The sequence below is a fragment of the Sorangium sp. So ce131 genome (genome assembly GCF_051519095.1).
In the GTDB taxonomy this organism is placed as follows: Bacteria; Myxococcota_A; Polyangia; order Polyangiales; family Polyangiaceae; genus Sorangium.
Window position 1 is genome coordinate 13,164,977 of the sequence record NZ_CP150455.1, and the last position, 57,671, is coordinate 13,222,647.

At 74.1% G+C, this 57,671-nt stretch carries 40 protein-coding genes and 1 tRNA gene (1 of these 41 cut by a window edge); 25 read left to right on the forward strand and 16 right to left on the reverse strand.

The annotated features are described in order from the left end of the window. Positions 1-327: 327 nt before the first annotated feature. The 4 genes from WMF43_RS47885 to polA all read left to right on the forward strand — a co-directional run bounded on the left by WMF43_RS47885 (position 328) and on the right by polA (position 6,491). A complete protein-coding gene (locus WMF43_RS47885; RefSeq protein WP_437675579.1) occupies positions 328-2,091 on the forward strand; it encodes a S8 family peptidase in 1,764 nt (587 codons plus the stop codon). A 95-nt stretch (positions 2,092-2,186) separates the two neighbouring features. Next, on the forward strand, positions 2,187-2,393 hold the full coding sequence (locus WMF43_RS47890) for a hypothetical protein (RefSeq protein ID WP_437675580.1): 207 nt from the start codon (positions 2,187-2,189) through the stop codon (positions 2,391-2,393). Positions 2,394-2,413: 20 nt separating this feature from the next. Beyond that, on the forward strand, positions 2,414-3,748 hold the full coding sequence (locus WMF43_RS47895; RefSeq protein ID WP_437675581.1) for a carboxypeptidase regulatory-like domain-containing protein: 1,335 nt from the start codon (positions 2,414-2,416) through the stop codon (positions 3,746-3,748). Positions 3,749-3,782: 34 nt separating this feature from the next. Beyond that, positions 3,783-6,491, forward strand: a complete 2,709-nt coding sequence (gene polA / locus WMF43_RS47900; protein WP_437675582.1) for a DNA polymerase I — start codon at positions 3,783-3,785, stop codon at positions 6,489-6,491. 203 nt (positions 6,492-6,694) lie between these two features. Here polA and rpsT read toward each other — a convergent pair whose 3' ends face one another. From rpsT to WMF43_RS47920, 4 genes are all read right to left on the reverse strand, one after another. Next, on the reverse strand, positions 6,695-6,979 hold the full coding sequence (gene rpsT, locus WMF43_RS47905) for a 30S ribosomal protein S20 (protein WP_104986437.1): 285 nt from the start codon (positions 6,977-6,979) through the stop codon (positions 6,695-6,697). 13 nt (positions 6,980-6,992) lie between these two features. Next, positions 6,993-7,181: a hypothetical protein gene (locus WMF43_RS47910; protein WP_437675583.1), complete on the reverse strand. Its 189-nt coding sequence runs from the start codon at positions 7,179-7,181 to the stop codon at positions 6,993-6,995. Positions 7,182-7,274: 93 nt separating this feature from the next. Further along, positions 7,275-8,876: a hypothetical protein gene (locus tag WMF43_RS47915; protein WP_437675584.1), complete on the reverse strand. Its 1,602-nt coding sequence runs from the start codon at positions 8,874-8,876 to the stop codon at positions 7,275-7,277. Beyond that, the gene (locus WMF43_RS47920; protein ID WP_437675585.1) at positions 8,873-9,460 is read right to left on the reverse strand and encodes an RNA polymerase sigma factor; all 588 of its coding nucleotides are present in this window, start codon (positions 9,458-9,460) and stop codon (positions 8,873-8,875) included. The genes WMF43_RS47915 and WMF43_RS47920 overlap by 4 nt, the downstream gene beginning before the upstream one ends. Before the next feature lie 506 nt (positions 9,461-9,966). Between WMF43_RS47920 and WMF43_RS47925 the strand changes: the two genes are divergently transcribed. Beyond that, positions 9,967-11,298: a S41 family peptidase gene (locus WMF43_RS47925; protein ID WP_437675586.1), complete on the forward strand. Its 1,332-nt coding sequence runs from the start codon at positions 9,967-9,969 to the stop codon at positions 11,296-11,298. Between the two features lie 20 nt (positions 11,299-11,318). Here WMF43_RS47925 and WMF43_RS47930 read toward each other — a convergent pair whose 3' ends face one another. The 4 genes from WMF43_RS47930 to WMF43_RS47945 form a co-directional block, all read right to left on the reverse strand. Then, positions 11,319-12,566 carry an FAD-binding protein gene (locus WMF43_RS47930; RefSeq protein WP_437675587.1) on the reverse strand — a complete coding sequence of 416 codons (1,248 nt, stop codon included), beginning with the start codon at positions 12,564-12,566 and terminating at the stop codon, positions 11,319-11,321. Continuing rightward, positions 12,545-14,338, reverse strand: a complete 1,794-nt coding sequence (locus tag WMF43_RS47935; protein WP_437675588.1) for a glycerol-3-phosphate dehydrogenase/oxidase — start codon at positions 14,336-14,338, stop codon at positions 12,545-12,547. Before WMF43_RS47935 ends, WMF43_RS47930 begins: the two co-directional genes overlap by 22 nt. An 87-nt stretch (positions 14,339-14,425) precedes the next feature. After that, the gene (locus WMF43_RS47940; RefSeq protein ID WP_437675589.1) at positions 14,426-15,169 is read right to left on the reverse strand and encodes a glycosyltransferase family 2 protein; all 744 of its coding nucleotides are present in this window, start codon (positions 15,167-15,169) and stop codon (positions 14,426-14,428) included. Continuing rightward, positions 15,166-16,515, reverse strand: coding sequence for a protoporphyrinogen/coproporphyrinogen oxidase (locus WMF43_RS47945; RefSeq protein WP_437675590.1), 1,350 nt, complete (start codon positions 16,513-16,515; stop codon positions 15,166-15,168). Before WMF43_RS47945 ends, WMF43_RS47940 begins: the two co-directional genes overlap by 4 nt. A 230-nt stretch (positions 16,516-16,745) precedes the next feature. Between WMF43_RS47945 and WMF43_RS47950 the strand changes: the two genes are divergently transcribed. The 5 genes from WMF43_RS47950 (at position 16,746) to WMF43_RS47970 (ending at position 21,917) form a co-directional block, all read left to right on the forward strand. Further along, positions 16,746-18,737: an aconitase family protein gene (locus tag WMF43_RS47950; RefSeq protein ID WP_437675591.1), complete on the forward strand. Its 1,992-nt coding sequence runs from the start codon at positions 16,746-16,748 to the stop codon at positions 18,735-18,737. Positions 18,738-18,870: 133 nt separating this feature from the next. Then, positions 18,871-19,101 carry a TIGR04563 family protein gene (locus tag WMF43_RS47955; protein ID WP_012241296.1) on the forward strand — a complete coding sequence of 77 codons (231 nt, stop codon included), beginning with the start codon at positions 18,871-18,873 and terminating at the stop codon, positions 19,099-19,101. A gap of 41 nt (positions 19,102-19,142) precedes the next feature. Further along, positions 19,143-20,159 carry an alpha/beta fold hydrolase gene (locus WMF43_RS47960; protein WP_437675592.1) on the forward strand — a complete coding sequence of 339 codons (1,017 nt, stop codon included), beginning with the start codon at positions 19,143-19,145 and terminating at the stop codon, positions 20,157-20,159. Next, positions 20,156-21,403 (forward strand): hypothetical protein, encoded by a 1,248-nt coding sequence (locus WMF43_RS47965; RefSeq protein ID WP_437675593.1) that lies wholly within the window; start codon positions 20,156-20,158, stop codon positions 21,401-21,403. Before WMF43_RS47960 ends, WMF43_RS47965 begins: the two co-directional genes overlap by 4 nt. A 64-nt stretch (positions 21,404-21,467) precedes the next feature. Then, on the forward strand, positions 21,468-21,917 hold the full coding sequence (locus WMF43_RS47970) for a YbjN domain-containing protein (protein ID WP_437675594.1): 450 nt from the start codon (positions 21,468-21,470) through the stop codon (positions 21,915-21,917). 34 nt (positions 21,918-21,951) lie between these two features. Here WMF43_RS47970 and WMF43_RS47975 read toward each other — a convergent pair whose 3' ends face one another. Next, positions 21,952-23,226 carry a formylglycine-generating enzyme family protein gene (locus tag WMF43_RS47975; RefSeq protein WP_437675595.1) on the reverse strand — a complete coding sequence of 425 codons (1,275 nt, stop codon included), beginning with the start codon at positions 23,224-23,226 and terminating at the stop codon, positions 21,952-21,954. Between the two features lie 112 nt (positions 23,227-23,338). Between WMF43_RS47975 and WMF43_RS47980 the strand changes: the two genes are divergently transcribed. The 4 genes from WMF43_RS47980 (at position 23,339) to WMF43_RS47995 (ending at position 25,758) form a co-directional block, all read left to right on the forward strand. Then, entirely contained in the window at positions 23,339-23,602 is a 264-nt protein-coding gene (locus WMF43_RS47980) for a hypothetical protein (RefSeq protein ID WP_437675596.1), read from the forward strand. A 10-nt stretch (positions 23,603-23,612) separates the two neighbouring features. Continuing rightward, positions 23,613-24,575, forward strand: coding sequence for a prepilin peptidase (locus WMF43_RS47985; protein WP_437675597.1), 963 nt, complete (start codon positions 23,613-23,615; stop codon positions 24,573-24,575). Then, positions 24,572-24,934, forward strand: a complete 363-nt coding sequence (locus WMF43_RS47990) for a YXWGXW repeat-containing protein (RefSeq protein WP_437675598.1) — start codon at positions 24,572-24,574, stop codon at positions 24,932-24,934. The genes WMF43_RS47985 and WMF43_RS47990 overlap by 4 nt, the downstream gene beginning before the upstream one ends. 128 nt (positions 24,935-25,062) lie before the next feature. Next, positions 25,063-25,758, forward strand: a complete 696-nt coding sequence (locus tag WMF43_RS47995) for a hypothetical protein (RefSeq protein ID WP_437675599.1) — start codon at positions 25,063-25,065, stop codon at positions 25,756-25,758. A gap of 18 nt (positions 25,759-25,776) precedes the next feature. Here WMF43_RS47995 and WMF43_RS48000 read toward each other — a convergent pair whose 3' ends face one another. Then, a complete protein-coding gene (locus tag WMF43_RS48000; RefSeq protein WP_437675600.1) occupies positions 25,777-27,795 on the reverse strand; it encodes a serine/threonine protein kinase in 2,019 nt (672 codons plus the stop codon). 380 nt (positions 27,796-28,175) lie between these two features. On the opposite strand from WMF43_RS48000, the gene WMF43_RS48005 reads away from it, so the two are divergent. From WMF43_RS48005 to WMF43_RS48015, 3 genes are all read left to right on the forward strand, one after another. Further along, the gene (locus WMF43_RS48005) at positions 28,176-29,966 is read left to right on the forward strand and encodes an AMP-dependent synthetase/ligase (protein WP_437675601.1); all 1,791 of its coding nucleotides are present in this window, start codon (positions 28,176-28,178) and stop codon (positions 29,964-29,966) included. Positions 29,967-29,968: 2 nt separating this feature from the next. Next, entirely contained in the window at positions 29,969-30,682 is a 714-nt protein-coding gene (locus tag WMF43_RS48010) for an HAD family hydrolase (RefSeq protein ID WP_437684228.1), read from the forward strand. Between the two features lie 389 nt (positions 30,683-31,071). Then, entirely contained in the window at positions 31,072-31,401 is a 330-nt protein-coding gene (locus tag WMF43_RS48015) for a hypothetical protein (RefSeq protein ID WP_437675602.1), read from the forward strand. A gap of 125 nt (positions 31,402-31,526) precedes the next feature. Here WMF43_RS48015 and WMF43_RS48020 read toward each other — a convergent pair whose 3' ends face one another. The 3 genes from WMF43_RS48020 to WMF43_RS48030 all read right to left on the reverse strand — a co-directional run bounded on the left by WMF43_RS48020 (position 31,527) and on the right by WMF43_RS48030 (position 33,846). Continuing rightward, positions 31,527-31,940, reverse strand: coding sequence for a hypothetical protein (locus WMF43_RS48020; protein WP_234023175.1), 414 nt, complete (start codon positions 31,938-31,940; stop codon positions 31,527-31,529). A 291-nt stretch (positions 31,941-32,231) separates the two neighbouring features. Then, on the reverse strand, positions 32,232-32,555 hold the full coding sequence (locus WMF43_RS48025) for a YtxH domain-containing protein (protein WP_437675603.1): 324 nt from the start codon (positions 32,553-32,555) through the stop codon (positions 32,232-32,234). 187 nt (positions 32,556-32,742) lie between these two features. Next, a complete protein-coding gene (locus WMF43_RS48030) occupies positions 32,743-33,846 on the reverse strand; it encodes a hypothetical protein (protein WP_437675604.1) in 1,104 nt (367 codons plus the stop codon). A gap of 392 nt (positions 33,847-34,238) precedes the next feature. Here WMF43_RS48030 and WMF43_RS48035 point away from each other — a divergent pair, with 392 nt between their 5' ends. The 6 genes from WMF43_RS48035 to WMF43_RS48060 all read left to right on the forward strand — a co-directional run bounded on the left by WMF43_RS48035 (position 34,239) and on the right by WMF43_RS48060 (position 50,132). Then, positions 34,239-36,383 carry a zinc-ribbon domain-containing protein gene (locus tag WMF43_RS48035; protein ID WP_437675605.1) on the forward strand — a complete coding sequence of 715 codons (2,145 nt, stop codon included), beginning with the start codon at positions 34,239-34,241 and terminating at the stop codon, positions 36,381-36,383. Then, positions 36,376-38,235 (forward strand): S49 family peptidase, encoded by a 1,860-nt coding sequence (locus WMF43_RS48040; RefSeq protein ID WP_437675606.1) that lies wholly within the window; start codon positions 36,376-36,378, stop codon positions 38,233-38,235. The genes WMF43_RS48035 and WMF43_RS48040 overlap by 8 nt, the downstream gene beginning before the upstream one ends. Before the next feature lie 161 nt (positions 38,236-38,396). Next, positions 38,397-46,265 carry a hypothetical protein gene (locus tag WMF43_RS48045; RefSeq protein ID WP_437675607.1) on the forward strand — a complete coding sequence of 2,623 codons (7,869 nt, stop codon included), beginning with the start codon at positions 38,397-38,399 and terminating at the stop codon, positions 46,263-46,265. A gap of 495 nt (positions 46,266-46,760) precedes the next feature. Further along, a complete protein-coding gene (locus WMF43_RS48050) occupies positions 46,761-48,512 on the forward strand; it encodes a carboxypeptidase-like regulatory domain-containing protein (RefSeq protein ID WP_437675608.1) in 1,752 nt (583 codons plus the stop codon). A 57-nt stretch (positions 48,513-48,569) separates the two neighbouring features. After that, positions 48,570-49,805, forward strand: coding sequence for a hybrid sensor histidine kinase/response regulator (locus tag WMF43_RS48055; protein ID WP_437675609.1), 1,236 nt, complete (start codon positions 48,570-48,572; stop codon positions 49,803-49,805). Positions 49,806-50,050: 245 nt separating this feature from the next. Continuing rightward, a tRNA-Leu gene (locus WMF43_RS48060) sits at positions 50,051-50,132 on the forward strand. 1,016 nt (positions 50,133-51,148) lie between these two features. On the opposite strand, the gene WMF43_RS48065 is transcribed toward WMF43_RS48060, so the two are convergent. The 3 genes from WMF43_RS48065 to WMF43_RS48075 form a co-directional block, all read right to left on the reverse strand. Next, entirely contained in the window at positions 51,149-52,786 is a 1,638-nt protein-coding gene (locus WMF43_RS48065) for an ATP-binding protein (RefSeq protein WP_437675610.1), read from the reverse strand. Continuing rightward, a complete protein-coding gene (locus tag WMF43_RS48070; RefSeq protein WP_437675611.1) occupies positions 52,783-53,199 on the reverse strand; it encodes a response regulator in 417 nt (138 codons plus the stop codon). Before WMF43_RS48070 ends, WMF43_RS48065 begins: the two co-directional genes overlap by 4 nt. Before the next feature lie 317 nt (positions 53,200-53,516). Beyond that, positions 53,517-56,363 carry a PAS domain-containing protein gene (locus WMF43_RS48075; protein WP_437675612.1) on the reverse strand — a complete coding sequence of 949 codons (2,847 nt, stop codon included), beginning with the start codon at positions 56,361-56,363 and terminating at the stop codon, positions 53,517-53,519. A gap of 548 nt (positions 56,364-56,911) precedes the next feature. Here WMF43_RS48075 and WMF43_RS48080 point away from each other — a divergent pair. Together WMF43_RS48080 and WMF43_RS48085 are read left to right on the forward strand one after the other, a co-directional pair. Further along, entirely contained in the window at positions 56,912-57,076 is a 165-nt protein-coding gene (locus WMF43_RS48080; protein WP_104986468.1) for a DUF1328 family protein, read from the forward strand. A gap of 481 nt (positions 57,077-57,557) precedes the next feature. Beyond that, positions 57,558-57,671, forward strand: partial view of a hypothetical protein gene (locus WMF43_RS48085; RefSeq protein ID WP_437675613.1) — the 5' end (the start) only. Its footprint extends 441 nt past the window's final position; 114 of the gene's 555 nt are visible here — the first part of the coding sequence; it begins with the start codon at positions 57,558-57,560; its stop codon lies off the right edge, out of view.

The following is a 57,671-nucleotide window of genomic DNA, read 5'->3' on the forward strand; positions in this document are numbered from 1 at the left end:
CCTCGCCCGACGCGGCGGCGCGTCAAACGCGTCAGGCTGGGCGCGCCTGACCGGCGGGCGGAGCCGGCTTGACGCGCCGGCGCCGGGGCGATGGCTGCTCGCGGGCGGCGGCGCTACCCTGCGGACGAGGAGACCTCTATGCATCAGTCTCGCCTTCAGCGTGGGCCAGGGACCGCCACTCATCCAACAGGGCGGGCAACAGGGCGCGCGGCGCTCGCGACCTCGCTGCTCGCCGCGGCGGCGCTGCTCGCGCTGTCCGGCGCGGCCAGGGCGGACGGAGCAGACACAAAGCGCGCTGAAGCCGCGCTCGCGACACACTCGCCGGGGATGCTCGAGCCCCGCCTCCCGAGCTACGCCGATCCCGCCCGGCACGGCGACCCCGGCTCCGCCCTGGGCGGCTTCGATCTGCCGCACGAGCCGGTCGCGACCGCGGGCGAGCCGCTGCTCGGCATGAGCTCGGAGCTCGAGGAGACGAGCTACGACATCCCCGGCCAGATCGTCGTCGACGCGCGCGACGACCTCGACGACGGCGCGCTCGCGGCGCTCGCGAGCGACTTCTCGCTCCGCCTCCTCCCGACCGCGCTCGCGTCCGAGACCAGGATCCAGATCGCCACGATCAACGGCCCGGTCAGCGCCACGCTGGCCCGGCTCGCGCGTGATCCCCGCGTCGAGGCGGCCGAGCCGCTCGCCTGGGTGCGGGCGTCGTTCATCGCCAACGATCCGCTGCTCAAGGAGCAATGGCACATGGCGCGCGTCGGCGCCGAGCGCGCGTGGGACTTCTCGACCGGCCGCGGCGTCACCGTCGCCGTGGTCGACACCGGCATCGCGTGCGAGACGCACGGGCCCTTCGTCAAGGCGCCCGACCTCGCCTCGACCGAGTGCGTGGAGGGCTGGAACTTCGTCACCAAGACGAACCACGCCAACGACGACCAGGGCCACGGGACGCACGTCGCGGGGACCATCGCGCAGTCGACGAACAACGGCATCGGCGCGGTCGGGCTCGCGTTTCACGCGCGCCTCATGCCGGTGAAGGTGCTGAACGAGAGCGGCTGGGGCACCACCGCCGACGTCGCCGACGGCATCCGGTGGGCGGCCGAGAACGGCGCGCACGTCATCAACCTGAGCCTCGGCGGCCCGCGCAACTCCAAGGTCCTCCAGAACGCGATCGACTACGCGGTCGGGCGCGGCGCGGTCGTCGTCGCCGCGGCCGGCAACACCGGCGGGCGCGTGCAATACCCCGGCGCCTCGGACGGCGTCATCGGCGTCAGCGCCAGCGATCCGAACGACAAGATCGCGCGGTTCTCCTCGCGCGGCCAGGGCGTCGACGTCGCGGCGCCCGGCGTGAACGTCACCCAGCAGACCATCTGCAACCGCGGGCGCGGCGACTGCGAGGCGCCCTACCCGGCGTACAACGGCACCTCGATGGCCGCGCCCCACGTCGCCGGCGCGGCGGCGCTGCTCGTCGGCCTCGGCGTGTCCGACCCGCGCGCGGTCGAGGACGCGATCCGCGCGGGCGCGCGCGTGGTCGACGACTCCGAGAGCGGCAAGCTCCTCTACGGCGCCGGCATCCTCGACGCCGCGAGCTCGGTCGCGCGCGTGACGCAGAGCCACATCGTCGTGCGGATGCTCGCGCTGCTGCTGCTCGCCGGGTGGGTCGCCCGCCGCGCCCGCAAGAAGGACGCGAACGCCACGAGCCCGTGGCAAGTGAGCTTCCTGATCCCCGCGCTCGCGGCGGGGCCGGGGCTCTTCTTCTTCGCGCCGTGGATCCTGCCGCGGGTGGACCTCGCGGTCGACGTGCTGGCCCGGCCGATCGCCGACCTCGATCTGCTGATCGGCGCGTCGGTCCACCGCTGGCTGCCGCTCGCCAACGCGCTGATCCCGCTCGGCCTCACCACGCTCTTCTTCGGCGTGAAGAAGCTCAGGCCGGCCATCGCGGGCATCGCGGTCGGCACGGCGGCGTACCTCACGTCGGTCGTCGTGCTCGGCGAGGTCACAGGTCCCCTCGGCCGCGTGGCCCTCGTCGTCTGGTGCGCGGTCAACGCCGCGGCCTGCCTCTGGATCGCCCGGACGAACCTGTCCGCGTCGCGCTGACCCGGCGTTCCCGCGCCTCCCGCGCCGCGGCCCTCGCCGGGCGAGCCGCCCGGTCTCTTGGGACCTTCCTCCGAAACGAGCTAGGATGCCGCGTCATGAGGCCCGGCACCTTGCTCCTGCCTTTCACGCTGCTCCTCGCGGCCTGCGGCGGCTCCTCCAGCGAGACGCCGTGGCCCGCGGAGCCGCAGACACCCCCGCCCGGCCCTGCGGACGAGGCCTCCACGACCGAGCCGGACGGCGCCGGCTCGGCCCCGGAAGACGCGGCCGAGGGCGCGGCCGACCGGACCGACGCCGGCCGCTGAACCGACGGGGCGAGGGCGGCATGACGGGGGGCCAGACGGCGGGCGCGCAGCGGAGGGCGTGGCTCTCCGCGGCCCTGCTCTCGCTGGCGCTGCTGGTCGTGCCGCTCCTCGTCTGGCTGCTCCTGCCGCGCCCCGCCCCGGTGACGCCGGCGCGGCGCGAGGCCGCGCAGGCAGAGCTCGCGCCGCCCGCGCCCGAGCCGCCCCCGCCGAGCGAGCCCGCCGCCGTGGCGCCGCCCCCGGCGCCCCCGCCGCCGCCGCGCGAGACCACGGCCGCGAGCGCGGCGCCGATCCGCGGCGTGGTCCTGGATCCGGACGGCCGCCCGATCCCCGGCGCGGCGGTCAGCTGCCGCGAGGAGCCGAGCGTGACCGCGAGCGCCGACGCCGAGGGCCGCTTCGAGCTGCCGCCCGAGGCCGACGGCTGTGACGCCATCGCATCGCACCCGCCGTTCGGCGACGCCGAGCCCACGCGGGTCGCCGCGGGCCGCGACAACGTCCTCCGCCTGAGCGCCGCGGGCGCGATCGAGGGCGAGGTGGTGGACGAGTCCGGCAGGCCCGTTGAGGAGTACCTCCTCGCGATCGAGTCGTTCAGCCCGAGCGCGCCCGGCGCGCGCTCGAGCGTGAGCGGCCGCGCGCGCAAGGTGTCCGACCCGGCCGGCGCGTTCGTGTGGGACGAGCTCCCGCCGGGCCGCTACGTGCTCACCGCGAGCGCGGCGGGCCGCCCGCCTGCGCGCAGCGCGCCGGTCGACGTCGGAGGCGGGCGCGCCGCCCGCCGCGCTCGGATCGTGCTGCGGCAGGGCGCGACGCTGCGGGGCACGGTCATCGACGCCGACTCGCGCGCGCCGGTCGTCGAGGCCCAGATCGAGCTCGACGCCGCGACCTCGTCCGGCGCGAACGCGATCTCGCTCGCGCTCACCGACGCGGGCGGCAACTACGAGCTCGTGGGCGTGCCCGCGAGCGGCCCGTTCTCGGTGCGCGTGCGCCACGAGCAGTACATGACCAAGATCGTGCCCGGCCTCGACGCGCGCGGCGCGGGGTCGCTGCGCGCCGACATCGAGGTCCGGAAGCTCGGCGACGGCGGCTCGCGCGAGGAGCTCACCGGCATCGGCGCGGTGCTCTCGCCCTCGCCGAGCGGCGTCCTGATCGCCAGCGTCATCGACGGAGGACCGGCGGCGCTCGCCGGCCTCATGCAGGGCGATCTCCTCGTCCGGATCGACGGCGAGGCGACGACGGATCTCCCGCTCTCGGATTGCATCCAGCGCCTCCGCGGCGCCCCGGGGACGCGCGTCACCGTCGGGGTGGAGCGGGACGGGCGCGTCGTCGAGGTGACAATGCGGCGCGACGTCGTGGTTCACTGAACCGGACCCGCGCCGAGGTGCTAAGGGTCGGTCCATGTCCTCGCGCCCCACCGCGCTTCCCCCGGCCGGAGCTCCGGATGTCCTCTACCTGATCGACCTCTCGGGCTACGTCTTCCGCGCCTACCACGCGATCAGCCCGCTCTCGAGCCCGAGCGGCGAGCCGACGCACGCGACGTACGGCACCGTCGCGATGCTCACGAAGCTCGTGGACGAGCGGAAGCCCGCGTACCTCGGCGTGGCGATGGACTCCGCCGGCAAGACGTTCCGCGACGAGCTCGACGCCCGCTACAAGGCGCACCGGCCCCCGCCGCCGCCCGACCTCGGCGTGCAGATGAACCGGTGCCGGGAGATCGTCGACGCGTACCGCATCCCGATCTTCATCCAGGAGGGGCTCGAGGCGGACGATCTCATCGCCGTCGCCGTCGCGCGGGCCAAGGAGCAGGGGCTGCGCGTCGTCATCGCGTCGAGCGACAAGGACCTCATGCAGCTCGTCGACGACGACCGGGTGATGCTCTGGGACGCGATGCGCGACAAGGTCTACGGCCAGCCCGAGGTGATCGCGAAGTTCGGGGTGCCGCCGGAGCAGGTGCGCGACCTGCTCGCGCTCGTCGGCGACACCTCGGACAACGTGCCCGGCGTCCCCGGCGTCGGCCTGAAGACGGCCGCCGAGCTGCTCGGCCAGTTCGGCTCGCTCGCGGCGATCTACGCCCGCCTCGACGAGGTGAAGAAGCCGCGGATCCGGGAGTCGCTCAAGCAGCACGAGGCCGACGCGCTCCTCTCGCAGAAGCTCGTGACGCTCGACGGCTCCGCGCCCGTCTCGCTCGATCTGGAGACGCTGCGCTACGGCGGCGCCGACACCGGCAGGCTGCGGGAGCTCTTCACCGAGCTCGGGTTCTCGAGGTTCCTGAAGGCGGTCCGCGCGCCGGAGCCCGCCGCGCGCGCGGCGACGTCGACCTACCAGATCGTCACGACGCGCGCGGCGCTCGAGGACTTCGCGAAGGCCGCGCGCGCGGCGGGGCGCCTCGCCCTCGACGTGCACGCGACGAGCCGCGAGCCCATGAGCGCCCACGTCTGCGGCGTCTCGCTCGCGTGCGAGCCGGGGCGCGCCGTGTACGTCCCGCTGGGCCACCGCTACCTCGGCGCGCCCGCCCAGCTCACGATGGCGGACATCGACGCGGTCCTCGGCCCGCTGCTCGCCGATCCCGAGCTCCCGAAGGTGGGCTACGACGTCAAGTTCTGCGAGGTGGCGCTGCTGCGGCACCGCATCGGGCTCGTCGGGGTCGCCTTCGACGCGATGCTGGCGAGCTACCTGCTCGATCCCGAGGCGAAGAACCAGCTCCACGAGCTCGCCGAGCGCGAGCTCGGCGCCAAGGTGCAGACCCTCGACGAGGTGGCCCCGAAGCGCCGCGGCCAGGCCCAGCGCGGCCTCGACGAGGTCGAGATCGGCGAGGCCTCGACCTACGCGGCCGCGCACGCCGACGTCGCCCTCTCGCTCACCGACCGGCTCCGCCCGCGGCTCCGCGCCGAGCGGCTCGAGGACCTGCTCGTCCAGATCGAGCTGCCCCTCGCCGCGGTGCTGGCGGAGATGGAGCTCACGGGCGTCCTCGTCGACCCGCAGGCGCTCGCGGCGCTCGGCGCGCAGATGACGACCGAGCTCGCGTCGCTCGAGGAGAAGGCGCGCGAGCTCCTGGGGCACGACGTCAACCTGGCGTCCCCGAAGCAGCTCGAGGCGGTGCTGTTCGACGAGCTCAAGCTGCGCTCCCAGCGCAAGACGAAGACCGGCCGCTCGACCGACGCCGACGTGCTCGAGGCGCTCTCCGAGGACCACCCGTTCCCCGGCGTGGTGCTCGAGCACCGCGCGATCGCCAAGCTCAAGGGCACGTACGTCGACGCGCTGCCGCGCCTCCTGCACCCGGGCACGGGCCGCATCCACACGCGCTGGAGCCAGGCCGTGGCGGCCACCGGGCGGATCTCGTCCCAGGATCCGAACCTGCAGAACATCCCGATCCGCACCGAGCTCGGCAGGATGATCCGCCGGGCGTTCGTCGCGCCGCCCGGGAGCGTGATCGTGAGCGCCGACTACTCGCAGATCGAGCTGCGCGTGCTCGCGCACCTCTCGAAGGATCCCGTGCTCGTCGACGCCTTCCGCACGGGGCAGGACGTGCACGTGCGCACGGCCATGGAGATCTTCGGCGTGGACGCCGCCGGGGTCACGGACGAGATGCGCCGCCGGAGCAAGACGATCAACTTCGGCGTGATCTACGGCATGGGCGAGGCGGCGCTCGCGAAGCGCCTCGACATCTCGCGCGCGGAGGCGGCGCGCTTCATCGACGCGTACTTCTCGCGCTACCGCGGCGTGCACGAGTTCATGGAGCGGACGATGGCCGACGCGAGGCGCTCCGAGTCGGTGCGCACGCTGCTCGGCCGGCGCCGCCTGCTCCCGGACCTGCGCAGCAGCGACCGCATGCGCCGCGCCCAGGCCGAGCGCATCGCGCAGAACACCCCCATCCAGGGGACGGCGGCGGACCTCCTGAAGCTCGCGATGGTGCGCGTCCCGCGCCCGGTCGTCCCCGGCGCGCGCATGGTGCTGACCGTCCACGACGAGCTCGCGTTCGAGGTGCCGGCCGGGGCCGTCGAGGAGGCGAAGGCCAAGGTGCGCGATGCGATGGAATCGGTCTTCCCGCTCGACGTGCCGCTCGTGGTCGACATCGGCCACGGCCCGACCTGGGCAGAGGCCCACTGACGCCTGCGTCGGCCGGCCCGATCCGGGCAGCGGCGTACCGACGGCGACACCGGCAGGTTCGCGACCCCGCAGAGGCTCCCGACGTCCACGACGAGCGGCGGGGGTCGGCCGCGCGCGGCGGCACGGCGAGCAGACAAAACGACGACGCCCGCTTCACCTTGCGGTGAGCGGGGCGTTCGTGCGGAACGTGCCGAACGGCTGTCTCAGCCCGCGGCGGTCTTGGCGGCGACGCTCGCCTTGTGCAGGGCGAGGGCCAGGCGGCTCTTCACACGCGACGCGCGCTTGGCGGGGATCGTCCCCTTCGACGCGGCGCGGTCGAGCGCGCTCACCGCGGCGGTGACCTGCGCGGCGGACTCCTGCGGAGCGCCCTTCAGCGCCGTGCGCGCCTTCTTGACGGTCGTGCGGAGCTCCGACTTGATCGCGCGGTTGCGCGTCGTCCTCGTGATGCGCTGGCGGTTGCGCTTGTCGGCAGATGCGTGATTGGCCATGAGAAAAGCTCTCCTACTTCTTCGCCTGCGCCTCGGCGGGCGGGGCAGCGCGCAGGGCGTCCGGCGCGGTCTGATCGTAACCCGCCGGATGGATCGGGAACTTGGGGGTGCCGTGCGCGCGCTCGTGGCGCTTGCGGCGGCTGCCCGCAGTGCGCGCCTTGCGCCGACGGATGCGCTGAGATTGCTGGGTCGCGGAAACCATGGGGGCGCGCATTCTACCTGCGGGCGCCTCCATGTCAACCAGGACGTCGCCGCCGCTGCGCCAGCCGCTTTTCGCGCATTCCGCGCCGCCGCGTCACGGCCGGACGGTCGCGCTGACCGAGAACGACGGCTTCGAGAAGGGACCGACGTTCGCGCCCTTGAACGCGGCCTGCACGCAGCTCGACTGGCCGTTCGCCGCCGCCCAGCCGCTCACGCTGACCTTGGTCACCTGGCCTGACGACGAGAACGTGAGCTGCGCGCGGGTCACATCGTCGGCGCCCGCCACGCACGCCCTCGCGCTGGCCATGACCGAGCCGAGCGCGGCCTGGACCGACCCCTGCGACGGCTGCTCGGGGATGTTCTGCTGCCGGAGCGGACCCGACGCAGGCTCGGGGGCCTCCGACTCCACCGACGTCTTCTGCGCCCCGTCGGAGCCCACCGCCGCCTGCATGGCGGAGGAGAGGTCCCCCGGGTTGCCGGGCGCGGCCGGCGCGGCCGCGACCTTGCCCTGCTGCGTCTGCGGCGCACCGGCGGGCGCGGCCGGCGCCCCGGGGGCCGCCGGCGCAGGCGCGGCCGCGGCGCCCTGCGGCGCGGCCTTCGGCGCTGCGGCGAGCTTCTCCGCCGCGGCCGCGGGCTCCTCCTGCTCGGGCGGCGGGCTCACCGCCGGGGCGGCGGGCTCCTGGGGCGCCGGCGCGGGCTTCGCCGGCGCGGGCTCGGCCGGCGCCGCGGGCGCGAGCGCGATCGGCGTGGACGCCGTCTCCTCCCGCGGCGTGTCCTTCGTCCGCAGCATCATGGTGACCGCGGCGGCCAGGCCGAGGGCCGCGATGGCCGCGCCGGCGATCCTCCCTCCGGACCCCTTCTTCGGCTGCGCCGCGGCCGGCTGGACGGCCTCGGCGCGTGCCGCCCTCGCGGACACCACCGCGACCTCGGCCGGCTTGTCGTCGTCGCTCGCCTCGGCGGCGCGGGGCTGGGCCTGCTGGGCGGCCTCCGCCTGATCCGCGTTCGCCGACGCGCTGAGCCGGTTGAGATCGATGACCCCGGAGTCCTCCCCGGTCGCCTCGCCCGGCCGCAGCGAGGGCGACGACGCGCGGTAGCCCGAGGCCGTCCCGCTGCGGGCCGGCGCCGTGGACACGCGCCCCGGCGGCATCGACCCACGCCCGGAGGGCGGCAGCGGCGTCGAGATGCCCGAGCTGCGCCCGGACGGCACGGGCGTCGCCGAGCTGCGCCCGGACGGCAGCGGCGTCGCCGTCGCCGAGCTGCGCCCGGACGGCAGCGGCGTCGAGACGCCCGAGCTGCTCAGCGCCGGCACGCCGCTCACGCGGCCCGAGGACTGGCTGGCTCGCTCGGCGATCTCCTTCAGCGATGGACGCTTTCTCTCCGCCGGCTTCGAGGTGCCGCTCGGGAGGCTCGCTTCGGGCTTGTCGGCCCCGCCGCCATCTGATCCGTACGCCATGATGCTGTGTTCTCCTACTGCAGGTGATTCGCGCGAAAGGTCTCCCGCGTGCGCCTCGCCCGGCTCGGGGGCGAGGTCCGGGGTCGCGAGGAGGTCGATCGGCGGAGCCGCGCCCTCCGCGCGCAGGGACAGGGCTTTCTCGACGATCCGCCCTGCCCGCGCCTCCCACACCGCCTCCTCGTGGGCGGGGGCAGGCCAGTCGTTGAGCATCCCGTCGAGGTCGAGCTTGTCGGTGACGTTCATTCGGCGTCCCCTCCGAAACCGCGCTCCGCGAGGTACACGCGGAGCTTGCGGCGCGCCTCGTGGACGCGCCAGGCAACTGTTCCTTCCGGACAACCCAGGATCTTGGATGCGTCGTCGTGGGGCACGCCGTCGATGCACACGAGGATGAGCGTCGTCCGCAGCGTGTCCGAGAGCGTGTCGATGCCGTCGCAGAGCGCGGCCGCGAGCTCGCGCCGCTGCGTCGCCGCGGCCGGATCGACGCCGTGGCTCGGCCGCGTCTCGAGCAGCAGCGCCTCGATCCGCGGATCGTCCGTCGGCGTCGAGTTCTTGCTCGGCTTGCGGGCCCGGATCATGTTGAGCGAGAGGTTCACGGCGATCCGGTAGAGCCAGGTGAACGGCTCGCTCCGGCCGTCGAACCGGTCGAGCGCCTGGTAGGCCCGGACGAACGTCTCCTGAGTCACGTCCTCTGCCTCCGCGCCCGAGCGGACGAGGTGGAACGCCAGCCGGAAGATGCGCTTCTGATACCGACGAACCAGCACCCCGAAAGCCTGGGCGTCTCCGCTCCGGGCTTGATCGACGAGCTCACGATCGCTGGGTTTGGCCATCCTAGCCGCCTCGAGGTGCGAATTGTCTCCAGCGCATGGACGACAGCGCAGCCGCGGACAGCCCCTCGCGACAGCCGTCGACCGTCTCGGCGAGAGGAGCCCCTCGCGGCGAGCCCCGCGTCGCGGACGCGCAGCGGGGCGATGAGGCAAGTTCCACGTTCAGGCGCGCGAAGATAGCCGAACACTCCTCCTAGGACAAACCATGCGCCTGGACCTTGGGCGCCGTGTGCGCGTTCGTCCAGCCGGGCAGTACGCCCGCCGCGGCCGCGCCGCGCTGCAGCCCCCGCCGGCATCATGGCCGACATCGTCCCGACATCGTGCCCGACGTTCGTGGGGGACGCCGTCCGGCGGCGCTCGTGTGCGCTCGTTGCGCTCGTTGCGCTCGTTGCGCTCGGAGGCGCGGCCGAGCGCGGCCGGCGCGCCCGCGCGAGCGCCGCGGCCGGACGTCGCGGCCGGACGTCGCGGCCGGGCGCCGCGGCCCGGCGCGCCGCTGCTATGGTCGGCGGATGCGACGTCTCTCGAGCTGGATGCGCACCCTCGGGCTCATCGCGGCGGCCTTCGCCGGTGGGGCCGTGACTTCCCACCTCGCCGGCGCGAGCACCCAGGCGCAGAGCCCCTACGCGCCGTTCGAGCAGCTCGCGCGCGTGCTCGTGCTCGTCGAGAACCAGTACGTCGAGCCGGCGCAGCGCGCCAAGATCATCGAGGGCGCCATCAAGGGGATGGTCGCCGAGCTCGATCCACACTCCGCCTACATGAACGCCGCCGAATTCGCCCAGTTCCAGGAGGAGACAGGGGGGACGTTCGGCGGCGTCGGCATCGAGGTCGACTACAAGGACGACGCCATCACGGTGATCGCGCCGATCGAGGGCTCGCCGGCGGCGCGGGCGGGCATCCGCGCCGGCGATCAGATCATCGCGATCGACGGGCGCCCCGTGCGCGGCGAGCGCCTCGACAAGCTCGTGAAGATCATGCGCGGGCCCGCCGGATCGCGGGTGAAGCTCACCCTCCGCCGGCAGGGCGTCGCCGAGCCGATCACGCTCGATCTCGCGCGGGAGCAGATCCACGTCACGAGCGTCGCGTCGAAGCGCGTCGCCCGCGACATCGCCTACGTCCGCGTGAAGCAGTTCCAGGACGGCACCCACGAGGAGCTGCTCCGCGCCGCGGCGACGCTGCGCGCCGGCGGAAAGGCGCCGCTCGCCGGCGTGATCCTCGACCTGCGCAACAACCCCGGCGGGCTCGTCAACGAGGCGGAGGCCGTGGCGGACGAGTTCCTCTCGTCGGGGACGATCTACTCCACGCGCCACCGCAGCAAGGTCATCGACGAGGCGCAGGCGCACGAGGGCGGCGCGTTCGCCGCGCTGCCCGTCGTCGCCATCGTGAACGAGTACTCCGCGAGCGCCGCCGAGCTCGTCGCGGGCGCCCTCCAGGACAGCGGCCGCGCCACCGTCGTCGGCGCGACCACCTTCGGCAAGGGCTCGGTGCAGACCATCTTCGAGCTGCCCGGCGGCGGCGGGGTGAGGCTCACGACCATGCGCTACTACACGCCGAACGGCCGCTCGATCCAGGCGCAGGGCATCCGGCCGGACATCGTCATCGAGAGCCCGCCGCAGGAGGTCGCGTCGACCATCCTCCGCGAGCAGGACCTCGAGGGGCACCTCCCCGCCGAGGGCGGGGGCGCGCTCGGCGCGCCGCGGGCCGTGCTCGTGGAGAAGCGCCCGGACGGGGCCGCGCCGCGCGGGCTCGAGGGCGACGTGCCCGACGATCCCTCGCGCAGCACCGACTTCGCGCTCTCCGTCGCGTACCAGCAGCTCCTCCGCGCGATCCCGGCGCGCCGCTGAGGCGCGCCCCCCGCCGCCCGTCAGGCCTCGTCGCCGGCGCGCAGCCCGGTCGTCACCGCGTCGAGCACGGTGCGCGCCCTCCCGGCGATCGCCGCCCCTGCGGCGAGGATCCCGGGCGCGGCGCGGACGCCGGCGCACCGGATGCCCACCGCCTCCAGGGCGCCGGGGCGCTCGCCGCGAGGCCACGCGGTCACGTCGAGCTCCGGGCCCTGCATGGAGCTCACCACGCCGAGCGGGCCGCGGCCGTCGCCCAGCGCGACCGGCGCCGCGAGCGAGAGCGCGAACGGCGCGCCGCCGCGCGCCGGGAGATCCGTGCCGGCGCCGCGCTCGGGGGGCGCGTACGTGATCCCTCCGCCGGCGAGGCCGCCGATCGCCAGGATCACCACGTCCGCCGCGAGCGGCACGTCCTCGCCCTCCACGTGGACCACGACGCGCTCGCCCGCGCCCCCTGGCCCGACCTGGGCCTCGCCCACCGCGCGCACGCGGCCGTGGCGCCGCGCCGCCCCGATCGCGTCGAGCAGCGCGTCGCGCGCCGCCTCGAAGCGGAGCCCCGCCGGCGAGCCGGCGCCGATCAGCGCCTCGCCCACCGGCACGCCGAGCCGCGCCGACAGCGCCTCGGCCCGCGGCGCGCGCGCGCCGAGCCACGGGCCGAGCAGGATCGCCCCGGCGCCGCCCGCGCCCTCGAGCGCCCCGCGGAGCCGCTCGGCGAGCCAGTGGAGCCGCGCCGGGTCGTCGTGCCGCGCCGCGAGATCGCCGTCCGCGATCCGCCGCTCGTCGTCGAAGCGCAGCACCGGCGCGTCGACCGGCAGGAAGCGGAGCCCCCGCGCCCGGGCGAACGGCTCGTCCGTGAGCGCCTCCGCGAGCGCGTCGGCGTCCCACGCGGCGCGCGGCGCGCGGGGCACGAGGACGCGCGTGCGGCGGAGCGGCGCGAGGTCGAGCAGCGCGCGATCCCTGCCGCGGGCCGGGCGGATCCGCCCGGCCACCGTCGCGAGGCGCGCGGCCGCCGCCTGCGGCACGTCCCACAGGCCGAGCTCCGTCGCGAGCTGCCTGGCCGCCGGCGCGAGATCGCCGGCGGGCAGATCGCCGCCGAGCAGCCGCGCCGCCCGCTCGACCTGCTCCCACGGCACGTCGTCCACGGCGCCGCCCGCGAGCGCCGTCTCCCCGACGCCCGCGGAGATCACGGCGACCGACGCGCCGCGCCGCCGCGCGCTCCACGCCGCGGCGAGCCCGGCGACGCCGGCGCCGATCACGAGGACCGATCGCGCCACGCCGTCTCCGCGAGCTCCCTCGCCGGGCGTTGTGCCCGGCGGTCCACGTCCTCGCCCGCCGCCGCCGCGGCCGGCTCGTCGTCGGCGTCGGCAGGCGCACCGAGCTCCGATCGCACGCTGGCGATGGCGAGCGCCTCCTGCCGCGCCTGCTCCGGCCCGAGCGCCACGGCGCGCGTCACCGCCTGCCGCCCGAGGAACTCCGCCGCCTGCCGCATCCCCTCGCGCGGCGGGAGCGAGAGCTCCTGCGCCACGATCTGCCCGCACCGCGCCGCGCAGCGCATGCCCCCGCACGCGCCGAGGCCGAGCCGCGTGCGGCGCGCCACGTCGGCGACGCTCCGCGCGAGCTCGTGCCGGAGGACGTACCGCACCTCGGCCTCGATCACGGGCTCGCAGGGGCACACCGTCGCCGCCTCGCGCGGCCGCTCGCGCACGCGCTCCTCGATCCGGAGCGCGCGCGATCCGTGCCGGTACACGAGCCGGCGGCCGGCGACCGCGTCGATCTCGAGCCGCCGCGACAGCGCGAGCGCGTCCACCGCGCGGTCGCCCCCGGGCAGCGCGATCGCGTGCGTCGCGCAGCGCGCGCCGAGCTCGAAGCGCCGCGCGAGGAGGTCGGTCATCTCCTCCGCGAAGAGCCGGAAGCTCGCCAGCTTGCCGCCGATCATCGAGTACACGCCCGGCGCCCCATGCGCCGCGTGGTCGACGATCTGGTGATCGCGCGAGAGCTCGTCCTCGGTCGGCCCGAACGCGTAGAGCGTGGGCCGCACGCCCGCGAACGTGCCGATCGCGCGCGCCTCGTGGATCTGCGGGAACACCCGGGCGATGCCCTGGATCAGGTACCGGACCTCCTCGCTCGTCGCGCGGACCTGATCGAGGTCGCCGTAGAAGTCGTCGTCGGTCGTGCCGACGACGCTCATGTTCTCCCACGGCTCGAGGAAGATCTGCCGGCCGTCGATCGTCCTCGCCATGATCGCGTAGTTCGTGAGGCGCCGGTCGAACACGACGTGGATGCCCTTGCCGGGCCGCACGCGCGAGCTCGACGCCGGCAGGCCCGCGAGCGACGTGGTGATCGGCGACCACGCGCCGGTCGCGTTCACGACCGCGCTCGTGCGGAGGCGCCCGCCCTCGCCGGTCCGGAGGTCCCGGTAGCGCACGGCGACGACCTCGCCCGTGTCCTCGCGGCGCTCGATCCGCTCGACGGTGTGCCCCACGTACACCTTCGCGCCGCGCTCGATCGCGTCGACCGCGTTGGCGACGCAGAGCCGGGCGCCGTCGATGCCCCACTCGTCGAAGCTGAAGCCGCCCACGAGGTCGCCGTGGATCCCCGGCTCGAGGCGCCGGAGCTCGTCGGGCGACAGGCGCGCGTGCGGCTTGCCGCGCTTGAGGGGCTGGTAGAGGTCGTAGGCCTCGAAGAAGCCGTCGGCGAGGTTGTAGAGGACGCGCGCGTTCCGCGAGCGCTCGAACGGCACGAGGAACGGGATCCGGAACAGGAGGTGCGGCGCGATCGCCTGGATGTGCCCGGAGTCGCGGCACGACTTCTCGGTCACGTGCGGATCGCTCGTCAGGTACCGGAGCCCGCCGTGGATCATGCCGCTCGAGTTCCCGCTCGCGCCGAACGCGAGATCGTTGCGCTCGAACAGGGCGACCTTCAGGCCCCGCTGCGAGGCGTCACGCGCGACGCCGACGCCGTTCACCCCGCCCCCGATCACCACGACGTCCACGTCGGTGCCGGCGCGGCGGGCCGGTCTCGGTGCGCTCGGAGGGAGGATCGTCACCTGCGGCGTATAGCATGCCAGAAATTGTCCACGAGCGGACGGCGCCGTGTCCGCCGCGATGCAGCTCCGGCGGAAGCCGCCCGTCCGTCAGCCGCGCACGCGGATCGCCCACGTCAGCTTGGCGAGGCTGCGGAGCACGTGCGGGACGCGGCGGGAGAGGTCGATCGACGGCCGCCGCTTCTCCAGCACGCGCACGGGGATCTCCTCGATCCGGAGGCCTGCCCGGTAGGCGCGGATGACGAACTCGCTGGCGAAGACGTCCTTGTCCACGACGCAGTCGCGCGCGATCGCGAGCAGCGGCTCGCGCAGGAACGCCTTCAGCCCGTGGGTGTCCGTCCCCTGGAAGCCGAGCATGCCGCGGAGCAGCCCGTTGTAGAGCTGGCTCGCCGCGTGCCGCGCCCACGGGCGATCGTCGCGCGCCCCGTCGATGAGCTTCGACCCGATCACCATGTCGACGCCGCCCGCCCGCAGCATCGCGATCGCGCGCGCGTGGAAGTCGGCGTCGCACAGGTCGATCTCGTCGCAGAGCACGAAGCGCCCGCGCGCCCGCTCGATGCCCGCGCGGAGCGCCGCCCCGTAGTTCGGCTCGCCAATGGAAAAGTGACGTACTTCCGGGTACTTGCGCTCGAGCTCGCCGGCGATGCGCAGGGTCCCGTCGCGCGAGCCGTTCTCCGCGAGCACGAGCTCCCAGCGCCAGCCGAACGGCGAGAGCCGCTCGCGCAGGTCCACGACGGCCGCGTGGAGGATCGCCTCCTCGTTGTAGATCGGGATGACGATGGAGATCTCCGGCGCCTCCCCCGCGCCGCCGCGGCCGGATCCCGCGTCGCTCACGGCGCGCCCCCGAGGAGCTCCTCGGCCTTCAGCGCCGCGTCGCGCCCGAAGTGGAGCGCGTCTTCCATCGAGGAGTAGTTCCAGCCGCCGTAACGACCGCACGAGAGGATCCGCTGGCCCTCCAGGAACGGCCGCACCACCTCCAGCGCCTCGAAGTAGCCGTGATCGAACACGACATACGCGTGATCGATGCGGCGCAGCCGGGCAAAACGGACGGCGCTCGGTGCGGGGATGAGCCCCATCTCGACGAGCCCGTCCGCCACCCGGGGCAGCAGCGCCGCGAGGTCCGGCTCGGCGCGGTCGGCGAGCTCCACGTAGAGGCCGGCCTTGCCCGGGGGGGCCATGGCCGGGGAGAAGTTCGAGTAGCAGCCCACACGGTAGAACGGGTACTTCGCCTCCGGGACGTACACCCAGTGCAGCGGCTTCCCGCACGGGGTGTCGAGCGCCACGTCGAGGTAGTAGAGGTGCGTGCAGCGCAGCCGCGCGGCCGCCTCGCTGACGGCCCGCGGCGCGTCCGCGAGCAGCCGCACGAGCGCGGGCAGCGGCGCCGACGAGACGAGCACGTCGTAACGGACCACCTCGTCGTCGAACACGAGCTCGCGCGCGCGCCAGTCGATCGCCCGCGGCGCGCGCCCGAGCTCGATCGCCGGCGCGCCCGCGCCCCGCGGCCGCTGCTCGGCGAGCGCCCGCGCGAGCCCGTGCGTCAGCTGGCCGATGCCGAGCCGCGGGTAGAGGAACTTCGTGTTGTAGCCGAGCTCCCGGTCGTTCAGCCCGACCGCCCCGGCGAGCACGTCCTCGAGCTTCGGGAGCGGCACGAAGCGGGAGCACCAGGCGGCGGTGATCTCGCTCGGGTGCACCCCCCAGAGGCGGCTGTTGTAGGGGATCATGAAGTGGCGGCTGATCCCCTCGCCGAAGTGCGCCAGGCAGAACTCCTCGAAGTTCCTGGGCTGCGGCTTGTTCGGCGCGAAGTGCGCCTCGATGAACCCGCGCAGGCAGTCGTAGGCGACCGCGGGCGGCAGGCCGAAGGTGTTCGCCTGGAACGGATAACGGGTGTAGGTGCCGTTCGACCACACCATCGAGCGCCGCTCGATCTCCAGGGGCTCCGGGCCGATCCAGCCGAGGGCGAGCTCCCGGGTGGCGGGGTCGCGCAGGTGGAGCAGGTGGCCCGTGCGATCGAAGCGGTAGCCGTCGTCCTCGAGGGTGATCGCGTGGCCGCCCGGCCGGGGCAGCCGCTCGAACAGCCGGTAGGGCACGCCCGCCCGGCCGAGGTGGAACCCGGCCGCCATGCCGGTCAGGCCGGCGCCGAGGATCGCGACGGGGATGCTGGAAATCGTGGGTCGGCTCATCGCTCGCGGCCCGGCTGCGGCGGCGGAAGACACCACCTCCCCGGGGCGTCGTCAAGGCGCGCCCCCCGCGCCGAGCCCCCTTGTGCACGATGGATTTCCTGCCCATGCGGTGGGCGCGCCCGGCCCGCGCGCGGCGGCGCCGCAGACCGCCGTTGGCGCGCCTGCGCGGAGCGATTAGGTGTGTTGGGTCCGCCTGCGCTGCCCCGCGCCCCGGGGCGTCCGAGGTCCAGATGCCCATCCCGCGCCGCAAGTCCGTACGAGTCACCGGGCGGATCCTCTACCTGACCGAGGACCCGGAGCTCCTGAAGCAGCAGCTGGCCGGCGGCGAGATCTCCTTCGATCCCGGGCAGCACGCGCTGCACACGCTGATCGACAACATCTCGACCGACGAGATCACGCCGGGCTGGGTCTGTTACTACTACGACGAGACGCTCGCCCGGTACTGCCTGGTCGGGCTGCGCGGCGGGCTGATCGAGCGCGACGCCATCAAGCGCGGCGGCTTCGGGGTCATCGTCAGCGGGCGCTCGAAGGGGTGCGGCAGCTCGCGCGAGACGGCGCCGTACTCGGAGCGGGAGGCCGGGATCCAGCTCGTCGTCGCGCGCAGCATCGAGAAGATCTACGGGCAGAACTGCCAGAACATCGGGCTGCTCACGACGACCGACTTCTCGCTGCTCGAGAGGCTCGCGCGGGGCGACGAGATCCCGATCGGCGAGTTCACCCGCGGGCTCGATCCGATCAGCGCCGACGTCGTCGAGTACGGCGGCCTCTTCGCCTACAACAAGGCGCGCATGGCCGGCGAGGTCTCGCCGCCGACGCTCGCCACGCCGCCGCGGCCGATGACGTTGTGCGAGAAGATCATCGCGGCGCACGCGATCGTCGACGCCCGAGCGGGCAAGATCGGCGCGGCCGCGGTGAAGCCGGGCGACGCGCTCTTCGTGCGCATCGACGTGCGCTTCTCGCACGAGTACGTCACGCCGATGGCGGAGTCGCTCTTCCGCGCCGGCTTCGGGCCGGACGCCGCCGTGAGCGAGCCCGAGAGCGTCTTCGCCTTCCGGGATCACCTCACGTTCCTCGATCGCGTGATGCCGGAGGCGCACCTCAAGCTCGGCCTGCGGGAGCAGGCGGCCTCGCTCGCGACGGTGCAGCAGGCGTTCACCGATCGGCACGGGATCCGGCTCTACGGTGAGGTCGAGCGCGACGGCAGGACCGTGGGCTCGGAGGCGATCTGCCACAACAAGGTGATCGAGGAGCTCGCGTTGCCGGGGCAGATCGTGGCCGGGACCGACTCGCACACCTGCATGGCGGGCGCGCTCGGGTGCTTCGCCTTCGGCGTCGGCTCGACCGACATGGCGAACGCGTGGCTCACGCGCGACGTGCGCGTGGCGGTGCCGCAGTCGGTGCGCTTCAACCTGACCGGGCGGCTCGCGCCGGGCGTCACCGCGAAGGACGTGATGCTCTTCCTGCTCTCGCAGCCGTTCTGGAAGACGGGGCAGGGCATCGGCAAGGTGCTCGAGTTCGCGGGCGACGGCGTCCGCGCGATGGGCCTCGACGAGCGCGCGACGCTCACCAACATGGCCGTCGAGGCGGGCGGCTTCACCGGCATCATCGAGGCTGACGAGGAGATCGTGCGCTACCTCGTCGCGCAGCGCGGGCTCGCCGCGGAGGACGTGCGCGCGCGCGTCGTGCGCGCGGATCCCGGCGCGGAGTACGCGGCGACGTTCGACGTGGATCTCTCGTCGATCGAGCCGATGGTCGCGACGCCCGGCGATCCGCGCAACGGCGTGCCGCTGCGGTCGCTCCGGGACGCCGCCGGCGGCGACGTCAAGATCGACATCGCGTACGGCGGCTCGTGCACGGGCGGCAAGAAGACGGACATGGACATGTACGCGTCCGTGCTCCGGCGCGCGGTGGAGCAGGGCAAGCGCGTCGCGGAGGGCGTGCGCCTCTACATCCAGTTCGGCTCGCAGGACATCCGCCGCTACGCGGAGGCGAAGGGCTACCTCGACATCTTCGAGAAGGCCGGCGCCGAGCTGGTCGATCCCTCCTGCGGCGCCTGCATCAAGGCCGGGCCGGGCGTATCGAACCGGACTGAGCAGGTCACGGTATCGGCGATCAACCGGAATTTCCCGGGTAGGAGCGGCCCCGGCCAGGTCTACCTGGCCAGTCCCCTGGTCGTCGCGGCGAGCGCGATCGCGGGAAAGATAACCTTTCCAGAGTCATGACGCAGAGCGCCGATACCCCGTTGCATACATGGTGCTCGCAATCTGCATCATGGAAAAACGAATGCTTTCCACGGAAGTGCGCCGTACGCTAAGGTGCTCCTCTGTGGCGGATCGGGAGGAGCCCCAAGAGCGTATGACCGACAAGGACACGCTGGCGAAAAACAACGAAGCCTCGAAGACGGACAAGCGGAAGCAAAGCCTCTACTTTCCGGAGTCGATGTTGCAGGAAATCAAGGAGGAGGCGGCGCGGCTCGATCGCTCGCTTTCCTGGGTCGTGCAGCGCGCCTGGAAGCTGGCGCGGATCGACATCAAAAAGCTTCCGAGTGTCAATGATGTGGCTGACGACGAGGACAGCGGCGACTAACATCGCCGCGAGCTTCGCGTAGCCGCGTCGCTCGGGAATCGATGGGTCGAGAGCTCTTCGCCGCCGGGAAGGACGGCACGCGGATCTATGTCCGCTACCGGGAAGGTCCCGGCGGCATTGGTAACCTGGCCGGCGGGGTCGGGGCGGGCTCTGAACGCCTCACGGCGGTGCTCTGCGATGGCATCGCGTGTGACGGCTTCATCTGGAAGTACCTGTGGGACGATCTGGCCCGCACGGTCAACGTCGCCCACTGGAACTACCGTGGCCACGGGCGGAGCGGTCTGCCCGTCGATCCCGAGGCGATCGATCTGCGCGATCACGCGAGCGATCTCGCGGCGGTCCGCGAGGCGATCGGCGGCGGCCCCGTGGTGCTCTTCGGGCACTCCATGGGCTGCCAGGTCGCGCTGGAGCACCTGCGGACCCACCGCGAGGGCGTGCGCGGGCTCGTCTTGATCTGCGGCTCGTCCGGGCGGATCACGCATCATTTCAAGGGCACGGGGGTGCTGGCGCAGCTGCTGCCGAGGCTCATCGCGCAGGTCGACGCGTACCCGCACATCGCGCGCGCGCTCTGGAGCCGTGTGCCCGCGCCGATGGCGCTGCGGGTCGCGCTGCTCGCCCGCGAGGTCGACGCGGACGCGGTCACCCCGGCGGATCTGCTGCCGTACATGCGGCACATGGTTGACATCGACTTCTCGATGTTCCTCCACATGCTGCGCAGCGCCGGCGAGCACTCGGCCGCCGATCTGCTCCCGCAGATCGACCTGCCCGCGCTGGTGATCGCCGGCGATCGCGACACGTTCACCCCGCCCCGCCTCGCCGAGGAGATGGCGGCGGCGCTGCCGCGCGGCGAGCTGATGATGGTGAGCGGCGGGACGCACATCGTGCCGCTGGAGCGCAAGAAGATGGTCATCGAGCGCGTGGAGCAGTTCCTGCTCGAGCGCGTCCTCGGCGGCGTCTCGCTCGGCGCGAGCGCGCCCGCCGCGGGCGGGGCCCGGCCGCCAGCACCAGAGGAGGCCCCCTCGCCGGAGGAGCTGGGCGAGCTGGCGAAGGGCGGATGAGCGGGGGCGCGCCAGGCGAGCGCGGACCGGGCGCGGCGCGCGAGACCCGCGCTCGACCGGGCGGCGTGGCGGCGCGGCGCGCGCTCGTTGCGGCGGCGCTCGTCGCGGCGGCGCTGCTCGCGCCGGCGGGGGCGCGGCCGGCCCCCGAGCGCGGCGGCGCGCGGAGCGGCGCAGCCGCGGCGCTGGCCGGGGGCGCACGTGAGAGCGCTGCGGCTCAGGCGCGGCCGCCGGGCGAGGCGCCGCGGCAGGGCGAGGCGCCGGCGCGGCCGCCGGGCGAGGCGCCGCGGCAGGGCGAGGCGCCGGCGCGGCCGCCGGGCGAGGCGCCGGCGCCGCCCGCTCCGATCGCCGCGGTCGCCAAGGACGGGCCGCTCGAGCGCGGCCTCCAGCGCTGGCCGCTGCGCGCGCTGCGGCTCACGGGCAAACCGGCGGACGGCCGCTTCGAGGCCACGCTGGCGCTCGGCGCGGCGGCGAAGGGCGACGGCCCGCGCGAGGTCAAGGTGAGGCTCGCGCCGGCGCAGAAGAAGAACCCGCTCGCGTTCCGGCGCCCGCTCGCGTTCTACCGTCTCGCCAGGGCGCTCGGCGCGCACGTGGTCCCCGCCGCGGCGGCGCGCCGGGTCGGCATCGGCGAGCTCGCCGCGCTCATCGGCCGGGAACCGGCGGGCCGCAAGCTGCTGCGCCGCTTCGCGGTCATGAACGACGGCACGGTCGACGCGCTGGTCCTCGCCCCCGCGCCGGGGCCGCCGGGGCCGCGCTGGATCGTGCCCCGCCGCACGTCGATCCGCTTCGACGGCGCGCGCGAGCTCAGCGTGTGGGCGCGCTGGGCGCGGTCGGCGTCGCCGGCGCGCGGCGAGCGCGCCTCGATCCTGCGCGATTACCTCGAGGTGCTCGTGCTCGACTACCTGGCGGGCAACGGGCTCCGGAAGGAGATCGTCCTCGACGTGAGCGCGGGGGCGCTGATCCTCGAGGCGAACGCGAGCGCGTTCCCGCTGCAGGTGAAGGCGCACGCCCTGGATCGGCAGCTCGACCGCCTTGTGGAGGCGGCGCGGTTCCCCCGGGCGCTCCGCGACGCGCTCGCGCGCTTCGGCCCCGACGAGGCCGCGGCGGCGCTGCGCCCTCGGGGGTTCGAGGGCGAGCTCGTGCCGCCGCGCGCCCTCGTGGAGCTGGAGGAGCGGAGGCAGGCGCTGCTCAGCCTGATCGCGGCGAAGATCGCGGCCCGGGGTGAGGCCGCTGTCCTCAGCCTCTAGGGAACCCGGCCTCTTGCGCGCCGCATCTTGATCTCCGGCGGCCGCAGGGTGATCACCAGATCGCGTGATCGACGTGGCGACCTTGCAGCGCTGGACCGAGGAGATCGGCTACAGGACCGAGCTCGTGAAGCCGTCGACCCTGCGCATCTATCCGCTCGAGGAAGGCGTCGTCGAGCTGCCGCCGTTCTACGTCCAGTGCACCGAGAACTGGGTCGTGCTCTCGATGTTCGGCGTGCTCGACCCGAGCGACGCGCCGAGCGCCGCGGCAGAAAGCGCGGTCAGCCTGCCGCTGGTCGAGGACACCGGGCAGGTGTTCGACGTGCTGCGTCACCTGCTCGAGGCCAACCGCGACATGCGCGTGGCCAAGTTCGCGCTCGACGACCGGGGCGAGATCCTGCTTTGCGCCGAGCTGCCCACCGAATCGCTGGATCGCTCCGAGTTCGCCGACGCGGTCGAGCGCATCATCGAGTACGCGACGACGTACCGGCACACGCTGCTCGGCGCGGGGATTTGAAGCGGCGGCGGAGGCCGACACCACGGCCGCGCGGTTACTTCTGGGTGATCACCACGCGGTTGTCGTCCCGGTAGGTCACGTTGCCCGACTCGCCGCGGCAGTCCCAGCACGTCGCCCACGAGAGCCGCCGCCGCACGTAGCCGTTGAAGCCGAGCGCGATCGGACCCGGATCGCCCTTCAGCAGCAGCGACGACGCGATCCGGTAGCGGTCTCCGGGGAGCTTCAGGAACGCGACGATGAACGCGTCGTCGTCGGACTTCCCCGTCACCACGAGCACCTCCTCGCCCGGCGCCGGGTTCCAGAGCAGCGGCGACGTGGTGAGCGTCGTGTTCGGCGGCGCGCTCACCTCCGGCTGGGTCGCCGGCGCGCCGCTCGGCGAGAGCCGCGTCCGCGCCCGGCCGAGCACCGCGTTCACGTCGTCCGGCTCCTTGAAGAACGAGATCGCCCCGCCGAGGTCGCGCAGCTGCGGCACGAGCGCGAGCATCTCGGCCACCTGCTGCGGCCCGATCTCCGCGCGCCGGAACGTCTGCTGCCACTGCGGCGACGGGATCGACGCCGCGTTCGGCGGCCCGTGGCAGCACCGGAAGCCGATGTCGTCGCCCGACGCGGTCGGGTCGACGGCCGCGCGGCGCGCGCACCGGTGATCCACGCCGCTCGCGCTCGCCGTGGCCCCCCGGACGGCGGCCGCCTTGGGCTGGAGGTTCTCGATCGGCGCGACGTCGCTCGCGGTCCACTCGCGCAGCGCCGCCCCCATGCCGGCCACGCCGAACCCCGACACGCACGACGCCGGCGCCTTGGCGCACGCCGGATCCCACGCCGCGCCGCCCGCATACGGCGTCCCCTCGGGCCCCTTGCACGCGCGCTCCCACTCGAGCTCGGTGCAGAGCCTCCCGCCGGCCTGCTGGCAGAGCTCCGAGGCGCGCGCCCGCGACACGCCGGTGAGCGGCGGCTGCGCGGGATCGTTCGGGTACAGGTGCCGGTCGATGGTGAACCCGCCCAGCTCGACGTCGAGCAACGCCGGCTCGAGCGTCGGATCGCGCCCCTTGTCCCCGGGCGTGCTCCCCGCGACGAGCTTCCCGGCCGGGATCTCGACGCGCGCGGGCCCCCCCTGGGGCGCCGCGCCCGCCTGCGACCTCGCGCTCGCCGCGGGCGCCTCGTTCTCGGCCGCCTCGAGCACCTTCCCCTGCGGCGCGGCCTTCGCCGGGGCGCTTCCGTCCGGGCGTCGCTCCCCGGCTTGCTGCTGCTGCTCCGCGCCGCGGTCGCACCCCGCCGCTCCGGCAGCGCCGAGGGCGATCAGGAGAAGGGTCACGGCGGCGGCAGGCGTCCTCGTCGGCACGGTTCCTCGAAGCGCCTCGCCTTATGTCGCAGGACCCCTCGCCCGTCAAAGTGCCCGCGCTATGCTGGCCGGGATGGGGCAGGGCGTGAGCGACGCACCGGATCCGATGGCCGCGCAGATGGCGCAGCTCCTCGCCGGCAGCGATCTCGACGAGCTCCGGGAGATCGTGCGGCGGTGGGTGGCCGAGGCCCCGAGCGAGGGCGTGCGGCGCCAGTACCAGGAGCTCGGCGGGCGCCTCGTCGAGCTCAAGGCGGCGCTCTCCGAGTCGCCCGTGCAGCCCACCCTGGCGGAGCTCGAGCAGGCGCTCACGATGATGCTCCGGCTCGCCGCCTCGCACCCGAGGACATGAGCCGAAGGTGATGCTCGCCGACTTCCCTCCGTGGTTCCTGCGCGCCTTCGCGGTCTGCTTCGGCCTGCTCTGGGGCAGCTTCCTCAACGTCGTCATCCACCGCGTCCCGCGCGAGCTCAGCGTCGTGCGCCCCGGCTCGCGCTGCCCCGCGTGCGGCACGCCGATCCGCGCCTTCGACAACATCCCCGTCCTCAGCTACGCGCTCCTGCGCGGCCGCGCCCGCTGCTGCGGGGCGCGCGTGTCGCCGCGGTACCCGCTGGTGGAGGCGGCGGGCGGGCTCCTGTCGCTCGCGATCGTCGAGGTGATCATCCTCCGGCTCCCCGGGACGACGCCGATGCTCCACGCGCTCGCCACGTACACCGCCGATCTCGCGCTCGCGCTCGGGCTGGTCGCGGCGACGTTCATCGACGTCGAGCACATGTTCATCCCCGACGCGATCACGATCGGCGGCGCCGTGCTCGGCGTCGCCACCGCGTCGCTGCGCGCGATGGGCTTCGCCGACGCGCTGCTCGGCGCGGCGGTCGGCTTCGCCGTCGTCTGGCTCCCGTTCGTCGTGATCTACCCCCGGATCCGCGGCGGCCGCGTCGGCATGGGCCTCGGCGACGCGAAGCTCCTCATGCTGGCGGGGGCCTGGTTCGGCTGGGGCGGCGCGCTGTTCGTGCTCGGCGCCGGCGCCGTCCAGGGCTCGATCGTGGCGATCGCCGTGCTGCTCCTGCGCGGGAACATCGAGGAGCCCGAGGCGGTGCGCCTCGAGCGCGAGCAGATCCGCGCCGAGCTCGCGGCGATGTCGCCCGAGGAGCGCGCGGCCGCCGAGAAGGAGCTCGCCGAGGACCCGCTCGCGGAGGAGCCGGGCGAGGGGTTCGGGCAGGCCCGCATCGCGTTCGGCCCGTTCCTCGCGCTCGCGACGCTGGAGTGCCTGCTGTTCGGCCGCGACCTCTTCGACGTGTACTGGTCATGGATGGACGTTGGATGAAGGCCCTGCTCCGCCGCGCGCTCGGGACGCCGCTCGCGCTCCTCCTCGCGCTCGTCGCCGCCTGCGGCAGCTCGCTCCCGCTGCCTCCGACCGGCCCCCACCTGCCCAGCGAGCCCGCGGTGGTCGTGCCGTACCCGCCCCCGCCGGCGCGGGCCGAGATCATCGCGCCCCCGGACAAGCCCGGCCTCGTCTGGATCGACGGCGAGTGGCAGTGGCGGAGCCGCCGCTGGGCGTGGCTGCCAGGCCGATGGGAGCCCGCGCCGCCGGGCGCGTACTTCGCGCCCGCCACGACGGTGCGCCGCGCCGACGGATCCCTGGTGTGGTTCGCCGGCCTGTGGCACGTCCCCGGCAAGAAGTGATCGACACCGCGGCCCCGCGATGGAATTTCACCTCGTGCCGAGGTGCTCGACGCCCGCGCCGGCCTGCCTGACCGCCGCGCCGAGCCGGCTCGGCGCGACCACCCGCACGGACCGAAGAGCCCTTCCCCATGATGCTTGCCTGGTCGTTCGCTGTGCGCACACCCGACGAAATCGCCCGACTCCTCCGCGCCCTCGGCAAGCACCGGTACGTGCGCGAGGTTGATCACCGGCTGCACTGGTCCGTCGACCACGCCCTGGCCGAGCTGCCCGAGTTCGCGCCGCACGCCGCGGCCTTCGAGGCGCGCCTCAAGAAGGAGCGCGGCCTCGAGCTCGGCTCGCGCGATCCCTCGCTCTGGCGAGAGGCGCGCACCGAGGAGGTGATCGCCGCCCTCACCGCCTTCTGGACGCCGGACGAGGCGGCGCTGCGTTACCAGGACCGCCTGCGCGAGGCGCTCGCGCGGACGGGCCTCCCCGAGGCCACCCACGCCCCCTTCGAGTCCGCCCCCGACGATCCCCCGCACCCGGAGCTCGTGCTGCTCGACTGGGAGCTGTACCCCGTGGACGAGCTCGACGCGGACCGGCACGCCGGCGCGCTGGCCGCGATGGAGGAGGCCCAGGAAGAGGTGAACGCGTCGGCGCCGGTCTACAACGAAGGGCCGATCCTCGCGGCGCCGGAGCTCTGCGAGGGCGCGCCGGACGGGGTGCTCGTCGGCGACTTCCTCGTGTGGTCGGACGGGCCGTACAGCTACTCCGACTACGTGTTCCGCGGCGTCGCGAAGTCGGCGAAGCTCGCCGAGCCGCCGTCGGGGTACAGGGATCTGTAATTCACCGCTGGCAGCGGATCAGTACGGATCCGGCTTCGGCGGCGGGACCGTGGGATCGATCTCGCCGGCGGGCGGCGTCGGCGCCGGCGGGGTGGCGCTCGCGGTCGCCGTGGCGGGGGGCGGCGCGCCCTTCGGGGCCATGTGGAGCGTCACCTCGAGGTCGATGTCCTTGTCGAACACGATCATGCGCCGCTGCGCCACGTGGCCTGGCGCGGTGATCTCGATCCGGTGCGCCGCGCCGTCCTTGATGAGCTTTCCCTCGAACGGGTTCGCGGGGAGCTCCCCGCCGTCGACGAAGATCCTCGCGCCGGCGGGGCTCGCCTTGATCGTGGCGCGGAGGAGCCCGGCCTCCCCCGCGCGCCCGGCGCTGCGCTCGGGGGCCGGCGGCTCGGCCCCGGCGCTGGGGGAGGGCGGCGCCGGCGCGGAGGGCGGCGGCGCGGTCGGCGCGCTCTCGGCCGGCGGCGCGGTCATGCCGCGGCGCTCGCGGGCCGGCTCGCGCAGCTTCAGGTACAGCGTGGCGGCGGCGAGCGCCGCGACGACCACGAGCGCCGCGACGAGCGGGCGCCGCGAGCGCGGCGGCGCCGGCGCGGGCCGCGCCGCGGCGGCGGGCTCGGTCCGCACGACGGCGTGCAGCGTCCCCTGGGGGAGGGTCGAGCGCTGCGCTGGAGGAGCGGGCGCCGAGGGCGACGAGGTGGTGATCGTCCCCTCCTCGGGGGGCGGCGGGTACGACTCGAGCGTCTCGCGCACCGGCAGCGACGGCAGCCGCGAGGCGCGCCCCGAGAGCTCGACGCCCCCGGCATCGGGGTCGCGCTCCCGCAGGTTCTTCAGCTGGTGATCGATGATCGCTCGGATCTCGGCCCGCTCCTCGGCGAACAGCCCGCTCACGAGCTCGCCGACCTGCTGGGCCGTCACCTGCTCTCCCAGGCGCTCCGCGTAGCGATCGAGGTCGGCCCGGAGCGCGGCGGCCGTCGCGTAGCGCTTGTCCCGCGCGTGCGCGAGCGCCTGGCCCGCGATGCGCGCGAGCTCGGGCGGCACGTCGGGGCGCGCGGTGCGGACATCGGGGATGTCGCGCATCAGGTGGGAGATGATCTGCGGGTCGGTCAGCCCGCGCCAGAGGCGGCGGCTCGCGATCAGCTCCCAGAGGATGACGCCGACCGAGAAGATGTCCGCGCGCCGGTCGATCTGGGACGAGGGCGAGAACGCCTGCTCCGGCGCCATGTAGGCGACCTTGCCCTTCAGCGTGCCGGCCTGCGTCTCGACGGCGCGGCGCGCGGCGAGCGCGATGCCGAAATCGACGATCTTCACCTGGCCGTCGTACGTGATGAAGATGTTGTGGGGGCTGACGTCGCGGTGCACGACGTGGAGCGGCGTGCCGTCGTAGTCGACGAGCTCGTGGGCGTAGTGGAGCCCGGCGAGCACCTCGCCGAGGATCCAGAGCGACACCGCGAGCGGCAGCGGGCGCGCTTGATCCCGCGCGCGAGAGAGCACCCGGCTCAGCGGCTGCCCCTCGAGGTACTCCATGGCGATGAAGTACTCGCTGTCCTCGAGGCCGACCTCGTTGGTCTGCACCACGTTGCGGTGGTTCAGCCGGGCGGCGAGGCGGGCCTCGTCGAGCAGCATGTCCCGGAACTCGGGCTCGTCGGCGATGTTCGGCCGGAGCCGCTTGATGACCTGCAGCTTGCTGAAGCCCGCCGGCCCCACCGCGACCGCCAGGTGGACATCGGCCATCCCGCCGCGCCCGAGCGTCGCGATGAACCGGTACTTGCCGAGGCTCCGCCCGCGCCGGTCAGGGGGGGACGGCGGCACGTCCGGCGGCGCGTCGCGGCCGACGGTCGTGGCGGCGTCGCGGTCCGGGCGCCGCATCGGGACGGTCGCGGGCCCGACGGATAGAGGGGAGGGCAGCTGCCGGGACCGCAGGGTCCGCCCCTCGAGCGATGCCTGCACGTGCTCTGGCGGCCCAGAGGCGGCGAGCTCGTCGCTGCGGGCGGAGTCCACCGCCCAGTCAGCTTCTCCGATCGTCCTCTTGTGCTCGCTCACCGCCGAATGGTCCTGATCGAATCACGTCCAGTCAAGCTGGCGGCGGAGCCGGGCGCGCGCAGCAGCACGCGGGCGGCGATCGCTCGCCCTCGACGGCGAGCCCTCGTCCACCCGGTAATCCAGAGCGATAACCACACCTCGCGCCGCCCGCATCGGATCGCCCGCGCGGGCCTGACCGAGCCCACGCTCAGCGCGCCACCCGGGGCGACCTCGGCGCCGCGCCGTGCGCCGGACGCGCAGCGGGACTGTTCCGTTCTCACGGAAATGGGGCCACGCTGGGCAGGTGAACCCTGTGACTTCCGCGCGGTTCCCTTGCCGTGGAAGAGGAGGTAGGAAACTCACCCATGCTCGCGCATGATCGCTCCTCGAGGGGGTAGCCGATGCCTTGCGATTCGATTCCGCGGCGGCTGCTGGGGCAGGCCAAGGTGCGGCCCGAGGCTCCGGCCCATTACGTGAAGGAGGGCGGCTTCTGGAGGATGACGAGCTTCCGGGAGTACGCGGGCGAGGTGCGGCGGGCGGGCAAGGCGCTGCTCGCGCTCGGCGTCGAGCCGGGCGGGACGCTGGGCCTCCTCGGCTTCAACCGGCCCGAGTGGGTGGTGCTCCACGTGGCCGGAATGGCGATCGGCGCCGCGCCGGCGGGGATCTACACGACCTGCTCGCCCGAGGAGGTGCGCCATGTGCTCGAACACGCGGGCTCGAGGGTGGTGCTCGTCGAGAACCGGCGGCAGCTCGAGAAGGTGCTCGGCCAGTGGGATCGGCTGCCGCAGCTCGCGTGGGTGGTGCAGATGCGGGGCGCCGAGCCGGCGAACGATCCGCGCGTGTTGACCTGGGACGAGCTCCTGGACCGGGGGAGCCGCGTCCCGGACGAGCTGTTCGACGAGCGGCTCGACGCGCTCGAGCCGGGCGGCCTCGCGACGCTGATCTACACGTCCGGCACGGTGGGGCCGCCGAAGGGCGTCATGCTGAGCCACGAGAACCTCACGTGGACCGCGGACGTGTCGGCGCGCATCATCCCGCTCTCGGCCTGGGACGTCCACCTGTCGTACCTGCCGCTCTCGCACATCGCCGAGCAGATGTTCACGATCCACCTCCCGGCCTCGGCCGGCTCGGCCGTGTACTTCGCGGAGTCGCTCGAGGCGGTCGCGGGCAACCTCCGGGAGGTGCAGCCCACGATCTTCTTCGGGGTCCCGCGCATCTGGGAGAAGCTCAAGGCCGGGATCGAGGCGAAGCTCTCGGAGGCGAAGGGCCTCGGGCGGTTCACGCTCGAGCAGGCGAGGCGCGTCGGCCTGCAGTGCAGCGAGCTCCGCGCCCGGGGCGAGCGGCCAGGGCCGATGCTCGCCCTGCAGCACCGCCTCTTCGACAAGCTGGTCTACGCGAAGGTGAAGGCGGCCGTGGGGTTCGCCCGCGCGCACGCCATGAGCTGCGGCGCGGCCCCGATCGCGAAAGAGGTGCTCGAGTTCTTCGCGTCGCTCGACCTCCTGATCACCGAGGTCTACGGGCAGTCCGAGGTGACCGGGCCGACGAGCTACAACGTGAAGGGCAGGACGAAGCTCGGCACCGTGGGGCCGGCCGTGCCCGGCGTCGACGTGAGGATCGCCGACGACGGGGAGATCCTCGTGAAGGGGCCGAACGTGTTCCTCGGCTACTACAAGGATCCGGAGGCGACCGAGCAGGCGCTCGCCGACGGCTGGCTGCGCTCGGGGGATCTCGGCAGGCTCGACGAGGAGGGCTTCCTTCACATCACCGGGCGGAAGAAGGATCTCCTCATCACGGCCGGCGGGAAGAACGTCTCCCCCACGAACATCGAGGAGGCGCTGAAGCGCCACGATCTCATCGCCGAGGCGGTGGTCCTCGGCGACGGGCGCAGGTTCCTCACGGCGCTGATCGTGCTCGATCCCGACGCCGTGCGGCGCTTCGCGGCCGAGCGCGGGCTCAGTGACGACGTGCCGCGCGACGTGCCGCGCGAGGCGCCGGAGATCCGCGAGGCCGTGCAGCGCGCCGTGGACGAGGTGAACAGCCGGCTCGCGCAGGTCGAGACGATCAAGAAGTTCTCGATCCTGCCGCGCGGGCTCACGCTGGAGGACGGCGAGCTGACCCCGACGCTCAAGATCAAGCGGCGCAAGGTGAGCCAGAACTTTGCGCGCGAGATCGAGGCGATGTACGCCGAGTGACCATGCACGACGCGCCCGCGACCGCCGTTTCCTTCGACTTTGGCCAGACGCTCGCGGAGCTCGACACCGAGCTGCTCTCCGCGCGCCTCGCGGAGCGCGGCATCACCTCGCCCCGGGAGCGGCTGGACGAGGCGATCGACGAGGGCTGGCGCGCGTACAACGAGGCGATCCTCCGCGGGTACGGCGGCCATCCCTGGAAGATCCTGATGCGCCGCATGCTCGAGGTGGCCGGCGTCGCGGCGGGCGCGGTCGATGAGGCCGTCGACTGGCTCTGGACGGAGCAGCCGCGGAAGAACCTCTGGCGCCGCCCGATCGCGGGGATGATCGACGTCGTGGTCGAGCTCCGGCGGGCCGGGGTGCCGGTCGCGGTGCTGTCGAACTCGGAGGGCCGGCTCGCCGAGCTGATCGACGAGCTCGGGTGGTCCGCGCATTTCCTGGCGGTCGCGGACTCGGGGCGGCTCGGGTTCGAGAAGCCGGGCCGGGAGATCTTCGCGTGGACGGCCGAGCGCCTCGGCGTCCCGCTCGCCGCGGTGGTCCACGTCGGCGACTCGCTCGCTGCAGACGTCGAGGGCGCGCTCGCGGCAGGGATGCGGGCCGTCTGGTTCAAGGGTGATCCCGCCCGCGCCGCGCAGCTGCCCCTCGCCGACCGCGTCGCCGTGTGCGACGGCGCGGACCCGCTCCGCAGGGCGCTCCGCGCCCTCTCCCTCCCCCTTTAGCGCGGCGGTCGACCGCCTCGGAGACGGGCCCACCTCGACGTCTACAGTGCTCGGCGCGCTGGCGACGGTGCGAGGGGCGCGCGCCGGTTCTCCACGATCTCCGCGATGGGGGGCTTTGCCCGCGGGCGGCGGGGGCTGGAGCGTGCAGCGGGTGCACGGGTTTCGGGTGGTTTGGGCATTGCTGGAGAGGGGCTCACGATGGTCGTCAATGGAAGCATCGATCAAGAGGCCGGACGCCGAGAGCGACAGCTGAACGTCTCCGCCGTCCTCAGCGAGGTTCGCCGCGCGGACGAGAGGCTCGTGTCGCTCGTGCAAGAGCGGCCCATCGCCACGCTGTGCGCTGTGGCCGCGGTGGGATACCTGATCGGACGGGTCGTCACACGGCTGGGGTGAAGGAGGTCATCACGATGGAAGGCGAGGTCGAGGCGACACAGGACGGCGGCACGGGCGCGAAGGGGAACGACGCGCTCGGGCGGCTCGACGCGACGGAGATCACCCGAGCGGTCGCGGCGTTCTCGAGGGAGAACCCGCACGTCGCGATCGCGGCAGCGGCAGGGCTCGGGTTCCTGCTCGGCGGAGGGCTCACGCCGCGGGTGCTCAGCAAGCTCGGAGCCCTCGCGACCCGGAGCTACGTGAAAGGCACCCTCGTCCAGGCAGTCCAAGCCCTCCTCCACGAGCTGCCGCAAACCGAAGAGGGTCAGCTCGGATCGACGCCCTGAGCTCGCCCCGAGCTCAGAAAGCCGCTCGAACGACGGCGGCGCAGGCGGCGCCGCCAACGCTGACGACGGCGGCGCCACCTGCGCCGCCGCTCATCACCAGGTCGCCTTGCTCCCGCTCATGCCGCTCACGCCCTGCGGCTGTACGTCTTGCGGATCCGGCGACCGCCGCTCTCGCTCAGCACCTCTTCGACGCTGCGGGAGACGTCGGGCAAGCACCGGACGGAGAGCAGCGCGCCGCCCCCGATGCTGCCGGCCTCGTCGAGGCAGCGCGCCTCGTACTCGGGCAGGCGCGCGCCGAGCACGGCGCCGAGCAGGGTGCCGGCCGCGCCAGCGGCGCCCGCGCCCGCGAGGCACGCGACGAGAGGCCCCGCCAGGAACGCGTCGAGCCTGGGGATGATCAGCGCGCCGCCCGCCGTGATCGCGGCGAGCGCTCCACCGAGCAGACCCCCGATCACGGCGCCCAAGGCAGCCCCCTCGGAGGCCTTGCTGTGGATCGTGAGCTCGATGTCGTCCAGACGGGAAAGCTGCCTCGGCACCATGCTGATATCCTCGGCAGCGACGCCCAGGGCGAGGAGGCGGCCAAAGGCGCCAGCGGCTTCCGTGCGACCCGGGAAGAATGCGGTGAGCGTCCGGTAATGCATGATCTGAAGGGGCTTCGGTGGCGCGCTTCGCGAGGTGACTCGCTCAATCCATCCGCTCTCGGAAAAGCATCGCTTGTGCCGCTCCGGCTGCGCAGATGTCGCTCGGAGGCCGGAAAGCGGCCGGGAAATGATGGAAGGCGCCGCACCGCGCCGGGACGGTGCGGCGCCTCGCGCCCGCCTCGCTGCCGCTCAGCGGGCGGCGAGATCGTTCGCGAACGAGCGATCCTCCGCGGTCGTCCCGGTGCTCTCCTGGATCTGCTCCTGGGCCCGCTGCGCGGCGCTGAGGGCGCGGTCCTTGACCCTGTCCGCGCGCTCGCGCAGCCGGCTCGCGTTGTCGCGGAGCCGGCGGCGGGCCTCCTCGCCCGACGTCGGCGCGACGAGGACGCCGACCCCGACCCCGACGGCGACGCCCAGGCCGATGCCGACCGAGACGGGCAGGATCCAGTCGAGAGCGCTCTTTCTCCTGTAAGGGATGACGTCGGCCAGATAGTTGACGAGATCGCTTGCGTGCATGGTGGCTCCGTCGGTTCACCTCGCGCGGGGTACACGCGCATCGCGCACCCCTCGGCGTGAATTCACGTGGATGAATAGGGACCGGCGGGACGTGAGGCAGCGCGCATGCCAAGGGCGGATTGCGCACGGAGGGGGCAGGGCCGGGAAGCCCTGCCGGCGCGGGCGAACGCGGTGAAATTACGCGGCGTTACCGGCAGAAGCCGTCGATGCAGACCCTGCCTTCATCGCAGGGCGCCTCGGGATCGCACTCGCCCCCGAGGTTCTCGCTCGACCCGCACACCTCGTGCACGCCGGACGACGTGGCGACCGTCCTGCACTCGCTGAGCGAGGGCGACTGGCTCTCGCACGCGTTCGCGTTCGGCTGGCCGCACGAGATGTAGCAGCTGTGGTGGAGGCAGATCGAGCCCGGCGCGCAGACGTCCTGCTCCCCGTCCGCGCCGCACACGAAGCGGCTCGACTGGTCCGAGACGCAGCCGTTCTCGACCCAGACGTCGCCCTCGGGGCAGGTGGGGCCGTCGCTCCTCGGGACGCAGGCGCCGTCGACGCAGACAGCAGAGGGGCCGCCGCAGTCGTCGGTGATCACGCAGGGCTGAGCAGGCTGGGAGCAGACGCCGAGCGCGGCGTCGCAACGGTAGCTGCTCGGGCAATCGGCGTCCCCGCTGCAGGCGGGCGTGCATTTGCCCTCGACGCACTTGTCGTCGCCCGGACACTGGGTCTGGTCGAAGCACTGGTCCTGCGGCGCGGTGCAGATGCCGCTCACGCAGAGGTAGCCGGGGCCGAGCCCGGCGCAGTCGGCGTCGGCGCCGCAGGCGGCCGGGTTCTCCGGCACGCAGGTCGCGTCGTCGCCCTCGCCCTCGCAGACGTAGCCGTAGATGCAGCCGGTGGGCTCCCCGCCCGCGAGGACCTCGGCGCAGCCGCCGGGCCGGCAGGTGCCGTCGGGCGCGCAGGTCTCGCCGTCGGCGCAGTCGTCCGGGTTGCCGCAGTACACGGCGTCGCTGCCGCCTGCCCCGGAAGAGCCGCTCTCGACGCAGGACGCCGTGAGATCGTCGCGGATGGTGCACTCGAAGCCGTCGCTACAGCCCCAGGTGGTGCAGTCGCCGACGTGGCACGCGTTGTCCTCGCCGCAGGTCTCGTTGATCCCGCAGTCGGTCGGCGCCTCACAGCCGCTCGGGATGTCGGCTCCACAGTCCTCCGACTCACAGAAGTGGCTGTCGTTGTCACCGTAGATCGGACAACCCGCGAGAAGGGGCGCCAGCACGCTCGCGAGGCCCAGCAGGGAAAGTCGCTTCATGAACCGTCTCCCGAAAGCATTCGGCCGCGCGGCGTCGAGGGGCGGCGCCCCCGCGCGTCGCGGTCGCGACGGGACGAGCGTAGCAAGCGACATGCCCCACACAAGCCCAGCAGGGCTTCGCGCATTTCACCCGCGGAGGCGCGCGCCGTGAAGCTGCGTTCACGTAGCCGTGTGGCCTTCGCGCTGCGGCGAGCCTGAAAACGAGCGCCGGCGCGCGACGAGCCGCGTCGCGGAGGCCGCTCGACGGCGCCCTGGCGCTGCGGCGACCTGGAGGGACCCGAACAAGGCAGCGACGCTGACGCCCTGGGGCGCGCCGGGGGGAACCCGTGCTACCGTTCCGCCGAAATCCGGGCGGCCACCTCCGATCGAGGAACCCCGGCAGGCTCGCGCCTGTGGGCCAGCCGTTCGCGAGGACACGGGGACCGGTCGAGCAGATGGATGTCACCTGCGAGCGTTGCAGCACCGAATACGAGTTCGACGACGCGCTCGTGTCGGAGCGCGGCACGACGGTCAAGTGCACGAACTGCGGCTTTCAGTTCAAGGTGCGCCGCGCCGACGGCGCGCTCCCCGAGCGGTGGATCGTGCGCACCCTCACCGGCAGGGAGCTCGAGTTCAGGATGCTCCGCGAGCTCCAGGCGGCGATCGCGCAGGGCAAGATCACCCGCGACGACGTGATCTCGCGCGGCAACTCCCGGCCGCGTCGGCTCGGGTCGATCGCGGAGCTGGAGCCGTTCTTCAAGGGGCCGGGCGGCGTGGTCATCTCCGGGACCGCGCTCGGCATCGGCGGGCCGGCGCCCCTCGGCGCCCGCTCGAGGTCGCTGACGCCCCAGGGGCTCGGCGGCCCAGCGCCGGCGCAGACCGACGTCTCCGTCGCGATCCCGCTCCCGCGCGCGGAGCCCAGCCCGGAAGGCGGTCCCGAGTCGGTCCACGACGCGGAGACGGTCGTGAGGGACGTGCGCGAGGTCCCGTCGCACGGGGAGCGGCCGCCGCAGCGCCGCGCGACGTTGCCCGTGGGCATCCTCGAGACCGAGCCCGCCGCGTCCGCGCGGTCGGCGCTCAGGCCGGGCGGGCCCCCCGGGGTCGTCGTGCCGCCCGAGGACGCGCCGCCGCTGCCCGACGGGCACCCCGCGCGCCGGCCCGAGCCCCGGACGCTCCGCGGCGCAGGCGTCGCGGAGGTGCGCCACGCGAACACGAGGCCCGCGGCCGGAGACGCCGGCGGCGAGGCCCAGGGGCGGGCCGGCGGGGTCGCGCCGCTGCGGATCCCGAACAGCGTGCCGCCGCCGCACGTCGAGGCCGCGGAGGGGGCGGCTCCCGAAGGCCACGAGGGAGACGACGGCGCCCGGGCGCGGCGCGGCGCGGCGCCGCAGCGCGCGCCCGGCGGGGAGCGCGCGCCGCGGCGGCCCGGGGCGACCGCGTCGGCGGAGCCGGAGGGGCGCGCCTTCTATGCCGACGACGGGGACGGGGACACCCGGATCACCTCGCTGCCGACGCGGAGGACCGGCGTCGCCCGGTGGGTCGTCGGGCTGATCGTCGTGGGGCTGCTCGTGGTGAGCGCGGCGACGCTCGGTCCGAAGTACTTCAAGTCGACGCAGGCTGCGCGGCCGCAGACGAGCGACGATCGCGTCCCGGTCCTGCTCGGAGAGGGCGAGCGGAGCCTGGCGGAGGGGGACCTCGAGACGGCGAGGGACAAGCTCGTGAAGGCGAGCGCGCTCGCCGAGGACGACCCGCGCGTCGCCGCCGCGCTCGTCCGGCTCGAGACGGTCAACGCGGAGATGCGCTGGCTGCGGCTCCAGCTGCTCGCCGCGGACGATCCGGACGTGGACGTGATGCGGCACGAGCTCGGGGCGGCGATCGAGCGGGCCCGCAAGGCGGTCGAGCACGCGCGCCGCGTCGCGCCCGCGGACGCGGGCGTGAGCCGCGCGGCGATCGACCTGCTCCGCATGCAGGGGGACCTCGCCGCCGCGCGGCGGCTCGTGGGCTCGATCTCGGCCGACAGCGCGCAGCCGGAGAACACGCTGACGCTGGCCGCGCTCGATCTCGCGGAGGCGCAGCCGAGCTGGGCCGCGGTCATCGAGGGGCTCCGGACGGCGGCGAGCAGCGAGCAGGGCCCCGGGCGCGCGCGGATGTTGCTCGTCTACGCGCTCGCGCGGTCCGGCGATCTCGCGGCCGCGCGGGACGAGAACGAGCGCCTGCTCGCCATGGGCCGGCCGCACCCGCTCGCGCGCGCGCTCCGGGCCTTCCTCGACCGGCTGGAGAAGGCGCAGAGCAAGCCTGACGGCGGCGCCGCGCCGGCGCCGAGCGCGCGCCCCGGGAGCCCTGCGCCGGCCGCTCCGGATCCCGTCCAGCCGCCCGCGCCGGCGCGCCCTCGCCGCGGACCCGAGCCGGACGAAGGCCGGGTCCCGGATGACTACGTGGCCCCGGGCGGTACCATCGACACGAGCGATCTCCCCGGCGTGCACACGCCTCCGGCCGCGCAGCCGAGCCCGACGCCGCCGGAGATCGACACCTCCGATCTGCCGGGGATCAAGCATGAGTGAGCGCCTACATCGACGAAGAGGGTGGGCCCGCGTCGGCGCGCTCGCGGCGGCCGCGTCGCTCGCCGGCTGCGCCGGGAGAGAGCCGGCCGGGGGGGCGCCGGCGCCGCCCTCGAGGAGCCTCGACGAGCCGGCGGTCGTCGAGATCGACCTCTCGCGCGGGCTGCCGGAGAGCGCGACGGCGTCGATCTTCGGCCCGCCGAGCGGCCGGACGCACATGCAGCTCGTGCGGTCGCTGCGGTCGCTCTCCGCGTCCGAGGGCGCGAAGGGGTTCCTCGTGCGGCTCGGGACCACGCGCCTCGCGTTCGCGCGCGCTCACGAGCTCGGCCGGATCTTCGGCGACGTCCGCAAGGCGGGGCGGCCGGTCGTGTGCCACGCGGACGAGTACAACAACGCGACGATGCTGCTGGCCGCCGCCGGCTGCAGCAAGCTCTGGCTCAGCCAGGCCGGGCAGGTCGACACCGTGGGGATCGCGGCGCAGCTGGTGTTCGCGAAGGGGCTCCTCGACAAGCTCAACGTCGACGTCGACTTCCTGCAGGTGGGCAAGTTCAAGGGCGCGAGCGAGCCGTTCACGCGCGAAGGGTCGAGCCCCGAGGCGCGGCGGTCGCTCGAGGGCGCGCTGGGCGGGCTCCGCGAGGCGTGGATCTCCGCCATCGTGGAGGGGCGCGGCAGGCCGGAGCTCCGCGAGGCCGTGGAGGACGGCCCGTTCGCGCCGGAGGAGGCGAAGGCGAGGGGGCTCGTCGACGAGCTCGGCGACCTCGAGGACGCGATCGAGGACGCGAAGAAGCTCGCGGGCGCCGAGCGCTCCGTCCCGCGGTTCGGCGGCGTCGAGCGCGACGCGAGCCTCTCGCGGAGCCTCGTCGACGTGTTCCGCTCCCTCTCCGGGGCGAGCGCGCTCGGCGCGCCGCACGTGACGGTGGTCCCGGCGATCGGCGGCATCACCATGTCCGCCAGCGGGATGCCGCTCGGCTCGTCGGACGGGATCGGCGAGCGCGAGCTCGGGCGCGTGCTCACGCGCCTCACCAAGGATGAGAGCACGAAGGCGGTCGTGCTCCGGATCGACTCGCCCGGCGGATCCGCGCTGGCCTCGGATCTGCTCTGGCAGAAGCTGATGCGGCTGCGGAAGGAGAAGCCGCTGGTGGTCTCGATCGGCGGGATGGCGGCGAGCGGCGGCTACTACCTCGCCTGCGCGGGCTCCAAGATCCTCGCCGAGCCGACGAGCATCATCGGCTCCATCGGCGTGGTGGGCGGCAAGTTCGCCGTCGGGAAGGCGCTCTCGGACGTCGGGATCAACGCAGAGACCGTCGCGGCCAACCCGGATCCGGGGCGGGCCGCGCGCGCCGCGTACATGTCGGCGCTCACGCCGTGGGACGAGCCCACCCGCGCCCGCGTGCTCGCCTCCATGGAATCGATCTACGGCCTGTTCCTGAAGCGCATCGCGGAGGGTCGGGGCCTGCCCGAGGAGGCGATCGCGCCGTCGGCCGAGGGGCGCATCTTCGGCGGGGTCGAGGCCAAGGAGCGCTCGCTGGTCGATGAGCTCGGCGGCCTGGAGCGGGCGATCGAGCTCGCGCGCGAGCTGGCGAAGCTGCCCGCCGACGCGCCGGTCGAGCTCGAGCAGGACGACGGCGGCCTGCTCGAGCTCCTCGGCGCGGGCGAGGACACCGGCGAGGCCGGCGCGCGGGCCCCGGACCGCGCGGACCTCAAGGAGCGCGCGCGGAGCGCGATGGCGGGAGCCCTCCTGCCCGAGTGGATCAGCGTCGCGCCGGAGGTCGGGACCTTCGCTGCGTCCATGGCGCCTCTCCTGGCCGGAGAGCGGGCGCTGGCGGCGTTGCCGTTCGCGGTGACGCTCCGGTAAAACGCGCGATTTCACCGGAAGATTGGCCTTGTACCTCGGCCGTTCTGGTAGGCTGAGCCGTACCAGCCTACCCGAAGCGGGTCTCCGACATGAGCACTTCACCTCCGGATCGGGCAGCATCAGCGTCGGGCGCACGGAGGACGCTGCCATCCCCGGAGCTGATGGAGCCGGCAGGGCCCGCCTCTGCGGGGCAGCTGATCCTCGGAGGAGGCCGGGCCGTCGCGCCGGTGTCGCGCCACCGCGGCCCCCGCGCCGAGCAGGCCTACTGGCGCGCGCGGGTAGAAGAGCGCCGCGCCGCCGCCGACGCGCAAGGAGAGCGCGAGGCGGCGCTCGCGCTCTCGAGGACCCTCGCCGCGCGGGGCGTCGAGCTCGACCGGGCCGCGACGCTGGCCCGCCGCGCCCTCGCGCTGGGGGACGACCCGGCGATGAGGAGCGAGCTGGCCGGCTGGCTCGCGGGGCTGGGCGAGCCCTCCCTGGCGGCGGCGGCGCTGCGCGGCCTCCGCGACGACGCGCAGCCGCCGGGCGCGATGGCGCGGCTCCTCGTGAAGATCGCGGTGCTGCTCGCGCGCGCGAGCGACGTCGCGGGCGCGGTGGACGCCCTCGAGGAGGCGAGCGAGCTCGCCCCGGAGGACGCCATGGCCAGCGAGCTGCTCGGCACGATCGCCGCCTGGGCGTCCGACGAGGTGTTCCCCGAGGTGGCGGCGAAGGCGTACCTCGAGGCGGCCCGGCGGCGCGAGGCCGCGCGGGAGCGGGAGGCGGCGTTCGAGGACCGCCTGCGCGCCTTCGAGATCGCGCCCCACGACGGCGTGGCCGCCAGCGCCATGGTCGAGGCGCTGTCCGCGCGCGGCAGGCTCGGCGCCGCCGATGAGGTGCTCCGGACGCACGCCGAGGCGCTCGCGGCGCGCGCGGCGCGCGCGGCGGGATCGACGGACGCCGCGGGCGAGGGCGCCGCGCGCCCGTCGCCGCGGAGCGCGGCGGAGGTCCACGGAGGGCGGCTAGAGGCCGCGGTGAAGGAGGGCGACTGGGCGCGCGCGGTCGGGTGCGTGCTCGACGCGGGGCTCGACGCGGACGTCGACGGCGAGGCCGCCGGCGCGGTCGACGAGGTGCTCGAGCACGCCGGGCTCTACGAGCTCGTGGCGGCGCGGCTCGAGCTCAGGGCGGAGCGGCGCACGGGGGCGCCGAGGGCCGAGGCGTACGCGGCGCTGGCGCGGCTCTACGCGGGCCCGCTCGCGAGCTCCGATCGCGCCGTGGAGGCCTGGATCGAGGCCGCGGCGAGCGACGCCGGCAACGAGGCGGCGCACGCCGCGCTGCGGGAGCACGCGGCGACCCTGCGCGACATGGCGCCGCTCGTCGAGGCGCTCATCCGCATCGGCGAGGGCGCGGACGCGAGGGCCAGGGAGAGCGCGGCGGAGCGGATCGCGGCGCTCTGGGAGCTCGCCAGCGTCGCCGAGGAGAAGATCGGTGATCCCGGCCTCGCGCGGTGGGCGCTCGAGACCGTGAGGGACCTCGGCGGCGACCGGGCGCGCGCGGACGCAGGGCTCCAGCGGATCGCCGCGCGGCTCCACGCGCAGGACGAGGCGCTCGCCGCGGCGCAGCGGGCGCTCCGCGGCGCGGACGCGGCCGAGGGGCGGGTCGACGCGCTCCGCCGGCTGGTCGTGATCTACCGGGGCCGCCCGAAGGAGCGCGCCGCCTACGAGGAGGCGCTCGTGGGGCTCTCGCTGGCGCTGCCGGGCGATCGGGGCTGCCTGCTGGCGCTCGATCGGCTGAGCCGCCGGAACGGCGGCGGCGCCGCGCTCGACGCCCTGCTGCGCGCCCGGCTCGCCGAGGCGACGCGGCCGGCCCCGGAGGGCGAGGGCGCGCGCTCCACGAGGACCGAGGCGATCCGCGCGTCCTGGATGACGCGGGTCGATCTCGTGCGCGCCCGCCTCCTCCTCTCGGCGATCGATCGGCGGCAGGGCCAGGACGAGCGCGCCCTCGACGACGTGCTGCCGCTCCTCGCCGAGGCGCCGGGGCACCGCGGCGCCGCCAGCGCCGCGCTCGTGCTGGCCACGCGGACGGGGCGCCTGCGGGAGCGCGCGGACGCGGTGGTGCAGCTGGCCGGGCCGGTCTGGCCGGCGCTGCGCGCCGTGCTGCTCTCGGTCGCCGCGGCGCTCTACGCGCGGGCCTCTGCCGCGCCGGCGGCGCGCGAGGCGGCGCTGCTCGCCTGCGAGGCGGACCCGTCGAGCACGCGCGCCGCGGCGACGCTCGCCGCGATCCTCACGGCAGAGCTCGCCGCGGCGCCGGCGGACGGCGGCGAGGCGCCTCCGGTCGAGGTCGACCGCGCCGTGGCCGCCGCGATCGAGCGCTCCATCACCACGGTCTTCCCGCGCGGCGCGCTCTGCGACGGCCTCGCGCGGGCGCTGGAGGCGCTCGGCGAGATGCCGCTCGCGCTCGCGTGGACCCAGCGCTGGCTCGCGCTGCGCCCCGGGTGCCCGCAGGCGACGGCGGAGCTCATCCGCCGCGCCGCGGTCGCCGGCGACGCGGCCAGGCTCTCGGACGCGCTCGCGTGGATCCTCGCGCAGCCGAAGCCGCTCGGCGAGATGGCGGGCGCGCTGGCGAGCGCGCTGCACGCCCTCTACGACCTCGACCCCGCCCGCGGCACGGCGCTCGCCAGGCGCTCGCTCGACGTCTTCGGCCCGCAGAACCCGCTCCTGCGCGAGCGGCTCCTCGAGCTCGCGCGCCGCGCCGGCGATCCCCAGCTCGCGGTGACCGTGCTCGAGCGGTGGCTGGCGGCCGAGGTCTCCACGCCGCACGCCATCGAGCTCATGCTCATGCTCGCCGACTGCCGCCTCGACGGGGGCGACCCCGACGGGGCCGCGCTGGAGCTCGCGCGCGCCGCCGCCGTGGAGGCCGATCCCCAGGAGATCCTCGCGCGGATCCAGCGCCTCGAGGCGGCGCTGCTCGACGCGAAGGGGCTCAGCTCCGACGGCGTCCTCGCGCTGGCCGAGGCCCGGGCCCGGGCGCTCGCCGCGCACGGCGGCGACGCGGCGGAGCAGGCCGCGGCCGCGTGGCGCGAGCTCGGCAGCCTGCTCTGGGACCTCGCGGAGGATCACCGCGCCGCCGAGGAGGCGTTCTTCCGGGCGAGCGAGCTGTCGCCGAGCGACGGGACCAAGGGTTATGCGCGGGACATGTGCGAGTTCGCCGGCGTCGAGGCGGCGATCGACGCGCTCGTCGCCCGCGCCGAGAAGGCGCGGGGCGACGACGCGCCGGCCGCGGCGGAGCCCGGCGGATGGGCGGGCGACGTCGGGCACGATCGTCGCCGCCGCGCCAACCTGCTCATCGAGGCCGCCAACCTGGCGCACGAGCACGGCCTGCCCGAGCGGGCGCTCGCCGCGGCGGCGAGCGCGATCGAGCTCGATCCCCAGCGCGCCGACGCCGTCGCGCTCGTCGAGAAATCCGCGGACGCGGACGGCGGCGTCGACGTGCTCGACAAGACTTACCGGCTGCTCGCCGGCGCCGCCCTGGGCTGCTACGGGCGCCGCGCCGCCCACTACCGCGCGGCGCGCCAGCTGGAGCGCCGCGGCGCCTACGAGCTCGCGCTCGCGCACGCCATCGCCAGCTTCGAGGCGGTGCCCACCGAGGGCACCTCGTACGTGCTGCTCGCGCGGCTCGCCGAGCACGTCGGCGAGCCGTCGGAGGCCGTGCGCGCCCTCGAGCGGGTGGCGGCGACCGCCGAGCCGGCGTCGCGCACCGCGTGGCTGAAGCGCGCCGCGGCGCTCGCCGGCCGCACGGAGGAGGGCCTGCGGCTGCGGCTCGACATCCTGATCCGCGCGATGGTCGTGCGGCCGGATCCGGCGATCGTCGAGGACGTCGGCGCGGCCATCCGCGACCTCATCGCGTGCACCGGGCAGCCGGAGGTCGAGGCCATCCGCTTCGATCGCGCGGTCAAGGCCAGCCTGACGAAGCTCGACGGCCCGGACGGCGCCCGCGCGGGGCTCGTGATGGCGCGCATCGCGGTCGAGGTCCTCGACGCGCCGGCGCTCGCGCTCGCCGCGATCGAGCGCGCGATGCTCGCCGACGGCGACGTGGACGAGTTCCAGACGCTCGTGGATCTCGCCGGCGCGCTCGCGCGCGAGACGGAGCCGGCGTCGCACCTCGTGGCGGCGGTGTACGCCGCCTCCATGCGGCCGCACTCGAGCGTCGGCCCTGGCCTGCTCCGGTGGGGCAGCAAGCTCGCGGAGGCCCTGAACGTCCCGCCGGTCGCGGCGGCGCTGCTGGTGGAGGCGGCCCGCCGCGCGCCCGAGGACGACGCGCTCGCGTACGAGGCGGAGGCCGCCGTCGAGGCCACCGGCGACGAGGCGCTGAAGCGCACGCTGGACGACGCCTTGCCGGTCGCGCGGCGCCTGGAGGCGCTGCTGCACCTCGCCGACAAGCGCGAGCGCGAGGGCGAGATCGGGGAGGCCACGCTCGCCCTGGAGCGGGCGCTCGCCGGCGGCCAGCTCCACGGCGAGGCGCGCACCGAGGTCGTCACCCGGCTCCGGCGGCTGTACGCGGCGGCCGAGCGCGCCGGCGACCTCGAGGCGCTGCTCCAGGCCGAGCTCGCGCGCGCGGATCTGCCCGACGCCGGCCGGCTCGAGATGACGCGCGAGCTCGCCGGCGTCCTCGCCGACCGCGGGGACCTCCCGGGCGCGATCGAGCTCCTCGTGGAGGTCGCGCAGAGGACCCCGTTCGACAAGGCGCACCTCGACGAGCTCATCCGCCTCGCGCGGCGCACCGACGATCGCGCGGGGCTCTTCGACGTGCTCACGCGGCTCCAGGGCGCTCCCCTCGGCGACGAGATGCGGCTGCTCGTGCTGCGCGAGCTCGCGCCGCTCGCGCAGGAGCTCGGCGATCGCGGCGCCGCGGTGGCGCTCTACGAGGCGATCGCCCGGCTCGACCCGGGCGACATGCACGCCCTCGAGATCGTCGAGCAAGACGCGAGCGACCGCGGCGATCACGCCGCCGTCGCCGCCCTGCTCGCGCGCCGCATCGAGGCGGCGCCGCTGCCGGACACGCGGCGAGCGCTGCGGCTCCGGCGCGCCGCGCTGCTCGAGCAGCGCCTCGGCCTGCTCGACGAGGCGTGCGCCGAGCTCGAGGCCCTGCTCGCCGTCGCGCCGGACGACGTGAGCGCGCTCCGGTTCCTCGCCGACATCCACGAGCGCCTCGGGACGCCGCTCCGCGCCGCGCCGCTCTGGTGCCGGCTGGGCGATCTCGCGACGACCACCGACGAGCGGGCCGAGTACAGCCTCCGCGCCTGCAGCAGCTACCTCGGCGGCGGGGACGTCCAGTCCGCGAAGGACACCCTGGAGAGCGTCGCCCGCTTCGCGCCGCGCGAGGCGGTCATCGAGCTCCGCGTCGAGATCGCCCGCCGGGAGGGGGACGGCCACGCGCTCGCCGCGGCGCTCGATCAGCTCGCCAGCGCGTCCCGCGACGCCCCCGAGCGGCGCGCGCAGCTGCTCGTCGAGGCGGCGCGCGCCACCTCGTCGCTCGGCGACGACGGCACCGCGCTCGAGCGCGCCCGCCGGGCCGTGAAGCTGGCCCCCGACTCGCCGGACGCCGTCCTCGAGGCCCGCCGCATCGAGTACCGCCTGCGCGGCACCGGGACGCCGCGCGACGCGCAGGCCGCGGTGGAGGAGCTCGGCCGCATCGCGCCGCGCCTGCGCCCGGCGCACGTCGACCTGCACGCCTTCCTGCTCGCCGAGACGCTCGACGTCATCCAGGGTCACGGCGCGGGCATGCGCGAGCTGACCCGGCGCCACGCCGAGGTCGGCCCGAGCACGCTGGTCGCGCTCGGCATGGCGGAGCGCCTGGCCCTGAAGCGGAACTTCTCGGCCGCTCTTCCGCTCTTCGAGCGCGCCCTCGGCGGCGACCTCCAGGGCATGCGCGCCCGCGGCCGCGTCGCGCTCGCCGCCGCCGAGACGGCCCAGAACGCCGGCGACCTCGAGGCGGCCGCGCGCTTGCTCGAGGAGGCCGCGGCCGAGCCCGAGACGCGCGCGCTGGCGCTGCGGCGCCAGCTGGAGCTCACGGCCGCCCGCGGCGAGCCCGCGGCGGCCCGGCGGGCGCTCGACGAGCTCATCGCCCAGAGCTCGGGGATCGACCGCGCGCGCGCCCTGATGCAGCTCGCGCGGCTGCTCTCCGCGAGCGAGCCGGATCGCGCTGCGCAGATCCTCTCGCAGGCCGCGGTGCTCGCGGGCTCCGATCGCTCGCTCGGCCTGAAGATCGCCGAGCTCAACGCCGAGCTGGCGAGCGAGCGGGCCACCTTGCCGCCCGAGGAGGTCATGCCTCGCCCGCCGCTCCCGAGCCTGAGCGCCGGACCTGCCGACGGGGCGTCGGAGCCGCCGCCCAGCGCTGCGCCGGCGAGCAGCCGCGGGCCCGCGAGCGGCGTCACGCCCGCGAGCGGCGGCGCGCCGGCGAGCGGCGTCACGCCCGCGAGCGGCAGCGCGCCGGCGAGCAGCCGCGCGCCGGCGAGCGGCCGCGCCCCTGCGAGCGGCCGCGCGCCGGTCTCCAGCGGCGCGCACATCGATCTCGTCGAGCTCAACGACCCGCTCGACGAGTCGCTGAGCGCCGAGGCCGCACAAGGTGCCTCGCCCGAGCTGCCGGAGGAAGACCTGCTGGACCCGCCCGAGGCCGCGGCGGCCCCGCGGGCGCAGGCCGCCGCGGCCGCGCCGGGAGCGCCGGGCAGCGGCGCCTCGCGCGGCAGCGTGCCCTCCATCCGCAGCGCCGGCGCGCAGCGCGCGGCCCCCCCGATCTCCGCGCCGGCGTCGATCCAGCCGCCCTCCTCCGCGGCGCGGCTCCTGACCGCGTGGCCGCCGTCCGCGGCCGAGAGCTTCGAGGAGGCCGCGCTCTTCCGCGAGCTCGCCGCGGGCTCGTACGAGGCTGGCGAGCGGCTCATGCAGATCTTCGCGCCGCGCGACGACCGCGCGCGCGAGGCGCTGGCGGTCCGCCGGATGCAAGCCCACCTCCGGCTCGGCGACCGGGGCACCCTCGAGCGCCTCCAGGCCGCCGCGGTCGCCGACAAGAACATGACCTACGCCCGGGCGATCGAGCACGTGCTGCGCGCGTTCGAGGTCGACGGCGACGGCCCCCCCGACCGGCGCGGCGACGGCTTCGTCGTGCCGCCGCTCCTCGCGGCGCAGCGCGACGCGCCCGAGCTCGTGAGCGCCCTGCTCTTCCGCGACCTCGACTCCCCGGTCAACGAGGCCCTCGCGATCGTGTGGGAGACGGGCCTGTACCGCCGCGACGCGGGCCAGTCCGGCCTCGCCGGCGCCGACCGCGTCCAGCCGACCTCGCCCACCCTGCTCGGCGAGATCTACGGCGTCGTGGCCGGTCACCTGGGCCTGCTGCGCACCGCCCTGTTCCATCACCGCGCTCCGGCGCCCGCGCCCTCGTCGCCCGAGGGCCAGGTCGTCCGGGTCAGCCCGCCGGCCGTGGTCTTGCGCGGCGAGGTCCGCGAGGACACCCCCGAGCTGCGTTACCTGCTCGGCGCCCACCTCGCCGGGGCCATGCCCGAGCATGTCCTCGCGAACACCAGCACGGAGGACGAGCTCCGCACGCTGCTCGCCGCCATCGTCGCCGCGTTCGGCCCCCTGGAGGCCACCGCGCACAGCACCCGCGGCAACCCGGCCGTGGTGCGCCTCGAGCAGAACCTCTGGCAGCTCATCCCCCCGCGCGCCGAGCGCCGCCTCCGCGAGATCTGCGACAGCGCCGCCAAGATGACCTACGAGGGCGCGATCAAGACGACGCGCACGGCGATGCGCCGCGCCGGGCTCTTCGCCGCGGGCAACATCGCCACGGCGGTCCGCGCGACCATCAAGGAGCGCGACCTCGAGCTGCCCGCCCCGCTCTCCACGCCCGACGGGCTCGCCGCCGCCTGCGCGGCGCACCCGGAGATCGCGGATCTCGTGCGCCTCGCCACGCGCATGGAGTACGCCGAAGCGCGGTGGCAGCCCGGGACCGTGCCGTCGCTCCGGCGGATCGACACGGGCGGCTCGCGCTTCCGCGCCGGCACGTAGCTCGCGCTCCTGCGCCGGCACGTCGGCGGAGGCGCGGCCCCGGCGTCCGCGCGACGTGGTACGCTTCGGCCCACCGGGCGCGCTGTGGCCACGACCGACGTCGCGCCGCAGCCCCTCTTTCATCGAGGCCACCGTCGTGTGCACGCCCGAGCTTCACCCCGCTGCAGCGGCTGAGGTCTGTCCCCCTCGGCGCCTCTGTCTCAACGCGACATCCCTGTCACGGCGTCGCCGTGGGCCGCCCTCCGCCGCGCCGACAGACCGCCTGCCGCGCGCTGCCCGCGACCTCGGCGCGCGCGTGGCACGAACCTCGCCTTTCTTCGCCCTGATGTCTTCCTGTGCCTCTTCGTCTGCGGACCCGCTCGGGCACCGCGCGCTGCTCGCCTCTGCTCGGCCCCGGCCGGCCGCCAATGTTTCCGCGGAGCCGCCCCGCGCGATCGTCGCACGGCGATCGCAGCCGAGCCGCCTCGGCGGCGCGCGCTCGCCGCGGAGGGGGCCGTGAGCCGGCGATCGATCGCGCGCGTCGCGCTGCTCGGCTGCCTCCCCGCCTCGGCGGCGTGCAGCATCCCCCTCGAGAGCATGGAGGCCATGCCGACGAACGCCTGCGACAGCTCGGTCCAGTGTGGCTCGGGGGCGACCTGCGCCGAGGTGGGTGGGCAGCGCGCGTGTGTCTCGACCAGCGCCCAGCTCGACGGGCTCTTCCTGGAGATCCGGCCGGGCGCCGCGAACGCCGGCGTCGAGCCGTCCAATCTCCCCAAGTTCTCGACCCAGGAGATCGCCATCGCGCGTCGCGCGGACGCCGGGCAGGTGTACTTCGTCGACGTCAACGTCCCGCCGCCCGCGAGCGTGAGCGCCACGTGGGACGTCGGCGGCTCGTACTGCAGCATCGACGACGACGGCGGGATCTTCCCGCTCAAGGTCGAGTTCCGGCGCGTCTCGCCCTATGTCGGCCTGGAGGGGCAGAGCTACTGGACGACCTCGACGCCGAGCGGCTTCGGCAGCCAGCGCTTCGAGCTCGCGATCCCGAGCGGCGACTACCACGTCTACATGGTCCCGCAGGCGATCCCGGACTGTGACTACGACCTCCCCCCGCCGATCTTCCTGCCGAACCAGCACATCCCCGCGGTCTGGAAGCCCGACATCATGGCCGGATCGCCGCGCGTGCTGGCGGGCAACCTGGAGGTGCCGAGCGGCGTGGACGTGAGCGGGTGGAAGCTCGATCTGCTCGAGCCGCTCACCGGCAGCGTCATCTCCCAGGTCGGCGTCCTCGAGCAGGGCGAGTCGCAGCCCGACGTCCCCTTCAGCGTGAAGTTCTACCTGGCCGACCCGACGACCAGCCCGATCATCCGGCTGCGGCCGAAGGACGGCGAGGCGCGGCCCACGATGTACTGGCAGCTCGACACGATCGCGCTCGACGGGACCACGCAGGATCTGGCGCTCTCGCTCTTCGAGGTCGAGGCCGAGGCGCGCCGCGTGGAGGGGCGCGTGCTCGACATGGCAGGCAACCCGGTGTTCGCCACCGTCCGCATCCAGGGCGCGGTCATCGGGAAGGCCCAGAACGCCGCCTACAAGCTGGACACCGAGACGGACGAGACCGGCCTCTTCGTGGCTTCCCTCGCGCCCGGCGAGTACGTCGTTTACGCGCAGCCGAGCGGCGACGCGACGAAGGCCAAGGCGGAGCAGATCCTCAAGGTCCCCGCCGGCTCCGACTGCTACTGCGGTCAGACCATCCTCATCCCGGAGGCCGGCTCCCTGCGCGGCCGTGTTCGCGGGCCCACGGGCGAGCAGATGGCCGGCGCGGCCGTGTTCGCCGTCCCTTCGGTCAGCGCGGCCAAGAGCTACTTCGACCGGGTGCTGCAGCGCGACCCGTTGCTGCCGCGGCAGGCGTCCGGGGTCCTGCAGGACGGCGGCTTCTCCCTGAGCGTTGACCCCGGGGAGTTCGACTTCTCGATCCGGCCGCCTTCGGGCTCCGCCTACCCGTGGCTCGTGAGGCCGCGCCTCACGGTCCCCTCGACGGACGCCCCGATCGCCGAGCTCGATCTGACCATGCCCTACCCCGTCGTGCTGCAGGGCGTCGTCCGCGACAACGCGGGCGCCCCGCTCCGCGACGCGCTGGTCGTGGCCTGGCTCCCGGTCGAGAGCACGACCCCCCGGGGGGAGGAGGTCGCCGGCGTCCTCCAGATCGGGGAGGCGCGGTCGGGGCTCGACGGCTCCTACACCCTGCTGCTCCCCCCCTCGACGTCTCGGTGAAGTCGGAGCGAAAAAGGGCGGTACCAGCTCAGCGCGGAGCGAGATAGGCTAGCGCCCGTGGCGCACCTGACGCGCGGTGGGACATCGGAGCCTGCAACAGAGGATGGCCTGAGCGTCGCGCCTTCTCGCCGCGGCGACCCGGCGCAACGCGCGGCGGAGGAGCGCGCGAGCGCGGCCTCCTTGCCGTCGGCGCAGGAACTTGCGGTTGCACTGCACGAGGTCTCCAACGCCCTCACGGTGATCGTGGGCTGCATCGAGCGGGCCCAGGGCGAGCACGGCGCCGAGGTGAGCCGCGCGCTCGGCCTCGCCGCGTCCCGGGCGCGCGACGCCCGCCGCCTCATCCGGCGGGCGATCGGCGCGGGCGCCGAGGCGCGTCCGGCCGGCGACGCCGAGGCCGTGTCGGCGCCGCTGGTGGAGCCGGCGCGCCTGCTCGGCGAGATCATCGACGACGTGGTGACCGGGCTCGAGCCCGAGGCGCGCCGCGCGGCGATCGCGCTCCGCGCGGCGATCGAGCCCGCTGTCGCGCGGGTCGCGGTGCACGGCGGCGCCTCGGTCGTGCAGATCTTGACCAACCTGCTGCTCAACGCCGTGGCGCTCTCGCCGCGCGGCTCCGCCGTGCGTGTGGACGCGAGGCGCGACGGCGACGCGGTCGTCATCGGCGTGGCCGACCAGGGGCCCGGCGTCCCGCCGTCGCGCCGCGCCACGCTGCTGAGCTCCGGCGTCTCGACGCGCCCGGGCGGCGCCGGCATTGGCCTCCGCCACTCCGCCGCGCTGGCCGAGGCTGCCGGCGGCGCGCTCGCGCTGGTCCCGTCGGACGAGGGCGCCCGCTTCGAGCTGCGCTGGCCCGCCGAGGGCTCGCGGCCCGCGGGCGGCGCGCCGTCCGACGAGGAGGTCGAGGATGCGCCGGCCGTGCCGCAGAGCGCGACGTCGCCGCTCCCCGGGACGGTGCTCGAGGGCGTCAGGATCCTGGTGGTCGAGGACGACGAGGCGGTCGTGGATCTGCTCGACACCGCGCTCACGGCCCGGGGCGCGAGCATCGTCAGCGTGCGGAGCGCGGTCCAGCTGGAGGGCGCGCTCGCCAGCGGTCCGTTCCAGGCTGCGCTGCTCGACATCTCCCCGATCGAGCAGGACGTGCTCGGCACCGTCTCCGCGGTGCGGAGCGCCAACCCGGACGTGCGGCTCGTGGTCATGTCCGGCAGCGCCGGGGCCGCTCCGCTCCCGCCCGACTGCGGCGTGTCCTGGGTGCGCAAGCCGTTCGAGGTCCGCGAGATCGTCGAGGCGCTCACCCGCTGACGCGCTCGCCCGGGCGCACCTTGCGCCCTCTCGCGACGCGATTGCTGGGGGCGGAGTGCGCGGCGCGCGGCGCAGCAGGCGGCGCTTTCGTGGGCGCGATGTGACGGCGCGGCGACGATCAGTCGGCCGGGACGGCGCGCGTCGAGGGCCGGAACTCCGCGCAATGTGACGTCTTGGCGAGGACCTTGCGAGGATTGACTTGACTTCCCCTGCCGGCTGGGTAGGTTCCGTCCCGCAACGCACTGGCGAAGGTGGCGGAACTGGCAGACGCACTAGCTTGAGGTGCTAGCGGGTAACACCGTGGGGGTTCAAGTCCCCCCCTTCGCACTCCGTCCTACGTTTTACGACTCCCCGTTCTTTTTCGCGCTTCCTCAGGACCTCTGCTCGGCCTTGCCGAGGCCGACGGCGTTTACCTCAGCCGTCGCTGGCGGCGCTCCGAGTGAGGTTCTGGTCTGGATGACCTGTGCCGCCCTGCGGCACCGTTGCCGAGCGCCCTACGAACGATCGGCCGTGCCCACCGGCTGCACGCGCCGCGGCGGAGTGGCGCCCCCCGACGCACCGGACGGGACCACAGCGCGCTTTCATCGGGCTGGTCAGGGCGCGTTGCGCGCCGTCGTCGTGTGATTCGGCGCGCGCAGCGCTGGCCGTGAGATGCTGTCGCCCCGCTGCGATGAGAGCGAGGAGACGAACGTCATCGTCCTCCGGACTGATTGGCTGTCTGTCATCCCTCTGAGGTCGCGAGTTTATCCTCCTCGCTGACTCATCCCGAGTCAGATCTCCTAGTTCCGAGCGTCACACGTCCGGCCAGGGATCTCGAGAGATTTCAACGCAAAGGCGCAAACCAGAATTTTCTTTGTATTTTTGCGCCTTTGCGCCTTTGCGCCTTTGCGTTGAAATCTCTCTTCTCTCGTCGTGATCCCTGCCAAGCCTTCTGACAGGCGGAACCAGGCGGGCGGGCGACGACGGCGTCGAGCGCATTCTGTCCAAGTGGGGAGTCGACGAATGCCGCGGTGCCGCGAGCGCCCGATAACTTGTTATCTCGAGTGAGGTGAAGGACCGCGGTTCATCGCCTCTGGCCAGGCGCGGCCGACGACCATCACCCTCCGGAATAACCTTGTGTACTGAATCGCATCGATGACAGCGCGGCGTCCGGCGAGGTCCTGGCCTGCAACGCGGCGCTTCGCCTGACGCGCCGCGCTGTCGTGCGCGCCTAGCGCACTCCGTACAGACGGGGCTTCACGACCACCTGAATCAGCCAGCCCACAGCCGGAGCCCGCGCGGGGCGTCCGATTCCCGTTGACATCTCTGCCACGACTCCCGCGAGGCCTCGGCCACGCGCGCGTTCAGCTCGCGAGCGGCAGCGAGAAATGGATCGTCGTCCCGTGCCCCGGGGTGCTCTCGACCGCCACCGTCCCGTGGTGCGCCTCGACGATGCCGCGCGCGATGTACAGGCCGAGCCCCGCGCCGGTGCGCGACTCCTGCGCCGCCTTCCAGTACCGATCGAAGAGGTGGGGCTGGTGCTCGGGCGGGATGCCCGGGCCGGTGTCGGCCACCGAGAAGCGCGCGAGGTCCGCGACCCGGCAGAGCGACACGTTCACGACGCCGCCCTTCGGCGTGAACTTCAGCGCGTTGCCGAGCAGGTTCGAGAAGACCTGGAGCACCCGATCCCGGTCGGCGAGGACCTCCAGGCCCGCGTCGAGCGGGCCCTGCGTCACCCGGCACCCCTTCGCCTCCGCCAGCGACGCCGCCGCCTCGATCGCCTCGCGCACGAGCGACCCGCCCCGCTCCACCCGCGGAGACACCACGAGGCGCCCCGCCTCGATGCGCGAGGCGTCGAGCAGATCCTCGATCAACCGCGTCATCCGCTGGATCCCGCGATCCATGCGATCGACGAGCTGCACGGCGTCGTCCTCCTCGCCCGCCTTCCGCTGCAGCAGATCGCTGCGCAAGAGCGACGCCGTGATCGCGATCGTGTTGAGCGGGTTGCGGAGATCGTGCGAGACGATCGCGAGCAGGTCGTCCCGGGCGCGGGTCGCGGCCTGCGCCTCGTTGTACAGCCGCGCGTTCTCGAGGGCGACCGACGCCGACTGCGCGAGCTGCGTCAGCAGCACCTCATCGCTCTCCACGAACGGGCCGTCGCGGCGGTCGAGGAGCTGGATGCTCCCGATGCACTGGCCGTCCCGGCCGCGCAGCGGCGCCGCGAGCAGCGAGCGCGGGTAGAGCTCCGCCGGCGCGCGCGACAGCACGTCGGCGCACGTCGGGTCGCTGAGGATCTCGTCGCCCGTCAGCCGGACGCTCGTGCTCCGCCGCTCGATCAGGCTGCACGCGATCTCGCGCAGGGCGTCGCGATCCTCCCGCGCGGCGTACTCCTCCGACAGCGACAGGCCCGTCATCGACCGCTGCGCCACCCCCCGCGCCGCCAGGCGCGCGACCGCCACGTTCGCGTCGAGCAGCGCCCGCGCCTCGTCGGTCGTCCGCTGGATGAGCTCGTTCAGCGAGAGCGACCGGTGGATGCGCAGCGTCGCCTCGGTGAGCTGCGCGAGCTGGCCCGCGTGCCGCGCGAGCGCCCGCCGCGCCTCGTCCTCGCGGCGCTCCGCCTCGTTCAGCCGGAGCACGTAACGCAGGCTCTGCACCAGCCGCTCGGGCGTCAGCAGGTTCTTCGGCACGTAGTCCGCCGCGCCACGCTTCATCAGATCGACGGCGAGCGACTCGTCGCCCTGCCCGGTCAGCATGATGAACGGCGCCGTCAGCCTCGCCTTGCGGGCCGCCTCGATCACCGTGAGCCCGTCGCCCCCGGGCAGGTAGAAATCGAGCAGCACGCAGTCGATCTGCTGCTCGTACAGCACCGCCAGCGCCGAATCGACGGAATCGGCCTCCTTGATCTCCGCATCGACGCGGCCGCTCCGCAGCGCCCGCAAGATCGCGATCCGATCCACGGTGTCGTCGTCGACGACGAGCAGACGAACCGACCTCTGGCTCAAGGCATCTCCACGAGCGTCCAGTACCGGTTCAGTGCCGTCATCAGCTCGACGAAGCTCAGAAAAGTGACCGGCTTGAGCAGGTAGCCGGCGACGTTCAGGTCGTATGCGTCCACCTTGTCGCGATCGTCGTTCGAGGTCGTCAGCACGACCACGGGCGTCGCCTTGAGCGCGACGTCGGCCCGGAGCTCGCGGAGGAACTCGATGCCGTTCATCCTCGGCATGTTCAGGTCGAGCAGGACGAGGCGCCGATCCCGGGGCACCTGGGTGCCGCGCAGCAGATCGAGCCCCTCCACGCCGTCGCCCGCCACCCAGAGCGGGTTCGTGATCTTGCCCCTCTCGAACGCCCTGCGGACGTTCATCACGTCGACGGTGTCGTCCTCGATCAAGACAATATTCAGGATTTTACCGTCCATCCTCGTCCTCGCTGGAGGGGCAAACGCTGGTCCGTCGATAGCATACGAGAGCAACGCTGCACGTGAGGCAGGACCCTGGCAACAGAGCTGGAGGCCGGCTCACTTAATTTCTGGATGCCGCGCACGGCTCGCATCGCACTGGAACTGGACCGCGGCCGCCTAGGCCTCCAGGTGCTCCGTCCCGGCGCAGTACGGTCCCGTGCAGATCAGTGTACCGTCGGCTCGCGGCGCCGGGAAGAGCTGAGTGCGCCAAGGTGCGCGCGGGTGCTCCGGACGGCCAATCGCGGCGCGCAGCGCGCCGCGAGCGACCTCGACGTTCAAGGCCAGCTGCCCCGGCTGCCGCCGCGGCCGACGAGGTGCGCCACCGCCGTGACCAGGCTGTTCGGCTCGATCGGCTTGGCGAGGTGCATCTGGAAGCCGGAGGCGATCGCCTGGCGGCGGTCTTCCATGCGGGTGTACGCGGTGAGCGCGAGCGCGGGGATGCCGCTCGCGGGGACCTCGGGCCCCATCGCGCGCAGCCGCCGGATCATCGCGTAGCCATCCTCCCCGGGCATGCCGATGTCGCTCACGAGCACGTCGAACTCGCCCGCGCGGAGGGCCTCGATCGCCGCGCTGGCCGAGGCGGCCTCGCGCACGATCGCCCCGGCGCGCACGAAGATGATGCCGAGCAGCTCGCGCGCGTCGGTCTCGTCGTCGACGACGAGCACGCGGATGCCCTCAAGCACGCGGCGCGCGGAGCCCGTCGGCGCGTCGCTGCTCCGCCGCTGCGGGGACGCCGCCGCCGGCTGCGCCTCCGCGCGGATCGGCAGCCGGACCCGGAACCGCGCGCCCTTGCCGTCGCCCTCGCTGTCCGCGTGCACGGTGCCGCCCTGCGCCTCCGCCAGGTGGCGCACGATCGCGAGGCCGAGCCCCAGCCCGCCGTGCGCGCGGGTCATCCCCCCGTCGGCCTGCCGGAACCGCTCGAACAGGAACGGCAGGAAGCTCTTCGGGATCCCCTCGCCGTCGTCCTCGACCTCCACCTCGAGCAGCGCGTCGACGCGCCGGGCCCCGACCCGGACATGACCCCCGGACGGCGTGAACTTCACCGCGTTCGTGAGGAGGTTCCACACGATCTGCTGGAGCCGATCCGCGTCGCCGAGGAAGATGCCCACGTCGTCGACCACCCAGGCGTTCACCGACACGCCCTTCGCCAGCGCGGCGGGGCGCACCAGGTCGAGCGCCGTGGCGAGCACCTGCCGCACGTCCACCGGATCGGTCCGGAGCTGCAGCTTGCCCGCGATGATCGTCGACGCGTCGAGCACGTCCTCGATGAGCTGCGACTGCGCCTTCGCGTTGCGCTCGATCGTGACGAGCCCCCGGTCGAGCGACTCGGCGTCCACGTCGCCGGTCCGGAGGATGCGCGCCCAGCCCAGGATCGACTGGAGCGGCGTCCGGAGCTCGTGCGACACGGTCGCGAGGAACTCGTCCTTCAGCCGGTTCAGCTGCTCGGCGTGCTGCCTCGCCCGCTGCTCCTGATCGAGCAGCTGGGCGCGCTCGGCCTCGGACCGCTTCTGCTCGGTGATGTCGTGGAACGAGATCCCGACCCCGTCGCCCAGCGCGACCGCGATGGCCCGGAAGATCTGCGGCGCGCCCTCGTGGGCGCACGCGATCTCGACCCGGGCGGCCTCCCCCGTCTCCACGACGCGCGTGTACGTCGCGAACGCGCCGGCGAGCGCGCTGCCCGGCATCTCCTGCGACAGGCGCTTGCCCTCGAGGTCCTTGCCCCGGCCGCCCACGATCGGCCCGGTGGCCGGGTTCACGTAGACCCACTCGAAATCGGCGATCGATCCCGACGCGTCGCGCACGCTGCGCAGGATCATGAACCCGTCGGGCGACGCCTCCTGCACCGTGCGGAACCGCGCCTCGCTCGCCCGCAGCGCCTGCTCGATCGATTTGCGCTCGGTGATGTCCGCGGCCGTGCAGGTGATGCCGACGATCTCGCCCCCGTCGTCGGTCAGCGGCTCGATCGAGAGATCGAGGTGCTGCGCGCGCCCGCCGGCGTGGAGGGCGATCTCGCGCCGCTGGCCGACCCCGCTGGCGAGCACCTCGCGCTTGATGCGCTCGAGCGTCCGCGCCGCCTCGGGATCCTCCAGCACCTCCGCGTCGGTCTTCCCGAGCACCTCGCGCTCCGACTTCCCGAAGGCGTTGTGCATCCAGGTGTAGCGGAGGTTTCGATCCTGGTTGAACACCATGACCGGCGATCCTCGGAGCGCCTTGCGGAAGCGCTCCTCGTTCACGCGGAGCGCCTGCTCGGCGCGCAGGCGCTGCGCGACGCTCTGCTGGAGCTCGAGCGCGAGGCGCTCCGCCTTCCGGCGGGCCTCGATCTGGTCGGTCACGTCGAACGCCGTCACCAGGACGCCTTCCAGGGCGCCGTTCACGTCGCGCACCGGCTTGCACAGGACGTTGTACAGCCGCTCCACCATCTCGCCGGTCCAGTGCGCGATCCGCACCGGGAGCTCGTTCGCGACGCTGGGCTTGCCGCTCGCCATCACCGCCTCGAGCTGCGTCTGCAGCGCCTGCCCGCGGAGCTCGGGGACGGCCTCGATGAGCGGCTTGCCGACGAGGTCGTCGCGGCCGACCACCTGGCAAAACAGCGGGTTCGCGAGCTGAAACACGAGATCGGCGCCCTTGAGGAGGCAGAGCGGCGCCGGCGCCTGGGTGAGCAGCGCGGCGGTCCTGCTCCGCTCGAGCTCGGTGCGCTTGCGCTCGGTCTCGAGCGCCTCCAGCTGGAGCCGGGTGTGCTCGCTGACCGCCTTGGCGATGCCCGCGTCCACGCGCTCGAAGAGCGCCTCCAGATCGCTCAGCTTCGGCGTCACCCCGGCGTCGTGGATCTCGCGGAGGATGGCCCGCCGCAGGACGCCGTACTCGCGCACCATCCCGTCCAGGTCGAAGCCGGTCTCCCACCGCGCCTCGCCGTGCTCGCGCGCGGTGTCCTCGCTGCCGCTGGTGGGGGCGCCGTTCTCCAGGCTGGTGGCCACCTCGTCGAGGAAGCTCGGCAGCGCGTTGATGAGCAGCGGTTTCGGCATCTCTCGAGCTATCGAGCTCCGCCTGCGCAGCTCGCCGACGAACCGGTCGATGATGGCGTCGCGGCGGGTCCTGATGATCGTGGGGAGCGGCGTCGTCATGATCGGATCGTGCGCGGCGTGGACCTCGTCCCGGCAGACCTCGCCGTCAGGGTCCCGGACAGCGATCAGCGAGCACTCCTAGGCGACATCGTCCGGGAGGGCCGGCTGCGAGCACGACATACTCGGCGAGCTGAGCGGCCGCCACAAGGCGCCGCGCCAGCGCGGCCCGCGCGGCGGCGGACGGACGACCACGGCCTTCGCGGAACAGCTGTCCCGGCTTGGCCGTCGCGGTCGACCTCGACATGGAAGCCTCCCTGGGCCCGGCCTCGCCCTCACGCGCACACGAAGGAGAACCAGCAATCCTTGTGCCCGGCCTGAGCAGCGCCGGAGCCGGGCAGTGAGCGGTGCGCGACGACACGAACGAGGCATTTTGCCGCAGGCCTTGTCCCTGCGCGTATCGGTGAGCGGGGCCCGACGCGCGCTGCGTCGCGCCCGGGCGCGCTGCGGTGTTCGTCGACAGGGCACCTCGCCGGCACGACCGCTGCAATAGCGGCAACAGCGCTTTATCACCACGCTGGAACATCAATTCACCCAATTCGGAGGTTATCATGCTCAGTTGGAGTGTTGCGTTCTTTATCATCGCCATCATCGCTGCGATCTTCGGCTTCGGCGGCATCGCCGCGAGCGCTGCCTCGGTGGCGAAGCTCCTCTTCGTGGTATTTCTCGTCCTGGCGCTCGTCTCGCTCGTCCTGGGCCGCCGCGTCCCGACCTGACCCGCTCCACTCCGGCCCTCGCGCGCTCCAGGGGACCTTCTCCCACAGGCCCTCACGTCCTCGCGCAGAGGGCCTGACCCGCCGGCCTTCCGGCTCGCCTCTGCGCGATCCCCACGTCACCCCCACCCCGTTCAGGACCTGGCTCGATGCGGCAGGCGCCGAAGCGCCTGCCGCGTCGAGCCGCGGCCCTTGCTGGCGTCGCCCCGCGGCGCCAGGCGATGACGCGACGCGTTGCGCGTTGTCGTTCTCTGTCCTGTCATGACCGTTTGCACGTGCTTGCAGGCCACGATCGAGGCGATTTGTCTCGCCGGGACGAGCGGCCGCGGCGATTCCCGGTGGCACGGCTGTCGCAACACGCTGTGGAGAGACCATCCCGGGCATCGAGAGACCCGTCCTGGGCTGCCCCGATGGGCTGTTGCGTCGCGTTCGACGCTCGCTCGGGCTCGCGGTCGAGCCCCCACCCAGACCGGAGGAGATTACCATGTTGACCGTTCGTACGTTCCTTCCCCTCGCCGTTGTGATGAGCGTCTTCGCGGGCTGCGAGTCTCCGACGGAGGCGCAGGCCAAGGCCGAGCGCGCGCAGCGCGAGGCGGAG

Excerpts from the sequence above, each read along its gene's own strand:
- WMF43_RS47885 (WP_437675579.1), top strand. The coding sequence starts at position 328 with ATGCTCGAGCCCCGCCTCCCGAGCTACGCCGATCCCGCCCGGCACGGC.
- WMF43_RS47890 (WP_437675580.1), top strand. The coding sequence starts at position 2,187 with ATGAGGCCCGGCACCTTGCTCCTGCCTTTCACGCTGCTCCTCGCGGCC.
- WMF43_RS47895 (WP_437675581.1), top strand. The coding sequence starts at position 2,414 with ATGACGGGGGGCCAGACGGCGGGCGCGCAGCGGAGGGCGTGGCTCTCC.
- polA (WP_437675582.1), top strand. The coding sequence starts at position 3,783 with ATGTCCTCGCGCCCCACCGCGCTTCCCCCGGCCGGAGCTCCGGATGTC.
- rpsT (WP_104986437.1), bottom strand. The coding sequence starts at position 6,979 with ATGGCCAATCACGCATCTGCCGACAAGCGCAACCGCCAGCGCATCACG.
- WMF43_RS47910 (WP_437675583.1), bottom strand. The coding sequence starts at position 7,181 with ATGGTTTCCGCGACCCAGCAATCTCAGCGCATCCGTCGGCGCAAGGCG.
- WMF43_RS47915 (WP_437675584.1), bottom strand. The coding sequence starts at position 8,876 with ATGAACGTCACCGACAAGCTCGACCTCGACGGGATGCTCAACGACTGG.
- WMF43_RS47920 (WP_437675585.1), bottom strand. The coding sequence starts at position 9,460 with ATGGCCAAACCCAGCGATCGTGAGCTCGTCGATCAAGCCCGGAGCGGA.
- WMF43_RS47925 (WP_437675586.1), top strand. The coding sequence starts at position 9,967 with ATGCGACGTCTCTCGAGCTGGATGCGCACCCTCGGGCTCATCGCGGCG.
- WMF43_RS47945 (WP_437675590.1), bottom strand. The coding sequence starts at position 16,515 with ATGAGCCGACCCACGATTTCCAGCATCCCCGTCGCGATCCTCGGCGCC.
- WMF43_RS47950 (WP_437675591.1), top strand. The coding sequence starts at position 16,746 with ATGCCCATCCCGCGCCGCAAGTCCGTACGAGTCACCGGGCGGATCCTC.
- WMF43_RS47955 (WP_012241296.1), top strand. The coding sequence starts at position 18,871 with ATGACCGACAAGGACACGCTGGCGAAAAACAACGAAGCCTCGAAGACG.
- WMF43_RS47960 (WP_437675592.1), top strand. The coding sequence starts at position 19,143 with ATGGGTCGAGAGCTCTTCGCCGCCGGGAAGGACGGCACGCGGATCTAT.
- WMF43_RS47965 (WP_437675593.1), top strand. The coding sequence starts at position 20,156 with ATGAGCGGGGGCGCGCCAGGCGAGCGCGGACCGGGCGCGGCGCGCGAG.
- WMF43_RS47985 (WP_437675597.1), top strand. The coding sequence starts at position 23,613 with ATGCTCGCCGACTTCCCTCCGTGGTTCCTGCGCGCCTTCGCGGTCTGC.
- WMF43_RS47990 (WP_437675598.1), top strand. The coding sequence starts at position 24,572 with ATGAAGGCCCTGCTCCGCCGCGCGCTCGGGACGCCGCTCGCGCTCCTC.
- WMF43_RS47995 (WP_437675599.1), top strand. The coding sequence starts at position 25,063 with ATGATGCTTGCCTGGTCGTTCGCTGTGCGCACACCCGACGAAATCGCC.
- WMF43_RS48005 (WP_437675601.1), top strand. The coding sequence starts at position 28,176 with ATGCCTTGCGATTCGATTCCGCGGCGGCTGCTGGGGCAGGCCAAGGTG.
- WMF43_RS48010 (WP_437684228.1), top strand. The coding sequence starts at position 29,969 with ATGCACGACGCGCCCGCGACCGCCGTTTCCTTCGACTTTGGCCAGACG.
- WMF43_RS48020 (WP_234023175.1), bottom strand. The coding sequence starts at position 31,940 with ATGGTGCCGAGGCAGCTTTCCCGTCTGGACGACATCGAGCTCACGATC.
- WMF43_RS48025 (WP_437675603.1), bottom strand. The coding sequence starts at position 32,555 with ATGCACGCAAGCGATCTCGTCAACTATCTGGCCGACGTCATCCCTTAC.
- WMF43_RS48030 (WP_437675604.1), bottom strand. The coding sequence starts at position 33,846 with ATGAAGCGACTTTCCCTGCTGGGCCTCGCGAGCGTGCTGGCGCCCCTT.
- WMF43_RS48040 (WP_437675606.1), top strand. The coding sequence starts at position 36,376 with ATGAGTGAGCGCCTACATCGACGAAGAGGGTGGGCCCGCGTCGGCGCG.
- WMF43_RS48045 (WP_437675607.1), top strand. The coding sequence starts at position 38,397 with ATGGAGCCGGCAGGGCCCGCCTCTGCGGGGCAGCTGATCCTCGGAGGA.
- WMF43_RS48070 (WP_437675611.1), bottom strand. The coding sequence starts at position 53,199 with ATGGACGGTAAAATCCTGAATATTGTCTTGATCGAGGACGACACCGTC.
- WMF43_RS48075 (WP_437675612.1), bottom strand. The coding sequence starts at position 56,363 with ATGACGACGCCGCTCCCCACGATCATCAGGACCCGCCGCGACGCCATC.
- WMF43_RS48080 (WP_104986468.1), top strand. The coding sequence starts at position 56,912 with ATGCTCAGTTGGAGTGTTGCGTTCTTTATCATCGCCATCATCGCTGCG.